Source organism: Kitasatospora sp. NPDC051984 (genome assembly GCF_044593455.1).
Classification (GTDB): domain Bacteria; phylum Actinomycetota; class Actinomycetes; order Streptomycetales; family Streptomycetaceae; genus Kitasatospora.
Window position 1 is genome coordinate 57,672 of sequence record NZ_JBIUCB010000026.1, and the last position, 44,503, is coordinate 102,174.

At 72.4% G+C, this 44,503-nt stretch carries 35 protein-coding genes and 1 rRNA gene (1 of these 36 running past the window's edge); 14 read left to right on the forward strand and 22 right to left on the reverse strand.

The window, feature by feature from the left end:
• Positions 1-173, reverse strand: partial view of a tRNA (N6-isopentenyl adenosine(37)-C2)-methylthiotransferase MiaB gene (gene miaB, locus ACIHEI_RS32115; RefSeq protein ID WP_396609167.1) — the 5' end (the start) only. 1,306 nt of this gene lie to the left of the window's left edge; only the first 173 of its 1,479 coding nucleotides appear in the window; the start codon lies at positions 171-173; its stop codon lies off the left edge, out of view.
• Positions 174-244: 71 nt separating this feature from the next.
• On the opposite strand from miaB, the gene ACIHEI_RS32120 reads away from it, so the two are divergent.
• Positions 245-1,282 (forward strand): TAXI family TRAP transporter solute-binding subunit, encoded by a 1,038-nt coding sequence (locus ACIHEI_RS32120; RefSeq protein WP_396609168.1) that lies wholly within the window; start codon positions 245-247, stop codon positions 1,280-1,282.
• A 2-nt stretch (positions 1,283-1,284) separates the two neighbouring features.
• Here ACIHEI_RS32120 and ACIHEI_RS32125 read toward each other — a convergent pair whose 3' ends face one another.
• Positions 1,285-2,715 carry a sensor histidine kinase gene (locus ACIHEI_RS32125; protein WP_396609169.1) on the reverse strand — a complete coding sequence of 477 codons (1,431 nt, stop codon included), beginning with the start codon at positions 2,713-2,715 and terminating at the stop codon, positions 1,285-1,287.
• A gap of 6 nt (positions 2,716-2,721) precedes the next feature.
• A complete protein-coding gene (locus ACIHEI_RS32130; RefSeq protein ID WP_387648754.1) occupies positions 2,722-3,459 on the reverse strand; it encodes a response regulator transcription factor in 738 nt (245 codons plus the stop codon).
• A gap of 374 nt (positions 3,460-3,833) precedes the next feature.
• Here ACIHEI_RS32130 and ACIHEI_RS32135 point away from each other — a divergent pair, with 374 nt between their 5' ends.
• The 5 genes from ACIHEI_RS32135 to ACIHEI_RS32155 all read left to right on the forward strand — a co-directional run bounded on the left by ACIHEI_RS32135 (position 3,834) and on the right by ACIHEI_RS32155 (position 8,953).
• Positions 3,834-4,601, forward strand: a complete 768-nt coding sequence (locus tag ACIHEI_RS32135) for an amino acid ABC transporter ATP-binding protein (RefSeq protein WP_392955448.1) — start codon at positions 3,834-3,836, stop codon at positions 4,599-4,601.
• Between the two features lie 88 nt (positions 4,602-4,689).
• The gene (locus ACIHEI_RS32140) at positions 4,690-5,607 is read left to right on the forward strand and encodes a glutamate ABC transporter substrate-binding protein (RefSeq protein ID WP_396609170.1); all 918 of its coding nucleotides are present in this window, start codon (positions 4,690-4,692) and stop codon (positions 5,605-5,607) included.
• Positions 5,608-5,649: 42 nt separating this feature from the next.
• Entirely contained in the window at positions 5,650-6,300 is a 651-nt protein-coding gene (locus ACIHEI_RS32145; RefSeq protein WP_387648746.1) for an amino acid ABC transporter permease, read from the forward strand.
• Positions 6,297-7,124, forward strand: coding sequence for an amino acid ABC transporter permease (locus ACIHEI_RS32150; RefSeq protein ID WP_396609171.1), 828 nt, complete (start codon positions 6,297-6,299; stop codon positions 7,122-7,124). Before ACIHEI_RS32145 ends, ACIHEI_RS32150 begins: the two co-directional genes overlap by 4 nt.
• Positions 7,125-7,231: 107 nt before the next feature.
• Positions 7,232-8,953 (forward strand): FAD-dependent monooxygenase, encoded by a 1,722-nt coding sequence (locus tag ACIHEI_RS32155; RefSeq protein ID WP_396609172.1) that lies wholly within the window; start codon positions 7,232-7,234, stop codon positions 8,951-8,953.
• Positions 8,954-9,005: 52 nt separating this feature from the next.
• On the opposite strand, the gene rny is transcribed toward ACIHEI_RS32155, so the two are convergent.
• The 8 genes from rny to ACIHEI_RS32195 all read right to left on the reverse strand — a co-directional run bounded on the left by rny (position 9,006) and on the right by ACIHEI_RS32195 (position 17,523).
• Entirely contained in the window at positions 9,006-10,409 is a 1,404-nt protein-coding gene (rny, locus tag ACIHEI_RS32160) for a ribonuclease Y (RefSeq protein WP_396609173.1), read from the reverse strand.
• 198 nt (positions 10,410-10,607) lie between these two features.
• A complete protein-coding gene (locus tag ACIHEI_RS32165) occupies positions 10,608-11,555 on the reverse strand; it encodes a regulatory protein RecX (protein WP_396609174.1) in 948 nt (315 codons plus the stop codon).
• Between the two features lie 4 nt (positions 11,556-11,559).
• The gene (gene recA / locus ACIHEI_RS32170) at positions 11,560-12,657 is read right to left on the reverse strand and encodes a recombinase RecA (RefSeq protein ID WP_387648734.1); all 1,098 of its coding nucleotides are present in this window, start codon (positions 12,655-12,657) and stop codon (positions 11,560-11,562) included.
• A gap of 216 nt (positions 12,658-12,873) precedes the next feature.
• A complete protein-coding gene (locus ACIHEI_RS32175; RefSeq protein WP_396609175.1) occupies positions 12,874-13,743 on the reverse strand; it encodes a hypothetical protein in 870 nt (289 codons plus the stop codon).
• A 17-nt stretch (positions 13,744-13,760) separates the two neighbouring features.
• On the reverse strand, positions 13,761-14,294 hold the full coding sequence (locus tag ACIHEI_RS32180) for a SigE family RNA polymerase sigma factor (protein WP_387648728.1): 534 nt from the start codon (positions 14,292-14,294) through the stop codon (positions 13,761-13,763).
• A gap of 116 nt (positions 14,295-14,410) precedes the next feature.
• On the reverse strand, positions 14,411-15,733 hold the full coding sequence (locus ACIHEI_RS32185; protein WP_396609176.1) for an AI-2E family transporter: 1,323 nt from the start codon (positions 15,731-15,733) through the stop codon (positions 14,411-14,413).
• Positions 15,734-15,767: 34 nt separating this feature from the next.
• Positions 15,768-15,962 (reverse strand): DUF3046 domain-containing protein, encoded by a 195-nt coding sequence (locus tag ACIHEI_RS32190; protein WP_387648722.1) that lies wholly within the window; start codon positions 15,960-15,962, stop codon positions 15,768-15,770.
• Positions 15,963-15,987: 25 nt separating this feature from the next.
• Entirely contained in the window at positions 15,988-17,523 is a 1,536-nt protein-coding gene (locus tag ACIHEI_RS32195) for a S8 family serine peptidase (RefSeq protein WP_392955465.1), read from the reverse strand.
• Positions 17,524-17,673: 150 nt separating this feature from the next.
• Here ACIHEI_RS32195 and ACIHEI_RS32200 point away from each other — a divergent pair, with 150 nt between their 5' ends.
• Entirely contained in the window at positions 17,674-22,332 is a 4,659-nt protein-coding gene (locus tag ACIHEI_RS32200; protein ID WP_396609177.1) for an ATP-dependent helicase, read from the forward strand.
• Positions 22,333-22,389: 57 nt separating this feature from the next.
• On the opposite strand, the gene ACIHEI_RS32205 is transcribed toward ACIHEI_RS32200, so the two are convergent.
• The 9 genes from ACIHEI_RS32205 to ACIHEI_RS32245 all read right to left on the reverse strand — a co-directional run bounded on the left by ACIHEI_RS32205 (position 22,390) and on the right by ACIHEI_RS32245 (position 35,113).
• A complete protein-coding gene (locus ACIHEI_RS32205) occupies positions 22,390-22,620 on the reverse strand; it encodes a hypothetical protein (protein WP_396609178.1) in 231 nt (76 codons plus the stop codon).
• A gap of 52 nt (positions 22,621-22,672) precedes the next feature.
• Positions 22,673-23,041 (reverse strand): helix-turn-helix domain-containing protein, encoded by a 369-nt coding sequence (locus ACIHEI_RS32210; protein WP_030457965.1) that lies wholly within the window; start codon positions 23,039-23,041, stop codon positions 22,673-22,675.
• A gap of 315 nt (positions 23,042-23,356) precedes the next feature.
• On the reverse strand, positions 23,357-23,842 hold the full coding sequence (locus ACIHEI_RS32215; protein WP_396609179.1) for a CinA family protein: 486 nt from the start codon (positions 23,840-23,842) through the stop codon (positions 23,357-23,359).
• Positions 23,835-24,470, reverse strand: a complete 636-nt coding sequence (gene pgsA / locus ACIHEI_RS32220) for a CDP-diacylglycerol--glycerol-3-phosphate 3-phosphatidyltransferase (RefSeq protein WP_387648709.1) — start codon at positions 24,468-24,470, stop codon at positions 23,835-23,837. Before pgsA ends, ACIHEI_RS32215 begins: the two co-directional genes overlap by 8 nt.
• Positions 24,467-25,921 (reverse strand): 30S ribosomal protein S12 methylthiotransferase RimO, encoded by a 1,455-nt coding sequence (gene rimO, locus ACIHEI_RS32225; protein WP_396609180.1) that lies wholly within the window; start codon positions 25,919-25,921, stop codon positions 24,467-24,469. Before rimO ends, pgsA begins: the two co-directional genes overlap by 4 nt.
• A gap of 72 nt (positions 25,922-25,993) precedes the next feature.
• On the reverse strand, positions 25,994-26,887 hold the full coding sequence (locus ACIHEI_RS32230) for a helix-turn-helix domain-containing protein (RefSeq protein ID WP_392955474.1): 894 nt from the start codon (positions 26,885-26,887) through the stop codon (positions 25,994-25,996).
• 131 nt (positions 26,888-27,018) lie between these two features.
• Entirely contained in the window at positions 27,019-29,676 is a 2,658-nt protein-coding gene (locus ACIHEI_RS32235; RefSeq protein ID WP_392955476.1) for a DNA translocase FtsK, read from the reverse strand.
• Between the two features lie 121 nt (positions 29,677-29,797).
• Positions 29,798-30,436, reverse strand: coding sequence for a two-component system response regulator (locus tag ACIHEI_RS32240; protein ID WP_380488803.1), 639 nt, complete (start codon positions 30,434-30,436; stop codon positions 29,798-29,800).
• Between the two features lie 201 nt (positions 30,437-30,637).
• On the reverse strand, positions 30,638-35,113 hold the full coding sequence (locus ACIHEI_RS32245; protein WP_392955500.1) for a HAMP domain-containing protein: 4,476 nt from the start codon (positions 35,111-35,113) through the stop codon (positions 30,638-30,640).
• 514 nt (positions 35,114-35,627) lie between these two features.
• Here ACIHEI_RS32245 and ACIHEI_RS32250 point away from each other — a divergent pair.
• The 7 genes from ACIHEI_RS32250 to ACIHEI_RS32280 all read left to right on the forward strand — a co-directional run bounded on the left by ACIHEI_RS32250 (position 35,628) and on the right by ACIHEI_RS32280 (position 43,437).
• Positions 35,628-38,189, forward strand: coding sequence for a SpoIIE family protein phosphatase (locus tag ACIHEI_RS32250; protein ID WP_396609181.1), 2,562 nt, complete (start codon positions 35,628-35,630; stop codon positions 38,187-38,189).
• A gap of 55 nt (positions 38,190-38,244) precedes the next feature.
• Positions 38,245-39,153: an IS982 family transposase gene (locus ACIHEI_RS32255; RefSeq protein ID WP_396609182.1), complete on the forward strand. Its 909-nt coding sequence runs from the start codon at positions 38,245-38,247 to the stop codon at positions 39,151-39,153.
• Positions 39,154-39,428: 275 nt separating this feature from the next.
• Positions 39,429-39,983 (forward strand): GPR1/FUN34/YaaH family transporter, encoded by a 555-nt coding sequence (locus ACIHEI_RS32260; protein ID WP_392955480.1) that lies wholly within the window; start codon positions 39,429-39,431, stop codon positions 39,981-39,983.
• Positions 39,984-40,150: 167 nt separating this feature from the next.
• A complete protein-coding gene (locus ACIHEI_RS32265; protein WP_392955482.1) occupies positions 40,151-40,540 on the forward strand; it encodes a GntR family transcriptional regulator in 390 nt (129 codons plus the stop codon).
• On the forward strand, positions 40,537-41,427 hold the full coding sequence (locus ACIHEI_RS32270) for an ABC transporter ATP-binding protein (RefSeq protein ID WP_396609183.1): 891 nt from the start codon (positions 40,537-40,539) through the stop codon (positions 41,425-41,427). The genes ACIHEI_RS32265 and ACIHEI_RS32270 overlap by 4 nt, the downstream gene beginning before the upstream one ends.
• Positions 41,424-42,425, forward strand: coding sequence for an ABC transporter permease subunit (locus tag ACIHEI_RS32275; protein WP_396609184.1), 1,002 nt, complete (start codon positions 41,424-41,426; stop codon positions 42,423-42,425). Before ACIHEI_RS32270 ends, ACIHEI_RS32275 begins: the two co-directional genes overlap by 4 nt.
• A gap of 145 nt (positions 42,426-42,570) precedes the next feature.
• Positions 42,571-43,437, forward strand: coding sequence for a winged helix-turn-helix domain-containing protein (locus ACIHEI_RS32280; protein ID WP_396609185.1), 867 nt, complete (start codon positions 42,571-42,573; stop codon positions 43,435-43,437).
• 5 nt (positions 43,438-43,442) lie between these two features.
• Here ACIHEI_RS32280 and ACIHEI_RS32285 read toward each other — a convergent pair whose 3' ends face one another.
• Positions 43,443-44,333 (reverse strand): phosphatase PAP2 family protein, encoded by an 891-nt coding sequence (locus tag ACIHEI_RS32285; RefSeq protein WP_396609186.1) that lies wholly within the window; start codon positions 44,331-44,333, stop codon positions 43,443-43,445.
• Positions 44,334-44,417: 84 nt separating this feature from the next.
• Positions 44,418-44,503, reverse strand: a 5S ribosomal RNA gene (gene rrf / locus ACIHEI_RS32290); the annotation flags it as partial.

Genomic DNA, 44,503 nt, shown 5'->3' on the forward strand with positions numbered 1-44,503 from the left:
TCGGCGTTCTCGCGGACCGCGCAGGTGTTGAAGACCACCAGGTCGGGTTCGCCGTCGTCGGCGGCCTTGGCGTACCCGGCCTCCTCCAGCAGCCCGGACAGGCGCTCGGAGTCGTGGACGTTCATCTGGCAGCCGTACGTGACGACCTTGTAAGTTCGCAAGCTCTCCTCCATACCCACAGAGCAAGGGTACGGGCAGCGGAAGGGGCCTCCCGCCGGGCGGTCCCGGCTGGCAGTATCCCTGCATGGCTGCTTCGACCGATCCGCCCAGAACCACCGGTGCCGTGCTGCGTTCCGCGGTGCGCAGTCCGCTGGTGCGCGTGCTGGCGGTGTTGCTGCTGGTGGTGGCCGGTGCGAGTGGGTGGTGGGTGTCCTCGGCGCGGACGGGGTCGGGGCTGCGTGGGGAGGCGGCGTTCGCGACCGGGGTTCCGCGCGGGGTGTACGACCGGTACGGGGTGCTGCTGAAGGACTCGATGCGGTCGGCGATGCCGGGGGTGAAGGTCCGGCTGGACAACTCCGAGGGCTCGTTGGACAACCTGAAGCGGTTGGTGTCGGGCCAGGACGACTTCGCGATCGCCACGGCGGACGCGGTGGCCAGCTTCCTGAAGGACCAGGACCGGCCGAAGCCGGACCTGCGGGCGATCGCCCGGCTGTACGACGACTACATGCAGCTGGTGGTGCCGGCGGATTCGCAGGTGAAGACGGTGTCGGACCTGCGCGGGCTGCGGGTGGGGGTGGGCCAGGACGGGTCGGGCGTGAACCTGGTGACCAAGCGGCTGCTGGAGGCGGCGCACCTGAACCCGGGCACGGACATCCAGCCGAAGAAGCTGGGGGTGGGCGACGCGGCGGACGCGTTGCAGGCGAAGCAGCTGGACGCGTTCTTCTGGTCGGGCGGCCTACCGACGGCGGCGCTGACCGACCTCTCGGAGCACACCTCGATCCGGATCGTGCCGCTGGGCGAACTGTCGGATCCGCTGCACAAGTTGGAGGGCGGCGGGATGGACGCGTACCGGGCGGCGACCATCCCTGCGGACGCCTACCCGCTGGCGGGGCCACCGCACACGCCGGTGCCGACGGTGGCGGTGCCGAACCTGCTGGTGACCCGGGCGAGCATGGACCCGGCACTGGTGGAGGCGCTGACCCGGGTGGTGATCGACAGCCGGGACCGGATCGGCGGCGAGGTGCACGCGGCGCAGCTGGTGGACCTCCGCACCGCGGTGTACACCGATCCGCTGCCGCTGCACGAGGGCGCGAAGCGCTACTACCAGTCGGTCAAACCCTGACGTCAGTTCCACTTCCGGCGCGGCACGGTGAGCAGCACGCTCAGCCCGTTCGGTTCGGCGGTCGCGAAGCCGAGGCTGCCGCCGCCGGCCAGCAGCAGGGTGCGGGCGATGGAGAGGCCGAGGCCGGAGCCGTCGACGTTCTGGTGCCGGGAGGAGCGCCAGAACCGGTCGCCGATCCGGGCGAGTTCCTCCTCGGTGAGGCCGGGTCCGGCGTCGGTGACGGTGGCGGTGACCTCGTCCTTGGTGATGGTCAGGCCGACCCGGACGGTGCTGCCGACGGGGGAGAACTTGAGCGCGTTGTCGAGGACGGCGTCCAGCGCGCTGCCGAAGCCGATCGGGTCGGCCCAGGCGTGCGCCATCGGCGGTCCCTGCCACTGGAGCCGAACCTGGCGCCGGTCGGCGAGCGGCTGCCAGGCGTCGGTCCGGGTGCAGACCAGTTCGGCCAGGTCGACGGGTTCGGGTTCGGGCCGGGAGCCTTCGGCGGTGGCGAGTCCGAGCAGGTCGTCGAGGACGCGGGCGAGCCGGGCGCCCTCCTCGCGGACGGCGGCGAGTTCCTCCTCGCTGCCTTCGGGGAGGTCGAGTCCGATCAGTTCGACCCGGAGCAGCAGTGCGGCCAGCGGGTTGCGCAGCTGGTGGGAGGCGTCGGCGACGAAGGCCCGCTGCTGGTCGATGGCGAGCACCACGTGGTCGGCCATGTCGTTGAACGAGCGGGCCAGGCGGCGCAGTTCGGGAGGTCCGCCGCTGGGGGCGACCCGGGCGCCGAGCCGTCCGGTGGCGATGTCGTGGGTGGCCCGGTCGAGGGTGCGGACGGGGCGCAGCACCCAGCCGGTGAGGCGCATGGCGAGCAGGATGGCGACGATCATGGCGAGCGCCTCGCCGCCGGCCAGCACCAGCCAGCGGTGCAGGATCCGGGCGCGCAGCGGGCCGGTGGGCGATTCGGTGAGCACCACGGCGACCACGTCGCCGTCGCGGACCACGGGCAGTGCGACGGTGAGGGTGCGGTCGGTGGTCCACGGCCACACCTGGGGCGGGTTGTGGCTGCGCCGGCCGGCCAGCGCCTCCCGGTAGGCCTGGGCGCCGGGGCCGTCCTCGGGGGCGTGCCAGTCGCCGGGGGCGACGGCGACGGCGCTGCCGTCGCGCTGGAAGACGCCGATCCGGGCGCCGTACAGCTCGCGGTAGCGGGCGGCTTCGCTGGTCAGGGCGTGCCGCCGGCCGTCGTCGCCGGGGACGGGCTGCGGGTCGCCCTTGACGGCGCTGGTGCTGGCGCCGCCCTGGGTGGGCAGGTCCTGGGCGAACCTGGCGGCGTCGTCGATCCGGTCGACGACGACCTTGGACTGCTCGGACGAGGCGATCAAGTAGGCCAGCGGCGCTCCGAGGGCGGCCAGCACGCAGGCCATCAGGGCGATCAGGATGCCGAGCAGGCGGTTGCGCACGGGTGGTCAGCGCTCCGCGGTGTCGCCGGCGGGCCCGGCCGGACCCTCGGGGTCGTCGGGGATGAGCCGGTAGCCGACGCCGCGGACGGCCTCGACCAGGCCGGGCAGGCCGAGTTTGGTGCGCAGTGAGCCGATGTGGACTTCCAGGGTGCGGCCGTTGCCCTCCCAGCCGGAGCGCCAGACCTCGCTGAAGATCTGCTCGCGGCGGTAGACCACGCCGGGGCTCTGGGCGAGCAGCGCCAGCAGGTCGAACTCCTTGCGGGTGAGCGGCACGTCGCGTCCGTTGACGCTGACCCGGCGGCGTTCGCGGTCGATCTCGACGCCGCGGGAGGCCAGCGGGCCGTCGAACTCGGGGCCGCTCTCCTCGGCGCCCTTGGGGGTGCCGCGGCGGGCCACCGCGTGGATGCGGGCGAGCAGTTCGCCCATGTCGTACGGCTTGACCACGTAGTCGTCGGCGCCGAGGTTGAGTCCGTGGATGCGGGAGCGGATGTCGGCGCGGGCGGTCACCATGATGACCGGGACGCCGCTGCCGGCCCGGATCCGGCTGCACACCTCGAAGCCGTCGCGGTCGGGCAGTCCGAGGTCGAGCAGCACCACCCGGTAGGGCTCGCTGCCGTCCGGGACGAGCGCGTCCAGCGCTTCGTGGCCACTGCGGGCGTGCCGGACCTGGAAGCCGTGCCGGCCCAGCACCGCGACCAGAGCGGCGGCGACGCGGTCGTCGTCCTCGACCAGGAGCAGGCGCATCGGGCTCCTTCCTGCGGTGTTCGCCGGTGTGCGTGCGGGCCGCCGTCGGCAGTCGGGCGGCATGGCTCGGTCCGATGTGGAACCGGGCCATCCTGGCATCCACTCCCATCCGGCGTCACCAGGTCAACCGCATCGGCCGGTCCGTTACAGCTCCGGTATTCGGCGTGCCGTGACTACCCGGCGTAGCCGAACCGTGATCCTCAAGTTCAGCTCAGATCGGCTGACTGGACGTCGTGTACCTGCCTAAAGTCGCCCCGTTCGGGGGGCCGAGAGCTCCGCCGGCTCCGGCCCCCCCGAACATCAGACGGACCATCACCGGCTCTGCGGACCAAGCGAGTTGGCCCCGGGTTCGGAGGACGAGGGAGCGGACGGCGATGACCGAGAACAGTGTCGAGCTGCGCGAAACCGCGCCGTTGGTGGCCCTGCGCGGGGTGAACAAGCACTACGGCGCCCTGCACGTGCTGCAGGACATCGACCTGGAGATCGCCCAGGGTGAGGTCGTGGTGCTGATCGGCCCGTCCGGCTCCGGCAAGTCGACGCTGTGCCGCACCATCAACCGGCTGGAGACCATCGACTCCGGGACGATCGAGGTCGACGGCAAGCCGCTGCCGGCCGAGGGCCGCGAACTGGCCCGGCTGCGTGCCCAGGTGGGCATGGTGTTCCAGTCCTTCAACCTGTTCTCGCACAAGACCGTGCTGGAGAACGTGGTGCTCGCCCAGGTGAAGGTGGGCAAGGTCGCCAGGGCCGAGGCCGAGAAGACGGCCCGGGAGCTGCTGGAGCGGGTGGGCGTCGGCGCCCAGGCCGACAAGTACCCGTCGCAGCTGTCCGGCGGCCAGCAGCAGCGCGTGGCGATCGCCCGCGCGCTGGCGATGAACCCGAAGGTGATGCTCTTCGACGAGCCGACCTCCGCCCTCGACCCGGAGATGGTCAACGAGGTGCTCGAGGTGATGCGTTCGCTCGCCGCGCGGGGCATGACCATGGTCGTGGTCACCCACGAGATGGGCTTCGCCCGCTCCGCGGCCAACCGCGTGCTGTTCATGGCGGACGGCCGGATCGTCGAGGAGAACACCCCCGACGCCTTCTTCACCGCGCCGCGCTCCGACCGTGCCAAGGATTTCCTGTCCAAGATCCTGCAGCACTGAGTCCCGCAGTCGATCAAGCGTCAGTAATCGTCAGTTCGCAGTGGCCCGGAGCCTGCCGTGGCCCCCACCCGAGGAGAAGAACGACCGCATGAAGGCCCGTCGCACTGTTGCCGCCGCCCTGTCCGTTCTCGCCCTGACGGCAGTCGCCGCCTGCGGCAAGGACGGCTCCCCGAGCGACACCGCCGCCCCCAACGGCTCGGCCGCCCCGCAGCTGCCGACCTACACCGTCAAGACCGACGCCAAGCTGGACGGTTCGCCGGCGTGGACCGAGGCCAAGAAGCGCGGCAAGCTGAAGATCGGCGCCAAGGCCGACCAGCCGTTCCTCGGCTTCGAGGACGTCCAGACCACCAAGCGCAGCGGCTTCGACATCGAGGTCGCCAAGATGATCGCCGCCGACCTCGGCTTCTCGGCCGACCAGATCGAGTTCTCCACCATCGCCTCCGCCAACCGTGAGACCGCGATCACCGGCGGCCAGGTCGACTACTACGTCGGCACCTACTCGATCACCCAGACCCGCAAGGACAAGGGTGTCGCGTTCGGCGGCCCGTACTACATCGCCGGCCAGTCGCTGCTGGTGAACAAGGACAACACCGAGATCACCGGCGCCGAGTCCACCAAGGGCAAGTCGGTCTGCACCGCCACCGGTTCGACCTCGATCACCAACATCCAGAAGTACGAGGCCAAGGTCGTCCAGTTCGACAACTACTCGCTCTGCGTGGAGAAGCTGCTGACCAAGGAGGTCGACGCGGTCACCACCGACGACTCGATCCTCAAGGGCTACGCCGCGAAGAACCAGGGCAAGCTCAAGGTCGTCGGCACCCCCTTCTCCGAGGAGCGCTACGGCGTCGGCCTGAACAAGGGCGACGCGGTGCTGCAGAAGGCGATCAACGACGCCCTGAAGGCGCACGAGGACAACGGCGACTGGAAGAAGGCGTACGACGCCACCCTCGGCCTGTCCGGCTCCGCCGCGCCGGCCATCCCGGCCCTGGACCCGATCGCCGGCTGACGTCCGGTCAGACCCAACTACTGAGAAAGGAGGGCCGCCGGCATGGGATTGATCTTCGAGAACGGAAACTTCTCGGCATTCGCCGAGGGTTTCCTGCGGACGATCGAACTGAGCGCGCTCAGCGCCCTCTTCGCCCTGATACTGGGCGTCGTGCTGGCGGCCTTCCGGGTCTCGCCCGTCCCGGTGCTCCGAATATTCGGCACCGCCTGGGTGACGATCTTCCGCAACACCCCGCTGACCCTGCTGTTCTTCGCGGTGACCTTCGTCCTGCCGCCGCTGGACGTGCACTTCAGCAGCTTCACGCTCGCGGTGATCGCGCTCAGCGCCTACACCGGCAGCTTCGTCTGCGAGGTGCTGCGGGCCGGCATCAACACCGTGCCGATCGGCCAGGCCGAGGCGGCCCGCTCGCTCGGCATGGGCTTCGGCCAGACCCTCCGGCTGGTGGTGCTGCCGCAGGCGGCCCGCTCGGTGATCGCCCCGATGGGTTCGGTGTTCATCGCCCTGCCCCGCAACTCGGCCATCGCCGGCGCCTTCAACGTGCCTGAGCTGTTCAGCTTCCAGAAGGTCCTGTCCGAGGAGGCATACGACATCTTCGCCATCTTCTTCTGGATCGCGCTCGCCTACCTGGCGATCAGCTTCAGCATCAACGCCGTGTTCTCCACCCTGGAGCGTCGCGTGGCGGTGGCCCGATGAGCACCCGCGCCGCCTCCGTCCTGTACGACGTCCCCGGCCCCCGAGCCCGGGTCCGCAACCTGATCCTCGGTCTGCTCGGCCTGGCCGGCATCGCCGGCCTGATCTGGTACATCGTCGTCCGTCTCTCCGACGCCGGGCAGTTCGACGCCGTGCTCTGGTCGCCGTTCGAGTACACGGCCGTCCAGCAGCGCATCCTCGACGGCGCGCTGTCCACCCTGGAGGCCTTCGGCCTGGCCGCGGTCGGCTCGCTGGTCCTCGGCTCGCTGCTCGCCGCCGGCCGGCTCTCCGACCACTTCCCGGTGCGCGTCGCCAGCAATGTGGTGGTCCAGTTCTTCCGGGCCATGCCGCTGGTCATCATGATCTTCGCGCTGTACCGCGCGGCGTTCGGCGCCCAGCCGATGTGGGCGCTGGTGATCGGTCTGACCCTCTACAACGGGGCCGTGCAGGCGGAGATCATCCGCTCCGGCATCAACGCCGTCCCCCGCGGCCAGGCCGAGGCGGCCTACGCCCTGGGCCTGCGCAAGACCCAGGTGATGGGCATCGTGCTGGTGCCGCAGGCCGTCCGCTCGATGCTCCCGGCGATCATCGGTCAGCTGGTGGTCACCCTCAAGGACACCTCGCTCGGCTACATCATCACCTACCCCGAGCTGCTGTGGCAGATGAAGCTCATCGCCTCCAACTCGGACGGCTACCCGTACATCCCGGTGGTCCTGATCGGCACCCCGATCTACATCGCGATGTGCCTCGCCCTCACCGCCCTCGCCCGGTGGATCGAGTCCCGCGGCCGCCGCGGCGCGAGCCGCCGCAGCACAACCGCTGCTTGACGGACACCCAGGTGATCTGTTGCATTGCTCTTCGTGACACCACCTGGGACCTCCCACCCGGCAGCTGACGAAACGGCCGCCGGCACCGCCGGCCAGAAGGCCCCGACATGGATCCAGTGATCATCGTCGGGGCCGGGCCGGTCGGTCTCGCCCTCGCCCTCGCCCTGGCCCGCAGCGAAGTTCCCAGCGTGGTCCTCGACGAGGGCACCGGCGTCTGCCCCGAGAGCCCCCGCACCGTCGTCCTCGGCTCCGACACCGCCGCCTTCCTCGCCCGCATCGGCTACACCCGGGTCGGCTCCGACGCCGCCCGCTGGGACGCCTTCACCGTCTGGCGCCGCCGCGCCGAGGTACTGCGGCTGCCGCTGGACGACGAGCCGGTCCTGCACCTCGCCCAGCACCGCCTCCAGCGCGGCCTGCGCGACGCCGCCACGGCCACCCCGCTGATCCGCCTCCTCCCGCGGCACCGGGTGGTCGAACTCGCCCAGGACCGCGACGGCGTGACGGTCCGCACCACCTCCGCCGACGGCGAGACCAGTTGGCGCGGCAGCCACCTGGTCGGCTGCGACGGTGCCCGCTCCACCGTCCGCAAACTCCTCAAGGTCCGCTTCCCCGGCCGTCCCGCCGTCGACCGGCACGCCGTCGCCACCGTCCGCGTCGACCTGCCCTTCCCCGGCGAGGCCCGGCTGCACCGCGAGCCCCCGTGGCGCGGCGACCGCGAAGCCTCCGCCCGCCCGCTGCCCGACGGCGTGTGGCGACTCGACTGGCGGCTGCCCCCCGGCCGGCCCCAGCCCACCGAACCCGTCGACCCGCACGCCACCTGGCCGGGCATCGTCACCGGCGACACCCTGGTCACCCGGGTCACCTCCGCGCTCACCGGCTGGTGCGGCGAACTCCCCCCGCACCAACTGCTCGCCGCCGCCGACCACACCTACCAGCAGCGCCTGGCCGGCCGCTTCCGCACCGGCCGCTGCTTCCTGGCCGGCGACGCCGCCCACCTGCACGGCGCGCTCGGCATGCAGAACCTCGCCGACGGCCTGCGCGACGCCGACAACCTCGCCTGGCGGCTCGCCCTCGCCTGGCACCTGCCACCCGGCGGCTCCCCCGCCGACAGCGCCCTGCTCGACGGCTACGAGACCGAACGCCGCGGCGCGGTCGGCGCCCGCCTGCGCGCCGTCGACCAGACCATGCCGCTGCTCCGCCCGCTGCGCGGCTGGGCCCAGACCCGGCGCGCGCTGATCTCCGGCTCCTTCCGCAAGAACGCTCCGCTGCTCGCCGACGGCCAGCTCGGCACCGGCCGCTTCGGCGGCGCCCCCGCCTACCCGGCGACACCCTCCGGCGTCGCCGTCCGCCTCCCCGAGCAGCGCGGCACCGGCCGCGGCACCTCACTCACCGAACAGCTCGCCCCGACCGCCCCCGGCGTCCAGGTCCCCGACCTGCCGGTGGTCACCGCCGACGGCACCGCCGACACCCTCCGGGCCCGCCTCGGCACCGCGTTCCTGCTCCTCCTGGTCGCCCCCGGCACCACCGTGTGGTCCGCCGAACACTGGCTCGGCACCGGGCTGATGCCCCGCCTCACCGAACTGGCCGACGCCCTGCCCGTCCCCACCGAGGTCCTGGTCACCGACGCCTACCCGGGCGCCACCCCCCACACCGTCCTCCTCATCCGCCCCGACGGCCACCTCCTCGGCACCACCCCCGGCCTCCACCCCGAAACCCTCCACACCCTCACGGCGCCCTTCCAGGGCGAGCACCACCAGGGCGAGCACCACCAGGGCGAGCACCACCAGGGGCGCGGGGAACTGCGCGAAGCGGAAGACGCTCAACCGTGAGGTCGCAACGCAGGACAATGACTTGCACGCGGGCGCGCCCTACCGGTCACGCCTACCGCGCAAACTCCGTCGCGCGCGACTCTCGCACCACCGTGATCCGAATCTGCCCCGGGTACGTCAGTTCCTCCCGCACCTGCCGAGCCACGTCCCGCGCGATCTCCTGAGCGCGCACGTCGTCCACCTTCTCCGGCTGCACCATCACCCGGACTTCCCGCCCGGCCTGCATCGCGTAGACCTTGGTGACGCCGTCGTGCGCCCGGGCGATCTCCTCCAGCCGCTCCAGCCGCCGGACGTACGCCTCCACCGACTCCTTCCGCGCGCCGGGACGCCCGGCCGAGCAGGCGTCCGCGGCCTGGGTGAGCACCGCCTCGACGGTTTTCGCCTCGACCTCGCCGTGGTGGGCCGCTATCGCGTGGACGACCTCCGCCGATTCCCCGTGCCGCCGGGCGAATTCCGCGCCGATCAGGGCGTGGCTGCCGGCCATCTCGTGGCTGAGTGCCTTGCCGATGTCGTGCAGCAGCGCCGCCCGCCGTACGGGCTCGGGGTCGACGCCGAGTTCGGCGGCCATCATCCCGGCCAGGTGCGCGGACTCCACCAGGTGCCCGAGCACGTTCTGCCCGTAGGAGGTGCGGTACCGCAACGTCCCGAGGGTGCGCACCAGTTCGGGCGCCATCTCGCCGACGGTGCCGATACCGACGGTGAGCAGCGCGTCCTCCCCGGCCCGGACGCACAGCCGTTCGACCTCGCTGCGGCTGCGCTCGTGCGTCTCCTCGATCCGCGCGGGGTGGATCCGCCCGTCGGTGAGCAGCGACTCCAAGGTGAGCCGGGCGCTCTCCCGCCGGACGGGGTCGAAGCAGGAGAGCTGGACCAGCCCGGGGGTGTCGTCGACGATCAGGTTGACGCCGGTGACGGCTTCGAAGGCCCGGATGTTGCGGCCTTCCCGGCCGATCACCCGGCCCTTCATGTCCTCGCTGGGCAGCCGGAGCGTGGTGACCACGGTCTCGGCGGTGTGTTCGGCGGCCAGCCGCTGGACGGACGAGGCGATGATCTCGCGGGCCCGGCCCTCGCCCTCGACGACGGCCTGCCGTTCGATCTCCCGGACGGTCAGCGCGGCTTCCCGGCGGGCCTCGGCCTCGGCGCCGCGGACCACTTCGTCACGGGCCTGGGCGGACGTCAGCCCCGCGGTGCGTTCCAGCAGCAGCCGGCTTTCGGTGTCCCGTTCGGCGAGTTCGCCGCGCACCCGCTCGGACTCGGTGGCGCGGGTGGCGAGTTCGTCCTCGTGCTGGTGCAGGCGGTGGAGTTCGGCGGTCAACCGCTCCTCGCGGCGGTCGAGTTCGGCGCGGCGTTGCCGGAGCATCCGGAAGCCGACGGCCAGCACCAGGCCGAGCGCGACGATCAGTAGGCCCGCAACCAGCAGCAGGGAGGACCCGGTTCCGGTGTCCTGAGCGATCCCCATCCGGCCACTCTCCGTCCTGCGCGCGGCCGCTGAGATGACCTCCGCGATCGTCCAGCCACTGAGTGCGAGGCTAGGCCGAGGTTACGAAACGGTCAAGATGCGATCGAGAATTGGCTCCGATGATCTGATCAGCAGTCATCATGTCCTCCCGCCGAACAGCGCCGGACAGCGCCGAACGGCACCGGCCGAGACTCCGTGCTACCAGTCCTCGCCCTCCTCCGCCGGCTCCGCGTCCAGCGCCTCCCGGACCACCCGGTACGCCAGGCCCTCCGAGTAGCCGCGCCGGGCCAGCACCCCGACCAGCCGGCGCATCCGCACCTCCCGGTCCAGCCCGGCGGTGGAGCGCAACTTCCGTGCCACCAGCGCCCGGGCGGCCTCCGACTCGTCCTCGGCATCGACCTGCAGCAGTGCCTGCTCCGCGGTCTCGCCGGTGACGCCCTTGGTGCGCAACTCCTGGGCCAGCGCCCGCCGGGACAGTCCGCGCACCGCGTGCCGGGACTCCACCCACGCCTCGGCGAAGGCGGCGTCGTCGATCAGCCCGACCTCCTCCAGCCGGGACAGCACCTGCTCCGCGACCTCGTCCGGGATCTCCTTGCGGCGCAGCGCATCGGCCAGCTGCTTGCGGGACTTGGCGGCCCCGGTGAGCAGTCGCAGGCAGATGTCCCGGGCCCGCTCCGCCGGATCCCCCTGCTCGGCGGCAGCCCCCTGCCCACGCCGTTTCCCCCGCGCGCCCGCCTCGCCCGCCGGACGCTCCGAACGCTCCGGGCGCTCCAAATCCGTCGAACGCTCGGACTTCGCCCGCCGCTTCGGCCGCGGCCGCTCCTCCGCCGGTGCCGCGACCGGCAGTTCACCCAGCGCGCTGCGCCGCCGACGCCGCCCCCCGGCCAGCTCGGACGCCCGCATCAGCCCGGGCAGCTCCCCCACCGCAGGCGACTCGCCCGAAGGCGGATCTCCCGCCGCAGGCGGCTCTTCGGCCACCGCCGCGAACCAGTCGGGCGGGCCGGAAGGATCGTCGTCCTCCGCGACCGCCGCGAACCAGTCCGGCGGGCCGGATGCGTCGTTCTGTTCGTCCGCCCATACGCCCGCACCGGGCTCGTCCTCGGACGGGCCTGGTGCCGGGTGGTCGGCGTCATGCCGGTGTGTCAACGGTTCAGCCCTTGGCGGCGGCCGCCGTCTTCTTGGCGGCCGCCTTGGCGGGGGCGGCCGCGGCCGGGATCTCCACCGCGGGGGCGTCGCCCTCGCCCTCGGCCGGCTTCGGGCCGATGCCGAGCTTGCCCTTGATCTTGGCTTCGATCTCGTCGGCCAGCTGCGGGTTGTCGCGCAGGAAGTTGCGGGCGTTCTCCTTGCCCTGGCCGAGCTGGTCGCCCTCGTAGGTGTACCAGGCGCCGGACTTCCGGATGAAGCCGTGCTCCACGCCCATGTCGATCAGGCCGCCCTCGCGGCTGATGCCCACGCCGTAGAGGATGTCGAACTCGGCCTGCTTGAACGGCGCGGCGACCTTGTTCTTGACGACCTTGACGCGGGTGCGGTTGCCGACCGCCTCGGTGCCGTCCTTCAGGGTCTCGATGCGCCGGATGTCGAGGCGGACCGAGGCGTAGAACTTCAGCGCCCGGCCACCGGTGGTGGTCTCGGGGGAGCCGAACATCACACCGATCTTCTCGCGCAGCTGGTTGATGAAGATCGCGGTGGTGTTCGACTGGTTCAGCGCACCGGCGATCTTGCGCAGCGCCTGGCTCATCAGACGGGCCTGGAGACCGACGTGCGAGTCGCCCATTTCACCCTCGATCTCGGCGCGCGGGACTAGCGCGGCCACCGAGTCGATGATCACCAGGTCGATCGCGCCGGAGCGGATCAGCATGTCGGTGATCTCCAGCGCCTGCTCACCGGTGTCCGGCTGGCTGACCAGCAGGGCGTCGGTGTCCACGCCGAGCTTCTTGGCGTACTCGGGGTCGAGCGCGTGCTCGGCGTCGACGAAGGCGACGGTGCCGCCGGCCTTCTGGGCGTTGGCGGCCAGGTGCAGGGTCAGGGTGGTCTTGCCGGAGGACTCGGGGCCGTAGATCTCGACCACTCGGCCGCGAGGGATGCCGCCCACGCCCAGCGCCACGTCGAGCGCGGTGGACCCGGTGGAGATCACCTCGACCGGCTCGTTCGCCTTCTCGCCGAGGCGCATCACCGAGCCCTTGCCGAACTGCCGTTCGATCTGGGCGAGTGCGGCCTCCAGGGCCTTCTCGCGATCCGTTCCTGCCATGGCTTCCACCCTCGGGTTCTGTCCGTTGCGCTTCATCGTCATCGACGCTAGCGCGTCCCACCGACAAACGGCCCAGATCGGGCTCGGCCTGTGGAAAACTCTGCGCCGAAGCGTACAAAGAACACACGTTCGAATCCAGTCGAAGGTCACCCGACACACCGCGGCCCCGCCCCCGAACCTCCGGGGACGGGGCCGCGACAGCGCACCGGCCGCTGCTTATCCGTGCTGGCCGGAGTCCGTCGGCGTGCCGCTCTGCCGGCCGGCGAACCGCCAGTCGCCGACGCCCTCGGTGGGCCGCGTCTGCACCCCGTTCACCTGGTACTGGGAGTCCGCGGGGCTGTTCCCGGTCTGCGGCGCGCCACTGGCGCCCTGGCCCGGCTGGCACCCGTCCCCCTTGGCGGGCGCCGGGCCGACGATCGACAGGGTGACCGTGTTCTGCGGCACGCCGGGCGTGCCCGCCCCGTCGAAGACGCTCAGCTGGACGCTCCTCGTCTGCTGCCCAGCAGTCTTCCCGGGCGCCGGGATGCCGGCCAGCGTGTCGCGCTTCTGCCGCGCCCCGTCGACGGTCGAGTACAGGTCGATGATGTCATCGGTGGAGCTCCAGGACTTCTGGACGGACGCCTCCGTCGGCTTCTCGAGCGACGGGTCCGCGGCGTGGCGCTCCTGCCAGATCGCCACCGCCTGCTCGTACGCCTTCTCCTTCGGGGCGAGCGGCCAGTGCGACTTCCAGACCTGCCACTTCTTGCCCTCGGTGGTGCCCTCCGTGACCATATGCCGCTGGGGCTTGAGCGGGTCCCGCCCGTCGGCCTGCGGCTTCGCCGACGCTCCCGCGCAGTCGCCGGCGGCGGCCTGGACCGCCTGTGCGTTCGAACCGTTCCCACCGAAGCCGTACAGGCCCGCGGCCGTGCCGCCGCCCAGCGCCACCACCGAGGCCAGCGTGAGCGCGCCGAGCATCGTGCGGCGCCGGCGCCGGATCCGCCGTCCGCCGTCCAGGATGCCGTCGACCGGCACCGGGCCGATCGTCACGGCCTCCGCTGCCGCCGCGAGCCCCAGCTCGACCGGCTGGTCCCCACCGACCTCGGGCATTCCGTTCTCCCCCGCAGTCATACCGCACCTCCCACACGCGTCATGTCCGTCAGTTCCTTCAGCCCCGCGGTCGCCCGCAGTTTCGCTATCCCCTTGGCCGCGTGGCTGCGCACGGCCCCCGTCGAGCAGCCCATGGCGGCGGCCGCCTGGCTGTCGGTCAGGTCTTCCCAGTGCCGGAGCACCACGGCCTCGCGCTGCCGGGGCGGCAGTGCGGCGAGTGCCGTCAGCAGCACCCGGCGCTGGTCGGAGCGGGCGTACCCGTCCTCGGTCCCGGCGGTGTCCGGCACGGCGTCGACGAGCACTTCCGGTGCACGGCGCCGGAAGCGGCGGGCGTGCTGGTTGATCATGATCCGACGCACGTAGCTGTGCGCGTCGTCGGCACGACGCACCTTCGACCAGGCCGCGCAGGTCCGCTCCGCCGCCGATTGCGCGAGGTCCTCGGCCGCGTGCTGGTCACCGGTCAGCAGGTACGCCGTCCGCAGCAGCCAGGGCCAGGCGCCGACGATGAACGCCCGGAACTCCTCGTCCGGGCCGATCTGTTTGTCGCCCATGAACACCTCCTCGCCCATCAAGAGCCCAGCGGTGGGGCAAACCGCTTACTCATGCGACGACCGACCTGCCGGACGTCTCCGGACGGCAGGTCGGTCGTGGTGCGGGGTGCGGGTGGTCAGACCTCGGAGCGGCGCTCCTCCGGCGACGGCGACGGCGACGGCTCCGCGCCGGCGTCGGCCGCACCGCCGCTCACCATCTGCCGCAGTCGCCGCACGGCCTCCCGTCGCCGCTGGCGGCGCTCCTCGCCGCGGTCGATCCGCGGGTCGTCCTCGACCTCGTAGCGCCGCACGTAGGTGCCGACGAAGCCCTGCAGGGTGGCGGCGGCGGGGATGGCGATCAGTGCGCCGACCGCGCCGAGCAGCGCGGCGCCGGCGATCACCGCGCCGAAGGCGACGGCGGGGTGGACGTCGACGGTCTTGGCGGTGATCCGCGGGTGCAGCAGGTAGTTCTCGATCTGCTGGTAGACGATCACGAAGCCGAGCACCCACACGGCGTCCACCGGCTGGCCGGTGAGCGCGACCAGGACGGGCAGCGCGCCGGCCAGGTAGGTGCCGATGGTGGGGACGAACTGCGACATGACGCCGACCCAGACGCTGAGCGCGGCCGCGTACGGCAGTCCGATGATCGTGAAGAACGCCCAGTGCCCGAGGGTGGAGACCAGCGCCAGCACCGCCCGGGAGTACAGGTAGCCGCCGGTCTTGGCGAGCGCGATCTCCCAGGCGCGCAGCACCTCGGCCTGCTTGGTGGGCGGCAGCATCGAGCAGACGGTGCGCCGCACCCGGGGGCCTTCGGCGGTGAAGTAGAAGGTGAACAGGCCGACGGTGAAGGCCTGGAAGAGCCCGCCGACCACGGTGCCGGTGACGCCCCAGACGTTGTCGGCGGCCTGCTGGGCGTACTTCTCGATGGTGCCGGAGTCCTTGAGCACCTGGTGCTGGAGCTGGTCGAGGGACAGCTCGGTGTGGAAGGTGTGGTTGGTCCAGTCGATCACGTCATGCAGCATCTGCGGCAGCTTCCCCGCGACCTGGGTGACCTGGTCGACCATCAGGGTGCCGAGCGCGGTGAGGAAGCCGGCGACGGCCAGGCCGACGCCGATGAACACCAGGAAGGTACCGACGCCGCGGCGCACGCCGCGGGCGGCCATCCGGTCGACGGCGGGTTCCATCGCGAGCGACAGGAAGAACGCGACCAGCAGCATCACGAACAGGTTGATCAGCTGGTGGAAGGCCCAGTCGGCGAGCTGGAACAGGCCGACGCCCACCAGTGCGAGCAGCATCGCCTTGGGCAGCCAGCGCGGCATCGCACCGCTGCCGGCGCCGCCGCGGCGCAGCCGGTGGCCGGTGGGGTCGGCGGTGTCGCCGCCGCTCTGTGTGCCCGGCGGGGCGCTCACGGGGAGGTGTTCGTCGGAAAGCTGGTCGGGAGTCTCTGCACTGCTGGCCACCGACCAAGTCTCACCCAACGACCGGCGAATCGGGTCACCGCAGCTGTGCGGACACTCCCTGGGTGACGCACACCACTCGCCACACGTCCTTGGCCTCCCAGCCGGCGTCCAGTGCCTGGCGGACGGTGCGGCCGTCGAGTTCGGCCATCACGTGGTCCTGGGCGAAGGACTCCGCGTACGCCTCGCCGAAGTGCAGGTGCATCCGTCGCCAGAATTCGGTCAGCCTCATGCGCCCAGTATCCGGTACCGGCAGGTCAGTGCGGCAGGGCGAGGATGCCGGAGCCGTAGTAGTCGCGGTTCTCGCAGCCGACCGGCAGGGTCTGCACGCAGTTGCCGTCGGCGGCCCGGGTGAGCGCGGCGGTGATCCGGTCGGGGTCCCAGTCGGGGTGCTGGGCGGCGACCACGGCGACGGCGCCGGTGACGTGGGCGGCGGACATCGAGGTGCCGGCCAGGGCGGCGTACTTGCCGCCGGGCCAGTCGGAGATGACGGCGCCGTCGGTGCCGCCGTCCGGGTCGCCGCCGGGTGCGGTGAGGGAGATCCGGCCCCGGCCGTAGTTGCTGTAGGAGGCGGGCAGGCCGTTGCGGTCGACGGCGCCGACGGTGACCACGCCGGGCAGTTCGCCGGGCAGCCGGATGCATTCGGTGCCGAGTTCGCGGTCCTGCGGGGGGCCGCCGGTGCGGTCGTTGGGGCTGCGGTGGTCGGGCCGGGTGGCGGCGAGGTCCTGGGCGTCGTTGCCGGCCGAGGCGACCACCACGGCGCCCTTGCGCTGGGCGTAGGCGACGGCGCGGCCGACGGCGGCGATCAGCGCGGCCTGGTCGGCGTCCTCGGGGCAGTTGTACTTCCACGGGTCGGCGAAGTAGCTGTCGTTGATGGCGCGGGCGCCGTGGTCGGTGGCCCAGAGCATGCCGCAGACGATGTTCTCCGCGTAGTACTGGCCGAGCGGGCCGAGCAGCCGGACGGCGGCGATCCGCACGCCGGGGGCGACGCCGGTGACGCCGTGGCCGTCGCGGGCGGCGCCGACGATGCCGGCGACGTGGGTGCCGTGGCCGCTCTCGTTGATGGCCGGGTCGGGCCGCCAGGCGCCGCTGCGGGAGTCGGGGCGGCCGTCGGCGCAGGACGCGGAGGCGGCGGGGTCGACGGCCTCGCGCAGGTCGGGGTGGGTGTCGTCGACGCCCGAGTCGAGCACCGCGACGGTGACCTGGGACAGCTGCTGGGCGGTGGGGACGGCGCCGGTGCGGTCGGCGGAGCGGTCGGCCGGGTGGTCCAGCGGCGGGTGCAGCAGCGCGGCGTGGCCGACGGGGCGTTCGACGGCGCCGATCATGGCGAGGTTCCAGTCGCTGTGCTCGCCCGGGTCGGGGACGGTGGCGGTGCTGTCGTCCTGGGCTTCGATCGCGTCGGTGGTGCCGGCACCCGGTCCGAAGGCGGCGCCGGCCAGCGGCCGGGGCGGGGACGGCACGGGAACGGTGCGGGTGGCGCCGACCCCGGCTATCCCGGGCCGGGCGCGCAGCTTCTCGGCGAACCTGCCGTCGGCGTAGGCGAGCACGGCGCCGATCTGCGGGTAGCCCTGGACGACCTGCCCGCCGGCCGCCCGGACCTGGTCGGCGGCGTGGTCGGCGCCCTGGGCGTCGGCGCGCTCGTCCAGCACCAGGTAGCTGAGGTAGCTGCCGTCGGTGCCGGTGACGTAGGGGACGGCTCCGCCGAGCAGCAGTCCGGAGAGCAGGGTGGCGCCGAGGATGCGGGCGCTGCGGCGCCGTGGGGTGCTGTCGGGGGCCTGGCTCACCTGCTCCATCGCACGCTCCGCTCGTCGGCCGGGCCGGACGCCCGAGGGGTCGGGCGCCCGGTTCCTCACGATATGAGCGATTTATACGATTTGCTGAGCGGGCTGCGGCAGACGGTGACCACCCCCTGACCTGTCAGCGCGTCGGGGCACCATGGGTGCATGGCCACCTCCGTCCCCGCCCCGTCCCCGAACCCGCTGGACGGCTTCGCGCCGGCCACCCGGTCCTGGTTCACCGGCGCGTTCGCCGCCCCCACCGAGGCCCAGTCCCGGGCCTGGGCGGCGATCCGGCTGGAGACGGACGTCCTGGTGGTCGCCCCGACCGGCTCCGGCAAGACCCTGGCGGCCTTCCTGTCCGCCCTGGACCGGCTCAGCTCCACCCCGCCCCCGGCCGACCCCAAGCGCCGCTGCCGGGTGCTCTACGTCTCCCCGCTGAAGGCCCTCGCGGTGGACGTCGAACGCAACCTGCGCGCCCCGCTCGCGGGCCTGCGGCAGGCCAGCGTCCGGCTCGGCCTGCCCGAGCCCGAGGTGCAGGTCGGAATCCGCTCCGGCGACACCCCCGCCGCCGACCGCCGCAAGTTCGCCACCCACCCGCCGGACATCCTGATCACCACCCCCGAGTCGCTGTTCCTGCTGCTCACCTCCGCCTCCCGGGAGGCGCTGCGCGGCATCGACACGGTGATCCTGGACGAGGTGCACGCGGTGGCCGGCACCAAGCGCGGCGCGCACCTGGCGCTCAGCCTGGAGCGGCTGGACGAGCTGCTGGACCGCCCGGCCCGCCGGATCGGCCTGTCCGCCACCGTCCGCCCGGTCGAGGAGGTCGCCCGCTACCTGAGCCCGCAGCGCGGCGCGGCGATCGTCCAGCCCGGCAGCGACAAGCGTTTCGACCTGTCCGTGGTGGTGCCCGTCCCCGACCTCGCCGACCTGCCCGCCACTCCCGCCGAGGAGTCCGATCCACAGCGGCAGAGCTCGATCTGGCCGCACGTCGAGGAACGGATCGTCGACCTGGTGCAGGCACACCGCTCGACCATCGTGTTCGCCAACTCCCGCCGCCTCGCCGAGCGGCTGTGCAACCGGCTGAACGAGATCGCCTACGAGCGGGCCACCGGTGCCCCGCTGCCCGAGTCGCACGCCCCCGCCGAGCTGATGGGCGGCTCCGGCGCCGCCGCCGGCGCCCCGCCGCTGCTGGCCCGGGCGCACCACGGCTCGGTGTCCAAGGAGCAGCGCGCCCTGGTCGAGGAGGAGCTGAAGGCCGGCCGGCTGCCCGCCGTGGTCGCCACCTCCAGCCTGGAACTGGGCATCGACATGGGCGCCGTCGACCTGGTGGTGCAGGTCGAGTCACCGCCCTCGGTGGCCTCCGGCCTGCAGCGGGTCGGCCGGGCCGGGCACCAGGTCGGCGCGGTCTCCACCGGCGTGGTCTTCCCCAAGTACCGGGGCGACCTGGTGCAGTCCGCCGTGGTCACCGAACGGATGCGCTCCGGCGGCATCGAGGCCCTGCGGGTGCCCCGCAACCCGCTGGACGTGCTCGCCCAGCAGCTGGTCGCGACGACCGCCCTGGACACCTGGGACGTGGACGAGCTGCTCGCGCTCTGCCGCCGCGCCGCCCCGTTCGCCACCCTCCCGCAGTCCGCGTTCGACGGCGTCCTCGACATGCTGGCCGGCCGCTACCCGTCCGACGCCTTCGCCGAGCTGCGCCCCCGCCTGGTCTGGGACCGGGTCGCCGGCACCGTCACCGGCCGCCCCGGCGCCCAGCGCCTCGCCGTCACCTCCGGCGGCACCATCCCCGACCGCGGCCTGTTCGGCGTCTTCATCGCCGGCGCAGACCCGAAGAAGGGCGGCGGCCGGGTCGGCGAGCTCGACGAGGAGATGGTCTACGAGTCCCGCGTCGGCGACGTGTTCACCCTCGGCACCACCTCCTGGCGGATCGAGGAGATCACCCACGACAAGGTGCTGGTCACCCCCGCCCCCGGCATCCCCGGCCGGCTGCCGTTCTGGAAGGGCGACTCGCTCGGCCGCCCGCTCGAACTCGGCCGCGCCGTGGGCGCGTTCGTCCGCGAGGTCGGCGCGATGGAGCCCGCCGCCGCCACCGCCCGGCTCCGCGAGGCCGGCCTGGACGACTGGGCGTCCGGCAACCTGCTCGCCTACCTCGCCGAACAGCGCGAGTCCTGCGGCCACCTGCCCGACGACCGCACCATCGTGGTGGAACGCTTCCGCGACGAACTCGGCGACTGGCGCATCATCATCCACTCCCCCTTCGGCGCCCAGGTGCACGCCCCGTGGGCGCTGGCCATCGGCGCCCGCCTGCGCGAGAAGCACGGCCTCGACCCGCAGGTGATGCACGGCGACGACGGCATCGTGCTGCGCCTGCCCGACGCCGACCTGCTGGCCGACTTCCCCTCCGGCATCGCGGCGCCGCCCGCCGACGAGGCCCCGGTCGGCGCCGACGCCGCCGTCTTCGACTCCGGCGACATCGAACAGCTCGTCACCGACCAGGTCGGCGGCTCCGCCCTGTTCGCCGCCCGCTTCCGCGAGTGCGCCGGCCGCGCCCTGCTGCTGCCCCGCCGCAACCCCGGCAAGCGCACCCCGCTCTGGCAGCAGCGCCAGCGCGCCTCCCAACTCCTCGAGGTCGCCGCCGAGTACGGCTCCTTCCCGATCGTGCTGGAGGCCGTCCGCGAATGCCTGCAGGACGTCTTCGACGTCCCCGGCCTGGTCGAGCTGATGCGCGACCTGGAGTCCCGCGCCGTCCGCCTGGTCGAGGTCACCACCCCCGAGCCGTCCCCGTTCGCCCGCTCCCTGCTGTTCGGCTACGTCGCCCAGTTCCTGTACGAGGGCGACTCCCCGATCGCCGAACGACGCGCCGCCGCCCTCTCGCTGGACTCCCGGCTGCTGTCCGAACTGCTCGGCCAGGCCGAATTGCGCGAACTGCTCGACCCGAAGGTGCTCGCCGACCTGGAGGCCGAACTCCAGCGCCGCACCCCCGAGCGCCGGATCAAGGACGCCGAGGGCGTCGCCGACGCCCTGCGCCTGCTCGGCCCGCTCGGCGAGGACGAACTCACCGAGCGCGGCGCCGAACCGCTCTGGGCCCTGGAACTCGAAGCCGCCCGCCGGGTCATCCAGGTCCGGATCGGCGGCCACCTGCGCTGGTCCGCCATCGAGGATGCCGGCCGTCTCCGCGACGCCCTCGGCACCCCACTGCCGGTCGGTGTCCCCGAAGCCTTCACCGAGCCCGTCAAGGACCCGCTCGGCGACCTGCTGGCCCGCTACGCCCGCACCCACGGCCCGTTCACCGCCCACGAGGCCGCCGAACGCTTCGGCCTCGGCAGCGCCGTCGTCACCGGCACCCTGCACCGCCTGACCGCCGCCGGCCGCCTGGTCCAGGGCGAGTTCCGCCCGCCCGCCGCCCACCACCACCCTTCTGACGAAGCGCTTCGCGCCCCCCTTTTTGCCACCGGCACCACCCCCGAATGGTGCGACGCCGACGTCCTGCGCCGCCTGCGCCGCCGCTCGCTCGCCGCCCTCCGCCACGAGGTCGAAGCCGTCCCCCCGAAGGCCCTGGCCGCGTTCCTCCCCCAGTGGCAGCACCTCGCCGGGCACCGCCTGCGCGGCGCCGACGGCCTCTACCGGGTCGTCGAACAGCTCCAGGGCACCGCCCTGCCCGCCTCCGCCCTCGAGAAGCTCGTCCTGCCCGCCCGCCTCACCGACTACTCCCCCGGCCTGCTGGACGAACTGATGGCCGCCGGCGAGATCGGCTGGTCCGGCGCGGGCGCACTGCCCGGCAAGGACGGCTGGATCAGCCTCCACCTGCCCGAGAACGCCCACCTGCTGCGCCCCGAACCCCTGCCGCTCACCCCCGGCCCCGTCCACACCGCCCTGCTGGAGGCGCTCACCGGCGGCTACGGCGCGTTCTTCCGGCAGCTCGCCGAACGCGTCCCCGACACCCCGGACGCCGAGATCGTCGAAGCCCTCTGGGACTTGGTCTGGGCCGGCTACGTCACCAACGACACCCTGGCCCCCCTGCGCAACCTGCTCGGCTCCGGCCGCACCGCCGGCGCCACCGCCCACCGGGCGCCCCGCTCCACCCCGCGCGGCCGCTACGGCGGCGCGGGCCGCGGCCTGGCCCGCCCCAGCTCCCGCTCCGGCCCGCCGACGGCCGCCGGCCGCTGGTCCCTGCTGCCGTCCTTCGGCGGCGACCCGACCGTACGGGCCGCCGCCCAGGCCCAGGCCCTGCTGGACCGCCACGGCATCCTCACCCGCGGCACCGTCACCGCCGAACGCGTCCCCGGCGGCTTCGCCGGCGTCTACCGCGTCCTGGCCGCCTACGAGGAACGCGGCAAGGCCCGCCGCGGCTACTTCGTGGAAGGCCTCGGCGGCGCGCAGTTCGCCATGGAGGGCGCCGCGGACCGCCTGCGCTCCGTCAACTCCCGCCTGGAGCGCACCAACGGCGACTGGTCCACGAGCACACCCGCGGAGGCCCCGCAGGCGATCGCACTGGCCGCCGCCGACCCCGCCAACGCGTTCGGCGCGGCGCTGCCCTGGCCGGAACCCCCCGCGGACACCACCGGCGCCCACCGCCCCGCCCGCAAGGCCGGTTCGCTGGTCGCCCTGGTCGACGGCGAGCTGGTCCTCTACCTCGAACGAGGCGGCAAGTCACTGCTCACCTGGTCCACCGACGCCCCGACCGTCACCGCGGCCCTCACCGCCCTGTCCCAACCCCTCACCATCGAACGCGTCAACGGCCACCCCGCCCTCACCAGCCCCCTGGGCCCCCACCTGGAAGCGGCCGGATTCCACGCCACGCCCAAGGGCTATCGCATCAGATAGCACGGGGAACTGCGCGACAAGCGCACGCCCGTCCGCAAGGTCGCGATCACGTGCAAGTCACTGCCCTGCGTCGCGATCTCGCTGACGGGCGCCTTCCGCTTCGCGCAGTTCCCCGCGCCCCTGGATGCGCGTGTGCACGGGAATGAGCCCCGCCCCCCACCAGCCGGCCGCAAGCATGCCGAGGGCGGCACCGCCATCTTTCGCGGTGCCGCCCGTAAGCAGCAGTATCAGACCCAGGCCCACCAGTGCCGTGGCACCCAGCAGCAGCGCTCTGCGCAACGCGGGCATTGCGCCCCTCCTTCACCCGGCGCTCCGCGAGTGCGGAACGGTCGAGGTCCGGTCAGGCCGCCACCACGTCCATCGCCGCCTTGGGCGAGATGGACCCGGACCGGTCGACGCCGGGGGCCGGCAGCGGAACCGGTTCGAGCACCGGCCTCAACAGGTCACCCTCGGAGAGGGTGGCCATCGCCGCAAGTTCGGCGAGCGACAGTTCGTCGCTGACCTCGCGCATGACCTCCGACATCCGCACGTCGAGTGCGTCGCAGATGGCGGAGAGCAACTCGGAGGACGCCTCCTTCTGACCCCGCTCGACCTCGGAGAGGTACCCGAGCGAAACCCTGGCGGCTGCCGACACCTCGCGGAGTGTGCGGCCCTGGCGCTGGCGCTGCCGACGCAGCACATCGCCAAGCAGGCGACGGAGCAGAATCATCGGTGCCTCCCTCCTCGGACTGCGGATCGAGATGTCACGACCCCACCGTACCGCCTTGTCCGTGTCCCGTGCGGGGACCGGGGTCGTGTTCACTCTGGGCTGCAAGGCGTCCCCTCCCCTGTTCTTCCCCTTCCGGGCCGTCGAACCACCCGTGACGGGCAGATGTCCGGCTCCGGACGCCCGGTCGAACCCTGGTCGACGCGGGGGCGGTCCGACCGGGTTCGGCCCGGCCGGAGCATCCGGTGTAACACGTTCCTCCATCGGCTGCTGCGGGTTCACGGGTTTCGGCCCGCCCTGCCCGGCTGCCGGTGATGGTCAGCCGTTGGCGTCGGGCCCGGTCAGCCGGCGCAGCAGCAGATCGAGCGCGGCCTCCACCGACTGGTGCCGGATTGTGTCACGCCCACCCGACAACCGGAGCGGCAGTGCTTCTGTTCCCCGCGCTCCGGCGAGGCCCACGTACACGGTGCCGACGGGCTGTCCGTCCTGCGGGTCGGGCCCGGCGACGCCGGTGGTGGCCAGGGCCCAGTCGGCGCCGAGCAGGTGCCGCGCCCCCTCGGCCATCTGCCGGGCCACCACGGGGTGGACCGGTCCGTACACGTCCAGCAGGCCTTCGTCCACGCCGAGCACGGACGCCTTCAGGTCGGTGGCGTACGCGGTGACCGAGCCCCGGAACACCGCGGAGGCGCCGGGGACGTCGACCAGGGTGGCGGCCAGCAGGCCGCCGGTGAGCGACTCGGCGACGGCCAGGGTGGCGCCGTCGGCCCCCAGCGCCGCGAGCAGGCGGGCGGCGAGGTCACTCACCGCGGCGCTCCCGGGCGATGCCCTCGCGGCGCAGCCGGACCGCCTGGACCACGTAGTCGAGGCCGGTGCCGACGGTGAGGACGACGGCGATCGCCATCATCACCGCGCGGCCGGTGGCCAGCGGGCCGGTGAGCACCAGGACGTACATGCCGACGGCGATGCCCTGGGCGAGGGTCTTGAGCTTCCCGCCGCGGCTGGCCGGGATGACCGCGTAGCGGATCACCCAGAACCGCATCAGGGTGATGCCGAGTTCGCGGGCCAGGATCACGGCGGTGACCCACCAGGGCAGGTCGCCGAGGATCGACAGGCCGATCAGGCCGGCGCCCATGATCGCCTTGTCGGCGATCGGGTCGGCGATCCGGCCGAAGTCGGTGATCAGGCCCTTGCTGCGGGCCAGCGCCCCGTCGAACACGTCGGTGATCATGGCGACGGCGAACGCCGCCCAGGCGAACGCCCGCCACTTGGGGTCGTGCCCGCCGTCGGCGAACATCAGCGCCACGAAGACCGGGACCAGCAGCAGCCGGAACATCGTCAGGACGTTGGCGATGTTCCACAGGCCGGGCTGCGGGGGCGGGACGGCGGCCGGGGTCGGCCGGGTCTCGGCCGGGGCCCCCGGCCCCTTGGTCATACGTCGGCTCCGAGCTGCGTGATCGCCTCGGCGACCAGGTCGACGCCCTCGGTGCCGACCACGGTGGCCCGGTAGAACTGCCCGATCTCGGCGTCGTCGGCGCCGAGCAGGGTGGTCAGGCCGTCGGTCTCGGGGGCCTGGTGGACGGCGCGGCCCTCGACGACACCGTCCTCGATCGACTCGACCAGCACGGTGACCTCGCTGCCGACGCGCTGTTCGGCGCGCTGCGCGGTGAGTTCCTCGGCGAGCTTGGAGAGCCGGGTGACGCGGTCGTCGACCACGTCCTGGTCGAGCTTGCCGTCGTAGCCGGCGGCCTCGGTGCCGTCCTCGTCGGAGTAGCCGAAGACGCCGATGGCGTCCAGGCCGGCGTGCGTGATGAACCGTTCCAGCTCGGCGAAGTCCTCCTCGGTCTCGCCGGGGAAGCCGACGATGAAGTTGGAGCGGGCGCCGGCCTCGGGGGCCTTGGCGCGGATCGACTCCAGCAGGCCGAGGAACTGCTCGGTGGAGCCGAAGCGGCGCATCCGGCGCAGCACGGCGGGCGCGGAGTGCTGGAAGGACAGGTCGAAGTACGGCATGACCTTGTCGGTTCCGGTCATCACGTCGATCAGGCCGGGGCGCATCTCGGCGGGCTGCAGGTAGCTGACCCGGACCCGCTCGATGCCCTCGACGGCGGCGATCTCGCTGAGCAGGGTCTCCAGCAGCCGGATGTCGCCGAGGTCCTTGCCGTACGAGGTGTTGTTCTCGGAGACCAGCACGACCTCGCGCACGCCCTGCCCGGCCAGCCAGACGGCCTCGTTCATCACGTCGCTGGGGCGGCGGGAGATGAAGGAGCCGCGGAAGGCGGGGATGGCGCAGAACGAGCAGCGGCGGTCGCAGCCGGAGGCCAGTTTGATCGAGGCGACCGGGGCGTCGTCCAGGCGCTTGCGCAGGGTGCGCGGGCCGGAGGCGGGGGCGAGGCCCTCGGGGAGGTCCTCGGGGGTGCCGTGGCCGGGCAGCGCGACCTCGGCGGCGGCGGCCTGGCGTTCGACGGGGGTGAGCGGGAGCAGCTTGCGGCGGTCGCGGGGCGTGTGGGCCTCGACGTGGCCGCCGGAGAGGATGGTGTTCAGGCGGGTGGAGATGTCGGCGTAGTCGTCGAAGCCGAGGACGCCGTCGGCCTCGGGGAGGGCGTCGGCGAGTTCCTTGCCGTAGCGCTCGGCCATGCAGCCGACGGCGACCACGGCCTGGGTACGGCCGTGGCCCTTGAGGTCGTTGGCTTCGAGCAGGGCGTCGACGGAGTCCTTCTTGGCGGCCTCGACGAACCCGCAGGTGTTGACGACGGCGACATCGGCTTCGCTGGCGTCGTCGACCAGCCGCCAGCCATCGGCCTCCAGTCGCCCGGCGAGTTCCTCGGAGTCGACCTCGTTGCGGGCGCATCCGAGCGTGACCAGGGCGACAGTGCGGGGTTCAGGCATGACGCCAAGATTAACGCGCGCCCCCCGGTGGAGTTCCCCCCGGAGGGCGCGCGATCTGTTCGGGCGGCCGGATCAGCCCGCCTGCGGGTCGCCCGGGGTGTACGTGAGGTGCACCACCTGGCCGTCCTGACCGGCCGGACCGAGGTCCTTGCCGTTGACGAACAGGTGCACGGCCCCGGCGTTGCCGATCACCAGAGTGATCTTCTTCGGGTCGGTGAAGGTCTGGTCCTGGCCGGCTTCCAGGTTGTTGGAGAACAGCGACTTGCCGCTGCCGTCCTTGGCGGTGACCCAGCTCTTGTCCTGCCCGGCGACCAGCTTGACGGTGACCTTGTCGGCGGGGGCGGCGGCGACCGCTCCGGCGCCCGTCTCGGGGGCCGGCGGCTGCGCGGAGGCCTCCAGGGTGGCCGGGGCGGAGACGCCGGACGGCAGCGGGGCGCTGGCCGCGCCGGGGCCGTTGTCGGTGGAGGACGAGGAGCCGACCAGGTTGTAGCCGATCAGCACGACCACCGCGACGATCGCCAGGACCATGGCGGCGGTCCAGTTCGGGCGGCGGTGGTCGGTGACCTTGACCGGCCCGACGTCGAACAGCCGGGCCGCGGGCGCGGCGCCGCCGTGCTCGGCGTCGTAGCGGGCGACCAGCGCCTCGCCGTCCAGGCCGACCTCGCGGGCCAGCAGCCGCAGGTGGCCGCGGGCGTAGAAGGCGCCGCCGCAGCGGTCGAAGTCGTCGGACTCGACGGCGTGCACGATCGGCACCCGGATCCGGGTGCGGGTGCTGATCTGGTCGACCGTCAGGCCGGCGTCGATCCGGGCCCTGGCGAGCAGCCGCCCGATGCTCGGCCCGTCGGCGGCGTGACTCGGCTCCGCGGGGCGCTCCGGGCCGGCGAAGGCGGACGCGGAGGAGCCGGAGGCGGAGCGGCGGGGGGACTTGCCGATGGTCACTGGGCACGCCTTTCGAGCGGAGGCCATCTGCTGAGTAACCAGTCTAGGGGTGCTGCCGTAACGTTTCTCAACCGGAGGGGGCCCGAACGTGCCACAGTCGTGCCACAGAAGTTGACGGGTGGTCACCTCGCCTCCCGGCCGCCGGGACCACCCGCCGCTCACCCGCGCAGCGTCATCAGTACGCCGTCCAGCTCGTCCGGCTTGACCAGCACGTCGCGGGCTTTGGAGCCCTCGCTGGGGCCGACGATGCCGCGCGACTCCATCAGGTCCATCAGCCGGCCGGCCTTGGCGAAGCCGACCCTCAGCTTGCGCTGGAGCATCGAGGTGGAGCCGAACTGGGTGGTGACGACCAGTTCGACGGCCTGGACCAGCAGGTCGAGGTCGTCGCCGATCTCCTCGTCGATCTCCTTCTTCGGGCCGGAGCCGACCACCACGTCGTCCCGGTAGCGGGCGGCCAGCTGGTCCTTGCAGTGCTGGACGATGCGGGCGATCTCCGCCTCGGTGACGAACGCGCCCTGCATCCGGACCGGCTTGGACGCGCCCATCGGCAGGAACAGCGCGTCGCCCTTGCCGATCAGCTTCTCCGCGCCGGGCTGGTCGAGGATGACCCGGGAGTCGGCCATCGCCGAGGTGGCGAAGGCCAGCCGGGACGGCACGTTGGCCTTGATCAGGCCGGTGACCACGTCCACCGAGGGGCGCTGGGTGGCCAGCACCAGGTGGATGCCGGCGGCGCGGGCGAGCTGGGTGATCCGGACCACCGAGTCCTCGACGTCGCGCGGGGCGACCATCATCAGGTCGGCCAGCTCGTCGACGATCACCAGCAGGTACGGGTAGGGCGTCAGCTCGCGTTCGCTGCCGAGCGGCGGCTGCACCGTGCCGGCCCGCACCGCGGCGTTGAAGTCGTCGACGTGCCGGAAGCCGTAGGCCGCCAGGTCGTCGTAGCGCATGTCCATCTCGCGCACCACCCACTGGAGGGCCTCGGCGGCCTTCTTCGGGTTGGTGATGATCGGCGTGATCAGGTGCGGGATGCCCTCGTAGGCGGTCAGCTCGACCCGCTTGGGATCGACCAGCACCATCTTGACCTCGTCGGGGGTGGCGCGCACCAGCACCGAGGTGATCAGGCAGTTGATGCAGGACGACTTGCCCGCGCCGGTGGCGCCCGCCACCAGCACGTGCGGCATCTTCGCCAGGTTGGCCATCACGGTGTGGCCCTCGACGTCCTTGCCCATGCCGACCACCATCGGGTGGGTGTCCTCGGCGGCGGTGCGCGAGCGCAGCAGGTCGCCGAGGGTGACCATCTCGCGGTCCCGGTTGGGGATCTCCACGCCGACCGCGGACTTGCCGGGGATCGGCGAGATGATCCGCACGTCGGGGGTGGCCACCGCGTAGGCGATGTTCTTCGCCAGCGCGGTGATCCGCTCGACCTTCACCGCCGGGCCGAGCTCGACCTCGTAGCGGGTGACCGTCGGACCGCGGCTGAAGCCGGTGACCCTGGCGTCCACCTTGAACTCGGCGAACACCCCGGTGAGCTGGCTGACGATGTCGTCGTTGACCTGCGAGTGGGCCTTGGCCGGGGCCCCGCGCTCCAGCAGGTCCATCGACGGCAGGGAGTAGGCGATGTCGCCGGACAGCTGGAGCTGTTCCATCCGGACAGGCGCCTCGCCGTGGCCGTCGGGCGCCTCGGACGGCCAGGGCTCCTCCGGGGGAGCAGTGTTGTCCTTCACCTGGCCGACCATGCTGGCCACGGTGGGCGAGCCGGCCACGCCGAACAGCAGCGCGCCGTCCACCAGGTCCGCGGCGGCGCCGGCGGCCAGGTCGCGGGTCTGGTACGGGTCCTTCTCGAACGAGACCGGCACCGGGGCGGACGCCTGGTCCTCGTCGCTCTTGCGGCGACGGCGCCTGCGGGGGGCCTCGTCCTCGATGGTGATCGGCAGCGCGTCGGGGTCGGCGTCCTCCGGCGGGGCGGTGGAGTACTCGCGCTCCCCGGTGCCGGGCTCGCCGTCGGCGTCCTCGTACTCGCCGGGCAGCGGCTCGGCGACGCCCAGGCGGACGCCCAGCAGGCGCAGGCGCTGCGGGATGCGGTTGATGGGGGTGGCGGTGACCACCAGCAGCCCGAAGAAGGTGAGCAGCAGCAGCAGCGGGACGGCCAGCGGCGGGCCGGCGGCGGCCATCATCGGGGTGGACACGGCCCAGCCGATCAGGCCGCCGGCCTGCCGGATCCGGGTGGCGCCGGTGCCCATCGCGGGCGCGCCGCAGCCGATGTGCACCAGGCCGAGCACGGCGATCACCAGCGCGGTCAGGCCGATCACTATCCGGCCGTTGGCCTCCGGCAGCTCGGGGTGGCGCATCAGGCGGACCGCGACGGCGCCCAGCAGGAACGGCACCAGCACGTCGAGCCGGCCGAACAGGCCGGAGACCACGGCGGTGGCGGCCTCGCCGAACCACCCCTGCGGGCTGGCCCAGGTGCCGGCCGCGACGACCAGGGTGAGCGCCAGCAGCAGCAGCCCCACGCCGTCCTTGCGGTGCTCGGGGTGCAGGTTGCGGGCGCCGTGCCCGTAGCTGCGGAACACCGCGCCGATCGCGTGCGCCAGGCCCAGCCAGATCCGCCGGACGGCCCGGAAGAGTATCGGCCTGGGCGCGGGCGCCGCGGGTGCGGCGGCGGCCGCCTTCTTGGCCGGGGCCTTCTTCGCCGGAGCCTTCTTGGCAGCGGGCTTCGCGGCGGATTTGGCGGGGGCCGCCTTCTTGGCGGCTGTCTTCTTGGCCGGCCCGGGCTTGCTGGTGCGTGCGTCGGCGCTTCCGGGCGTTCGTGTGGCCATGGGTGGCAGCCTACCGGCGCCACCGGGCCCCGGACATGCGCGGGCGCACTTCGGCGGGTTGCACCGTCGACGTACCGTCAGCGGACCGCGAACCACTCGAACGAGTGACGCTGACGGCCGTTCAGTTCGCGCCGGGGCGCAGCGCGTCCAGGGCCCGGCGCAGGCCGGCCAGTTTGCGCTCCAGGTGGGCGGCGGTCGCGGCGGCGCCGGCGCTGTCGGCGGTGGCGTCGAGCTGCTTGGTGAGCGCCTCGGCCTGTTCCTCGACGGCGGCCAGCCGGGCCGACAGCTCGCCGAGCAGCGCCCCGCCGATGGCCGGTTCCTCGTCCGTCTCCAGTTGCAGGCGCAGCAGCGCGGCCTGCTCCTTGAGCTGGGTGTTCTTCACGTACAGGTCGACGAAGACGGAGACCTTGGCGCGCAGCACCCACGGGTCGAAGGGCTTCGAGATGTAGTCGACCGCGCCGGCCGCGTAGCCGCGGAAGGTGTGGTGCGGACCGTGGTTGATCGCGGTCAGGAAGATGATCGGAATGTCCCTGGTCCGCTCGCGGCGCTTGATGTGCGCGGCGGTCTCGAAGCCGTCCATGCCGGGCATCTGAACGTCCAGCAGGATGACCGCGAAATCGTCGGTGAGGAGCGCCTTGAGCGCCTCCTCGCCCGAGGAGGCGCGTACGAGCGTCTGGTCGAGCGCGGAGAGGATCGCCTCCAGGGCGAGCAGGTTCTCCGGACGGTCGTCGACCAGGAGGATCTTCGCCTTCTGCACCAGGACCCGCCCTCCTGCCGGTTGTTTCCCCAGAGCGGGCACCTTCGTGCCGCCCATCACTGCCCCGGTCATGCTAGCCGTACCCCCTTGCCTGCCACAGGCCCGGTGCCGGCCGTCACCGTCCGGTCACTGTTGGCAACGACGGGTGACCTTACCGGGTTCCCGGCCGGGGCCGCCAGCGCGGGCGGCCCCGTCGGGCGGCGGTTACCTGACGGGCAGGTGCTGGCGCATCACCGCCAGCAGGTGATCGGTCTCCACCGGCTTGGTGATGTGGTCGGTGGCGCCCGCCTGGAGGCTCTTCTCGCGGTCGCCCTTCATCGCCTTGGCGGTCAGCGCGATGATCGGCAGGCCGGCGAACCGGGGCATCCGGCGGATCTGCTCGGTGGTCGCGTAGCCGTCCAGCTCCGGCATCATGATGTCCATCAGCACCAGGGCGACGTCCTCGTGCTGTTCGAGCATCTCGATGCCCTCGCGGCCGTTCTCGGCGTACAGCACGGTCAGGCCGTACTGCTCCAGCACGCTGGTGAGGGCGAACACGTTGCGGATGTCGTCGTCGACGATCAGCACCCGCTCGCCGTCGAAGCGGACCGGGGTGCCGGCGCTGGTGCGCACCGGGTCGCCCTGGCGCGGGATGCTCTCCTCGGCCGCGCGCGGGGCCTCCTCGGGGCGGGCGGTGCGGCGGCGTTCCAGGGTGGAGCGGCGGCGTTCCTCGACCAGGCCGCGGGCCTCCTGGGTCCACTGCTCGGCGGGCGTACGGGAGGGCTCCAGGGCGCGCGGGACGGCGCCGCGCTCCAGCGCGACCGGCTCGGGGCCCTCGCTGCGCAGCGGCAGGTAGAGCGTGAAGGTGGAGCCGCCGCCGAGTTCGCTGGCCACGTGGATCTCGCCGCCCAGCAGCCGGGCGATCTCCCGGCTGATGGACAGCCCCAGGCCGGTGCCGCCGTACTTGCGGCTGGTGCCGCCGTCGGCCTGCTTGAACGCCTCGAAGATCTCCCGCAGCTTGTTGCCGGGGATGCCGATGCCGGTGTCGGAGACCGAGAAGGCGATCAGCTGCTCGTCGGGGTCGCCGATGGTGCCGGTCTCCAGCAGTTGCTCGCGCACGTGCTGGGGGGTGTCCGGGCCGGACACCGGGCGGATCATCAGCTCGACCGCGCCGGCGTCGGTGAACTTCACCGCGTTGGAGAGCAGGTTGCGCAGCACCTGCTGGAGGCGCTGCTCGTCGGTGTGCAGGGTGACCGGCAGGTCCGGGGAGACCCGGACCGCGAAGTCCAGGTTCTTCTCCGCGGTGAGCGGCCGGAACGCGGCCTCCACGTAGTCGACCAGCTGGACCAGGGCGATCCGGGCCGGGCGGACGTCCATCTTGCCGGCCTCGACCTTGGACAGGTCGAGGATGTCGTTGATCAGCTGGAGCAGGTCGCTGCCCGCGCCGTGGATGGTCTCGGCGAACTCGACCTGCTTGGCGGACAGGTTGCCCTCGTTGTTGTCGGAGAGCAGCTTGGCCAGGATCAGCAGCGAGTTGAGCGGGGTGCGCAGTTCGTGCGACATGTTGGCGAGGAACTCGCTCTTGTAGCGGGAGGCCAGCGCGAGTTGTTCGGCGCGCTCCTCGAGGATCTGCCGGGCCTCCTCGATCTCGCTGTTCTTGATCTCGATGTCGCGGTTCTGCTGGGCGAGTTGCTCGGCCTTCTCCTGCAACTCCTCGTTGGTGCGCTCCAGTTCCTCCTGGCGGGCCTCCAGCTCGGCCGAACGCATCGACAACTCGGCGGTCAGCCGCTGGGATTCGAGCAGCAGGCCCTCGGTCTTGGTGTTGACCGAGATGGTGTTGACGGTGACGCCGATCTGGTCGGCGATCTGGATCAGGAAGTCCAGCGCGACGGTGGTGAAGCTGGAGAAAGTGGCGAGTTCGATCACGCCGAGCAGCCGGTCCTCGAACAGCACCGGCATCACCACCACGTGCGCCGGGGAGGATTCGCCGAGGCCGGAGGAGATCTTCAGGTACCCGGGCGGGGTCTCCTTCAGCACGATCGGCCGCTTCTCCACCGCGGCCTGCCCGATCAGGCCCTCGCCGAGCCGGAACGTGGTGGGCATGGTGCGCCGGTGGTAGCCGTAGGAGCCGATCAGGCGCAGCACGATGTCGTTCTCGTCGTCGTCCTCGGTGACGAGTTCGGCGGTGCGCCCGGCGGGCTGGGCGAGGAAGAACGCGCCGTGCTGGGCGGAGACCACCGGGGTGAGCTCGCTCATGATCAGCGAGGCGACGGCGGACAGGTCGCGGCGGCCCTGCAGCAGGCCGGACATCCGGGCCAGGTTGGACTTCAGCCAGTCCTGTTCCTTGTTGGTCCGGGTGGTCTCGCGCAGGTTGGCGATCATCTGGTTGATGTTGTCCTTGAGCTCGTCGAGCTCGCCGGACGCGTCCACGTTGATCCGCAGCGACAGGTCGCCCCTGGTGACGGCGGTGGCGACCTGGGCGATCGCGCGCACCTGCCGGGTCAGGTTGTTGGCGAGTTCGTTCACCGACTCGGTCAGGTCCTGCCAGGTTCCGGCCACGCCGGGGACGCGGGCCTGGCCGCCGAGCCGGCCGTCGGTGCCGACCTCGCGGGCGACCCGGGTGACCTCGTCGGCGAACGCGGACAGCTGGTCGACCATGGTGTTGATGCTGGTCTTGAGCTCCAGGATCTCGCCGCGGGCGTCCACGTCGATCTTCTGCGAGAGGTCGCCGCGGGCGACCGCGGTGATGACGAGCGCGATGTTGCGGACCTGGCCGGTGAGGTTGTTGGCCATCAGGTTGACGTTCTCGGTCAGGTCCTTCCAGATGCCGGCCACGCCCGGCACCCCGGCCTGTCCGCCCAGCATGCCGTCGGTGCCCACCTCGCGGGCCACCCGGGTCACTTCGAAGGCGAACGCCGACAGCTGGTCGACCATGGTGTTCAGGGTGTCGGCGAGCGCCGCGACCTCGCCGGCCGCGTCGACGGCGATCTTCTTGGACAGGTCGCCGCGGGCCACCGCGGACGCCACCTCGGCGATGTTTCGCACCTGGGAGGTGAGGTTGGACGCCATCAGGTTGACGTTGTCGGTCAGGTCGCGCCAGATGCCGGAGACACCGGAGACCCGGGCCTGACCGCCCAGCATGCCGTCGGTGCCGACCTCGCGCGCCACTCGGGTGACCTCGTCGGCGAACGCGGACAGCTGCTCGACCATGGTGTTGACGGTGGTGACGAGCTCGCGGATCTCGCCCTTGGCGTCGACGGTGATCTTCTTGGAGACGTCGCCACGGGCCACCGCGGTGGTCACCTCGGCGATCGAACGCACCTGACTGGTCAGGTTGTTGGCCATCAGGTTGACCGAGTTGGTCAGGTCCTTCCAGGTGCCGGACACCCCGGGCACGCTGGCCTGGCCGCCGAGGATGCCCTCGGTGCCGACGTCCCGGGCGACCCGGGTGACCTCGTCCGCGAACGCCGAGAGCTGGTCGACCATGGTGTTGATGGTGTTCTTCAGCTCCAGGATCTCGCCGCGCGCGTCGACCTGGATCTTCTGCGACAGGTCGCCCTTGGCGACCGCGGTGGTGACCTGCGCGATGCCGCGGACCTGCGAGGTGAGGTTGTTCGCCATCGAGTTGACGTTCTCGGTCAGGTCCTTCCAGACACCGGCCACGCCCGGCACCTGCGCCTGACCCCCGAGGATGCCCTCGGTACCGACCGCGCGCGCCACCCGGGTCACCTGCTCGGCGAAGCCCGACAGCTGGTCGACCATGGTGTTGATGGTGTTCTTGAGCTCGAGGATCTCGCCGCGGGCGTCGACTTCGATCTTGCGCGACAGGTCGCCCTTGGCGACCGCGGTGGTCACCTCCGCGATGTTGCGGACCTGCGCGGTCAGGTTGGCGGCCATGAAGTTCACCGAGTCGGTCAGGTCGCGCCACACACCGGCCACGCCCGACACCTGCGCCTGACCGCCCAGGCGGCCCTCGGTACCCACGTCACGGGCCACCGTGGTGACCTGCGCGGCGAAGGAGTTGAGCTGGTCCACCATGGTGTTGACGGTGTTCTTCAGCTCCAGCATCTCGCCGTCGACATCGACGGTGACCTTCCGCGACAGGTCGCCGCGGGCCACCGCGGTGGTCACCTCGGCGATGTTGCGCACCTGCGCGGTCAGCCGGCCGGCCATGGTGTTGACGGAGTCGGCCAGGTCCTTCCAGGAACCGGAGACGCTGCGCACCCGGGCCTGACCGCCGAGCTTGCCCTCGGTGCCGACCTCGATCGCCACCCGGGTCACCTGCTCGGTGAACTCGCTCAGCTGGTCGACCAGCCCGTTCACGGTGCGGCCGACCTTCAGGAACTCGCCGCGCAACGGGTAACTGGCGCCGGTGGTGTGCACCGAGCGCAGCTCCATGGTCTGCGTCAGGTCGCCCTCGGCGATCGAGGACAGCACCCGGCCGACCTCGGCCATCGGCCGGGCCAGATCGTCGATCAGCGCGTTGCAGTTGTCGACGGCCGCCATCCAGGCGCCCTCGCCCACACCGGTCTCCAGGCGCTCGGACAGCCGGCCCTCGCGGCCCACCGCCCTCCGCACCCGGGCCAGTTCACCCGTCAGGTGCTGGTTGCGCTCGGCGACCTCGTTGAACACCGCGGCGATCTCCGCCAGCAGGCCGTCGCCCGGGAAGGTCAGCCGGCGGCGGAAGTTGCCGTCGCGCATCGCGGTCAGCGCGGCCAGCAGCTTGCGCAGCTCCGCGGGCTCCGCGCCGCGCTGACCGGGGCCCTGGCGCCGGCCGCCGGCCCGGGCGGGCGGCGCCGACCGCGTGCCGCGCGCAGCGGCCGTCGTGGTTCCGGACACGTCCTTGGTCGCCGAACTCAACGGGGCCCTCCCAGGTCCTCACTGTCACCGCGACGGAAGGGCCGGAGAAACGGCCCGTCGATTCCCCGCCGTCCCCTCGACCGTACTGCGGTGGTGACGGCACACGGACCCCCCAGTGTGACAGCACTGGCACCCGGTGTCGGACCGGTTGCGGAGGGTTTTCGCGGGCGACCAGGGGAACGACCGGAGAAAGTCGTGAAGGAAATCACCCCCAGGGGCTTGTTTCAGCTCCCCGCCCCCGCGGGGTACCAACCGGAAAGTAGGGTGGAGGGCCGCACCGGGTCGAGGCGACCCCGCCCTGGCCCGCCGCAGATCCCGCCCCACCCGACGTACCAGCAGCAGAGGAGACGTGGCCGTGGTCACCGCGCGCGCAGCCGCCACCTTCGAACCGGTCGACCGGTCGGCCGCCGCGGCCCGCGGCTTCGTCCGGGACGCCCTGCTCGGGTGGGACCTGCCCGAGGTGGTGGACGACGCCGTGGTGCTGGTCAGCGAACTGGTCACGAACGCCGTGGTGCACGCCGGGACGGCCGCCGAGGTGGCCTGCGTGCGCGAGGAGGAAACCGTCCGGATCGAGGTCAGCGACCGGCACCCCGAGCGCGGCCAGACCTCGTTCGCCAACGTGACGCTCAACTCCGACCGGTACGCCGACCCGGACAGCGAGGGCGGCCGCGGCCTGCTCATGTGCTCGGCGCTGTCCAGCAGTTGGGGCATCGAGTACGCGGCCGGCCGGAAGACCGTCTGGTTCCGCCTCGCCCTTCCCCAGCAGCAGCCCGGCACCCGGTACGTGCTGCCCAGCCTGCCCGGCGGCGAACTGCCCGCCGCGGACGGGCCGGTGCGGGTCGCCGTGGTCCAGCTCGACGACCACGGCCGGATCCGGCACTGGAACGCCGACGCCGAATCGCTCTTCCAGCTCCCCGCCGACGCCGTGTTCGGCCGCCCCTGGGCCGAACTCGCCGTCTGGCCGCAGACCCCCGGCCTCGGCCTCGGCGACACCCTGCGCCTGGCCCGCTGGGAGGGCAGCTACACGGTGCACGGCGGCGACGGCGCCGCCCGCGAGGTGTACGGCGCCCACGTCCGGCTGCGCGACAGCGGCGGCGCGCCGATCGTGATGTGCCTGCTGGTGCGCGAGTCCGACCGCGCGGTGCTGCGCACCCCGGGCACCGCCGCCTCCACCGAGGCCGCCACCACCGCCGTCGAACCGCTCGACCTGCTGGTCGGCCCGGTCGCACCCGACGACCTGTCCAGCCTGCTGCAGCGGATCGTCGAACGCGCCCGCGACCTGCTCGACGCGGACGCCGCCTACCTGATGCTCACCAGCGAGGACGAGACCGAGTTCGAACTGCGCGCCGCCACCGGCCTGGCCGGCCCGGCCCGCCGCTTCGCCCGGCTGCCGATCGACGGCGGCGCCGGCCGCTTCGACTCGGCCCGGCTCCCGGCCGTCCACGAGGACCTCGCGGTGCGGCCCGGCGCCGCACCGCTGCTGGCCGGCACCGACCTGCGCTCGCTGATCACCGTCCCGCTGAAGGTCGAGGGCCGCCTCACCGGCTCGCTCGGCGTGGCCGCCGCCCCGCCCGGCCGCTACGACAACGAGGACGCGCTGCGCCTCCAGTTCGCCGCCGACCGCATCGCGCTGGCCCTGGAGAGCGCCCGGCTCGGCGAGCTGGAGCGGCTGCGGCGCGGCTCACTGTCCTTCCTGGTGGAGGCCTCCGACCTGCTCGCGGGCACCCTCGAGCACGAACAGACGCTCGCCCTGATGGCGCAGATGGCGATCCCCACCCTGGCGTCCTGGTGCGCCGTCTACACCACCGCGGACGCCGCCGCCGGCGCCGACCTCGCCTTCGTCCTGCACGAGGACGAGGACCGGATCGACGCGCTGCGCGCCCTGCTCGACAAGACCCCCGCCCCGGAGGCGGTGTACAGCCCCGGCGCCCGCACCTGGGCCGCACCCGCCGAGACCGCCCGCGCGCTGGGCCTGGCCGACAGCCCCGAACTGGCCGGGCTGCTCGGCGAGACGGTGGTGCTGCCGCTGTCCGCCCGCAACCGGGTGATCGGCCTGCTGGTGCTCGGCACCCGGCGCGGCGTCCGGTTCCGCCAGGAGATCCTGGAACTCGGCGAGGACCTCTCCCGCCGGGCCGCCCTGGCGCTCGACAACTCCCGCCTGTACTCGGAGCGCACCGCCATCTCGCAGGCCTTCCAGCGCGCCCTGCTGCCGCCGGAGCTGCCGAAGATCCCCGGCGTCGAGGTCGAGGTGTTCTACCAGGCCGCGGGCGAGGGCAACGAGGTCGGCGGCGACTTCTACGACCTGTTCCCGATCCGCGAGGGCACCTACGGCTTCGCCATCGGCGACGTCTGCGGCACCGGCCCCGAGGCCGCCTCGGTCACCGGCCTGGCCCGCAACTCGCTGCGCCTGCTGGCCCGCGAGGGCCTGAGCGCCCCGCAGGTCCTCACCCGGCTGAACGCGGCCATCCTGGACGAGGGCAGCCGGGCGCGCTTCCTCACCCTGCTGTACGGCGAGCTGACGCCCCGCGAGGACGGCTCCACCGCCCTGTCGCTGGTCTGCGCCGGCCACCCGCTGCCGCTGCGGCTGCGCACCGACGGGCAGGTCGACCAGGCCGCCTCGCCGCAGCCGCTGCTCGGGGTGATGGACGAACTCGACCTGACCGCCGAGGAGTTGGTGCTCGCCCCGGGCGAGGTGCTGCTGTGCGTGACGGACGGCGTCACCGAGCGCCGGGAGGGCCGCCGGATGCTCGGCGACGACGGTCTGATCGAGGTCCTGACCGGCTGCGCGGGCCTCACCGCCGGCGCGGTCGCCGCCCGGGTGCACCGCGCGGTGGAGCGCTTCGCACCCGAGCCGCCGTCCGACGACATGGCGATCCTGACCCTGCGCATCCCGACCCAGCGGCTCAAAGATGATTGATGCCAAGGGCTCGCTGGCGCGCATGAAATGACGCGAGGGAGTCCAAAGGTCGGTTGTGACGCCTGACCTGGACTCCCTCGCGACCGCACTCTACGTGAAGACCGATGACCTGCTGAAGGAATCGCCGCATCTGGCACCGTGGCGTCCCGAGATCGGGATCGCACCCCGGCTTAGCGACGCCGAGCTGGTCACCCTGGCGGTGATGCAGGCCCTGCTCGGCTTCACCTCCGAACGCCGCTGGCTCCGTCACGCTGACGCTCACCTGCGGCACCTGTTCCCCTACCTGCCCGGGCAGTCGGGCTACAACCGGCGCCTGCGCAAGGCCGCCGACCTGATCGCTCAGGTCAACCGCCTGCTTGCGACCGACACTTCGCTGTGGAGCGACACCGTGTGGGTCGTGGACTCCACCCCGGTGGAGTGCGGGCGCTCCCGCGAGACCGCGAAGCGCTCCGACCTGGCCGGCTGGGCCGAGTACGGCTACTGCGCCAGCCACTCCCGCTACTTCTGGGGCCTTCGCCTGCACCTGGTCTGCACCCTGCACGGCCTGCCTGTCACGTTCGCGCTGACCGGTGCCAAGGCCGACGAACGCCAGACCCTACTCGGAATGCTCCACGCCGAGCCCGACCTCGTCCGGCCGGGCCAGACCCTGATCGGCGACCGGCACTACTACGGCCGCGCCTTCGAACACGAGCTGGCCGAGTGGGGCGTCCACCTGCTCCGGCCGGCCCGCAAGGGCGAACCCGAGCGGGCCGGAGCCAGACTGTTCAAGCCGCTGCGGCAGATCATCGAGTCCGTCAACCAGACGTTCAAGGCCCAACTCGACCTCGAACGCCACCAGGGCCGCACACCGGCCGGGGTGATGGTCCGTGTCCTGCAACGCATCCTCGCGCTGACCTCGGCGATCTGGCACAACGACCGAGCCGGTCAGCCAGTTATGCGCTCGCTGACCGCCTACGACCACTAACCCTTCGCATCATTCATCTAGTCACGTTTTGCTCACACTTGCTCGTTCAGCGCGGTTCACAAGGGTACAAATCCCGGAGGCCGGGTAGACCGTAGGCGCCGGGGGATTCCACCCCGGAGGGCATCGACCGGCGGCTCGGCCGCCGGTTCTCTCATTCGCCGCAGCCGCCGCACCCCTCTTCGGTGCGCCCACGACCCGGCACCCGGAACCACCTCGCACACCCACCCTTCACCGCGATCTCGCCATGCCCTGGCGCAGAGTGAAAGGAGCCTCCGGTGAGCAATGACGCCTCCGGGGCGAACGCCCGATCCGCAGACGCGGGTCCTCTCGGTTACCTGGCCCTCGGTCTCACCCTGCTCGCGTACGGCCTGCTCGGCACCGGTGTCCTCAGCGGCACCTCGTCCGGCGGCGCCTCCGCGCTGGCTCACCTGGTCGGCGGGGTGACGCTGTTCGTCGCCGGCCTGTGGCAGTTCCGCGGCGGCGACCGCTTCAGCGGCACCGCGTTCACCGCTCTCGGCGCCTTCTGGGCGACCTGGGCGGCGGCCGGCGGGGCCGGTCGGCACACCGCGGGCCTGTTCCTGCTGCTGTGGGCGCTGCTGGCGCTCACCCTGACCGCCGCCTCCTGGGGTGACGGCCTGCTCGCCCGCGCGGTCTACGGCCTGCTGACGCTGTCCCTGGTGCTCAGTGCCATCGGTGTCCTCAGCGACTCCGGCGGCTGGGGCAAGGTCGGTGCCTGGATCGCCGCCCTCTCCGGCCTGGCCGCCTGGTACTGGGCCACCGCCACCCTCACCGGCGGACGTTGGGGCCGGGTGGCACTCCCGGTCAAGTAACCGCCGCAGTCCCCGAGGCCCGGACGCCACCCCCACGGCGCCCGGGCCTCGGCATGTCTGCGCCCGCCCGCATCTCTCCTGGTCAGCGCCCTTGATGAAACCCTTACTTGACGATCCGTCGGATCATCAGTTCTATAGTGCTAGGAAGCTAGATAAATGAGGTTGTGGTGATCGAGTTCCACATCGAGCCCCGGTCCGGTGTCGCCCCTTACCTGCAACTGGTCCACCAAGTACGGCAGGCCCTCCGACTGGGCCTGCTGCACGAGGGCGACCGGCTGCCGAAGGTCAAGGACGTCGCGGCCAAGGTCGCGATCAACCCCAACACCGTGCTCAAGGCTTACCGCCAACTGGAGAACGAGGGCCTGGTCTCCCCCAAGCCCGGCGTCGGCACCTTCGTCACCGGCACGCTCGGCGACCCCGCCACGTCCGAACACGAGCCGCTGCGGCAGGAGTTGCGCCGCTGGCTGGCCTCGGCCCGGGCCGCCGGACTGGACCCGGAGTCCATCGAGGCCCTCTTCCTCCAGACCTTCCGAAGCACCGTCGAAGAGGAGCGATGACCGCGATCGTCGAAACCCGGGCGCTGACCAAGCGCTACGGCCGCCGCACGGCCCTGGCCGACTGCACCCTGACCGTCCCCGCCGGACGCGTCGTCGGGCTGGTCGGCCCCAACGGCGCCGGCAAGTCCACCCTGCTGCAGCTCGCCTGCGGCCTGCTCACCCCCACCAGCGGCACCGTCGAGGTGTTCGGCCGGCCCCCGGCCGCCGACAGCGCCCAACTCGGCCGGGTGGGCTTCGTCGCCCAGGACACCCCCACCTACGCCGCCCTGAGCATCACCGACCACCTGCGCCTGGGCGCCAAGCTCAACCCCCGCTGGGACGCCGCCCTCGCCGAGCGCCGCATCCGGCAACTCGGCCTCGACCCCACCCAGCGGGCCGGCCGCCTCTCCGGCGGCCAGCGCGCCCAGCTCGCCCTCACCCTCGCCGTCGCCAAACGGCCCGAACTGCTGCTGCTGGACGAACCGGTGGCCGCCCTCGACCCACTCGCCCGGCGTGCCTTCCTGCAGAGCCTGATGGAGTTCGTCGCCGAATCCGAGTCGCAGGCCACCGTGGTGCTCTCCTCCCACCTGGTCTCCGACCTGGAACGGGTCTGCGACCACCTGATCGTGCTGGCCGGCTCCCGCATCCAGGCCGACGGCGAGATCGACGACCTGCTCGCCACCCACTTCCGGCTCACCACCGCCCGCCGCGACGCCGACACCCTGCCGGCCGGCCTGCGGGTGATCCACGCCGAACACACCGAACGCCAGAGCACCTTCGTGGTCCACGCCGACGCCGCCGTCGACGACCCGTCCTGGGTGATGGAACCGCTCGGCCTGGAAGACCTCGTCCTCGCCCACCTCGAAGCCACCGCCGACCCCCGACCCGCCCTGGAGCTCCAGCGATGATCTGGCTGACCTGGCGCCAGTTCCGCGCCCAGTTCATGGTGGCCGCCGCCGTACTCGCCGCCGCCACCGCCTTCCTGCTGATGTCCGGCCTGGACCTGCGGGACAAGTACCACGACCTGACGTCCGGCTGCCCCGGCGGCGGCTGCGCCGACGGGAACCAGCTGATCGACACCTACGCCTTCCCCTACTGGACGGGTACGACGCTGGTCATCGTGGTGCCCGCACTCATCGGGGCGTTCTGGGGCGCGCCGCTGATCGCCCGCGAGCTGGAGACCGGCACCCACCGGCTGATCTGGAACCAGGGCATCGGCCGCGGCCGCTGGCTGGCCGTCAAACTGCTGCTGGTCGGCGTCACCGCCGTGATCGTCACCGGGCTGCTCAGCCTGCTGGTGACCTGGTTCTCCGCCCCGCTGGACCACCTCGACCACGACCGCTTCACCCCTGTGCTGTTCGCCGCCCGCGGCATCGTCCCGCTCGGCTACGCCGCGTTCGCCGTCGCCCTCGGCACCTGCCTCGGCCTGTTCCTGCGCCGCACCGTCGCCGCGATGGCCCTCACCCTGGCCGCCTTCGCCGCCGTCCAGATGCTGGTCCCGCTCGCCGTCCGCCCCCACCTCGAGCAGCCCGTGCACAGCGTGATCGCACTGGACGCCGACGCCCTGAGGTCCACGCGGATGCTCGGCTTCACCGGCGCCCACGGGCCGTCCGCGACCTTCGTGGCCGGCATCGACAAGCCCGGCGCATGGATGCTCTCCAACAGCTCGCCCGTCCAGGACAGTTCCGGCCGGACCCTCACCCTCGGCACCCAGCCGTGCGCGAACAACAGCCACGACGTCCCGTCCGAGGAATGCCTCGCCCAGGCGAACCTGCACGTCGCCATCGACTACCAGCCCGCCGACCGCTACTGGCCGTTCCAGTGGATCGAGACCGCGATCTACCTCGCCCTCGCCGCCGCCCTGGCCGCCCTCACCACCTGGGGCCTGCACCGCCGCCTCGGCTGATCAACGCACAGGAGCGGCCGAAGCCAACGCAACTGGCTTCGGCCGCCCCCTCACCCTACGACCGACCGAGTCGCCGGCTGAACGATCCCGCAATTCACTCCCGCCCCACCGGCCGATTGCTAGGGTCTCCGATCGGAGGCTACGCATGGGCCAGTGGCAGGTGGGCACGGAGACACTCGCCGCATGCCGTTTTACGTTCTCGCCGCTGGTCGAGACCGTCGCCACCCTCGGCATCCTCGCCGAGATCCGGCCCGAACCCTGGCGCCGCGCCTGGCTCGCCACCCACCAGCCCGCGTTCCACCAGCACCTCGCCACCGCGCCCCAGCTCGCCGACTGGCTGGCCGGCCGCCAAGCCGCCTACTGGCCCACCGAGTTCCGGCTCCCACCGCCCGACCCGGACGCCACCCCGCACGAGTTCGACCTCACCAGGCTCGACCTGGCCCCCGCACTCGCCGAACTCCTCGGCTGGACCTGGCAGCACGTCGTCCGCCCCGAATGGCCGGCCCGCCTGCGTGCGCTGCGCGCCGACGCCACCGGCCGCCGCCGCCTCGCCGACCACCACGGCTGGCCCGCCGCCCTCCCCGTGCTCGGACCCCGGCACCGCTGGCTCTCCACCGGCCGGCTCCAACTCACCGTCCCCACCGACGGCCCCCCGGACGCCGAGCTGCTGTTCGTCCCGACCGGCGCCCGCCACGGCTGGATCACCCAGGACGCCACCCGCGTCGCCGTGATCTACCCGATCTCCGCCGCGCCCGTCCCCACCCCGCGCACCCCGCCCGCCAGCCTCGGCCGCCTGCTCGGCAGCGCCCGCGCCGAACTGCTCGCCGGCCTCGACCGCCCGCGCGACACCGTCCAGCTCGCCACCCTCACCGGCCTCAGCCCCGCCGCCGTGGACGACCACCTCACCGTGCTGCTCGACGCCCGCCTGGTCGCCGGCGCCCGCTCCGGCACCGCCGGCCGCTACTACCGCACCGCCCTCGCCGAAGCCCTGCTCTCCGCCCAGCCCGGCTGAGCCCGTCAGCCCTCCACCGCGCTGGACTCCCGCTCCTGCTCCGCGGGAAGCACCGCCACCGCCTCCTCCGGCTCCTCCGGCTCCTCCGGCCGGCGCCACCCCGACAGGGCCGCCTGCACCAGGTAGACGGTCAGCAGGATCGCCAGCGCCACCAGCCCGTCCGCCCAGAAGTGGTTGGCCGTCACCACGACCACCCACACCGTCACCAGCGGGTGCAGCACCATCAACCACCGCCACGGCCCGCGGGCGACCGTGATCACCGCCACCGCCGTGATCACGCACCACGCCACGTGCACCGAGGGCATCGCCGACAACTGGTCCGCCACCACCCCCGCGACCGCGTTGCCGTACACCGACTGCCCGTACTGCGCCGCCAGATCCACGAACCCGTTCCCCGGCAGCATCCGCGGCGGCGCCACCGGAATGAACTGGATCAGCAGACACACCGCCGTGGTCGCCACCACCGTGGTCCGCACCCACGCGTAACGCTGACGGTGCCGCAGGAACAGCCACAGCAGCACTATCAGCATCACGCCGAAGTGCATCGTCGCGTAGTAGTAGTTCGCCACCTGCACCAGCCACGGATGCCCCACCACCGACCGCTGCCAGCCCGCCTCGTCCGGCAGCCCCAGTCCCAGCTCCGTCCGGTGGATCCAGTCCGCCCGGTCCAGCGCATGGTCCGTCCCCACCAGCGACAGATGCCCCACCACCTGCCACAGCGCGAACAACGCCAGCAGCGTCCCCGCCTCCCGCAGCACATCCGCCGCGACCCGCCCCCGACGCCACTCCCCCGTACTGGCCCGCCGCGCGGCCACCCGACCGACGGTGAACGCCGCTCCGTACAGCGCCGCGGAGGCCGCGGCCGAGGTTTGCCAGGTCAAGGTCAGGTTCTGCATTGGCGAAGGTTATCCGGAAATTTTCCGGCCGGGAATGCAAAGAAGCCCCCTGACATCCCGTCAGGGGGCTTCTTCTGAAGAATTGTTCGGCGGCGTCCTACTCTCCCACAGGGTCCCCCCTGCAGTACCATCGGCGCTGTGAGGCTTAGCTTCCGGGTTCGGAATGTAAC

Bases quoted from the DNA above. Each gene is read 5' to 3' on its own strand.
- ACIHEI_RS32120 (WP_396609168.1), top strand. From the start codon at position 245: ATGGCTGCTTCGACCGATCCGCCCAGAACCACCGGTGCCGTGCTGCGT.
- ACIHEI_RS32130 (WP_387648754.1), bottom strand. From the start codon at position 3,459: ATGCGCCTGCTCCTGGTCGAGGACGACGACCGCGTCGCCGCCGCTCTG.
- ACIHEI_RS32135 (WP_392955448.1), top strand. From the start codon at position 3,834: ATGACCGAGAACAGTGTCGAGCTGCGCGAAACCGCGCCGTTGGTGGCC.
- ACIHEI_RS32140 (WP_396609170.1), top strand. From the start codon at position 4,690: ATGAAGGCCCGTCGCACTGTTGCCGCCGCCCTGTCCGTTCTCGCCCTG.
- ACIHEI_RS32145 (WP_387648746.1), top strand. From the start codon at position 5,650: ATGGGATTGATCTTCGAGAACGGAAACTTCTCGGCATTCGCCGAGGGT.
- ACIHEI_RS32150 (WP_396609171.1), top strand. From the start codon at position 6,297: ATGAGCACCCGCGCCGCCTCCGTCCTGTACGACGTCCCCGGCCCCCGA.
- ACIHEI_RS32155 (WP_396609172.1), top strand. From the start codon at position 7,232: ATGGATCCAGTGATCATCGTCGGGGCCGGGCCGGTCGGTCTCGCCCTC.
- rny (WP_396609173.1), bottom strand. From the start codon at position 10,409: ATGGGGATCGCTCAGGACACCGGAACCGGGTCCTCCCTGCTGCTGGTT.
- recA (WP_387648734.1), bottom strand. From the start codon at position 12,657: ATGGCAGGAACGGATCGCGAGAAGGCCCTGGAGGCCGCACTCGCCCAG.
- ACIHEI_RS32175 (WP_396609175.1), bottom strand. From the start codon at position 13,743: ATGCCCGAGGTCGGTGGGGACCAGCCGGTCGAGCTGGGGCTCGCGGCG.
- ACIHEI_RS32180 (WP_387648728.1), bottom strand. From the start codon at position 14,294: ATGGGCGACAAACAGATCGGCCCGGACGAGGAGTTCCGGGCGTTCATC.
- ACIHEI_RS32190 (WP_387648722.1), bottom strand. From the start codon at position 15,962: ATGAGGCTGACCGAATTCTGGCGACGGATGCACCTGCACTTCGGCGAG.
- ACIHEI_RS32195 (WP_392955465.1), bottom strand. From the start codon at position 17,523: ATGGAGCAGGTGAGCCAGGCCCCCGACAGCACCCCACGGCGCCGCAGC.
- ACIHEI_RS32200 (WP_396609177.1), top strand. From the start codon at position 17,674: ATGGCCACCTCCGTCCCCGCCCCGTCCCCGAACCCGCTGGACGGCTTC.
- ACIHEI_RS32205 (WP_396609178.1), bottom strand. From the start codon at position 22,620: ATGCCCGCGTTGCGCAGAGCGCTGCTGCTGGGTGCCACGGCACTGGTG.
- ACIHEI_RS32210 (WP_030457965.1), bottom strand. From the start codon at position 23,041: ATGATTCTGCTCCGTCGCCTGCTTGGCGATGTGCTGCGTCGGCAGCGC.
- pgsA (WP_387648709.1), bottom strand. From the start codon at position 24,470: ATGACCAAGGGGCCGGGGGCCCCGGCCGAGACCCGGCCGACCCCGGCC.
- rimO (WP_396609180.1), bottom strand. From the start codon at position 25,921: ATGCCTGAACCCCGCACTGTCGCCCTGGTCACGCTCGGATGCGCCCGC.
- ACIHEI_RS32230 (WP_392955474.1), bottom strand. From the start codon at position 26,887: ATGGCCTCCGCTCGAAAGGCGTGCCCAGTGACCATCGGCAAGTCCCCC.
- ACIHEI_RS32235 (WP_392955476.1), bottom strand. From the start codon at position 29,676: ATGGCCACACGAACGCCCGGAAGCGCCGACGCACGCACCAGCAAGCCC.
- ACIHEI_RS32245 (WP_392955500.1), bottom strand. From the start codon at position 35,113: ATGCGCGACGGCAACTTCCGCCGCCGGCTGACCTTCCCGGGCGACGGC.
- ACIHEI_RS32270 (WP_396609183.1), top strand. From the start codon at position 40,537: ATGACCGCGATCGTCGAAACCCGGGCGCTGACCAAGCGCTACGGCCGC.
- ACIHEI_RS32275 (WP_396609184.1), top strand. From the start codon at position 41,424: ATGATCTGGCTGACCTGGCGCCAGTTCCGCGCCCAGTTCATGGTGGCC.
- ACIHEI_RS32280 (WP_396609185.1), top strand. From the start codon at position 42,571: ATGGGCCAGTGGCAGGTGGGCACGGAGACACTCGCCGCATGCCGTTTT.
- ACIHEI_RS32285 (WP_396609186.1), bottom strand. From the start codon at position 44,333: ATGCAGAACCTGACCTTGACCTGGCAAACCTCGGCCGCGGCCTCCGCG.